This window comes from Pseudomonas sp. GL-R-19, from assembly GCF_019956375.1.
Classification (GTDB): domain Bacteria; phylum Pseudomonadota; class Gammaproteobacteria; order Pseudomonadales; family Pseudomonadaceae; genus Aquipseudomonas.
The window spans coordinates 1-57,671 of sequence record NZ_JAHBDJ010000029.1 but is presented as its reverse complement, the minus strand read 5'-3'; the positions used below and the strand labels follow the sequence as shown (position 1 = coordinate 57,671).

The 57,671-nt window shown below is 62.5% G+C and carries 33 protein-coding genes and 1 pseudogene (1 of these 34 running past the window's edge); 22 read left to right on the top strand and 12 right to left on the bottom strand.

Annotated features, from left to right (window positions below; genetic code table 11):
• The 3 genes in view from KGA83_RS16240 to KGA83_RS16230 are tightly spaced (each overlapping or abutting the next) and all read left to right on the top strand, a layout consistent with a single transcriptional unit that may run on beyond the window.
• Positions 1-235: the final stretch of a class I SAM-dependent methyltransferase gene (locus tag KGA83_RS16240; RefSeq protein WP_223530188.1), read on the top strand. 650 nt of this gene lie to the left of the window's left edge; only the last 235 of its 885 coding nucleotides appear in the window; its start codon lies off the left edge, out of view; it ends in the stop codon at positions 233-235.
• Positions 232-1,389 carry an acyltransferase family protein gene (locus KGA83_RS16235; RefSeq protein WP_223530187.1) on the top strand — a complete coding sequence of 386 codons (1,158 nt, stop codon included), beginning with the start codon at positions 232-234 and terminating at the stop codon, positions 1,387-1,389. The genes KGA83_RS16240 and KGA83_RS16235 overlap by 4 nt, the downstream gene beginning before the upstream one ends.
• Positions 1,383-2,216 carry a class I SAM-dependent methyltransferase gene (locus tag KGA83_RS16230; protein ID WP_223530186.1) on the top strand — a complete coding sequence of 278 codons (834 nt, stop codon included), beginning with the start codon at positions 1,383-1,385 and terminating at the stop codon, positions 2,214-2,216. Before KGA83_RS16235 ends, KGA83_RS16230 begins: the two co-directional genes overlap by 7 nt.
• A 25-nt stretch (positions 2,217-2,241) precedes the next feature.
• On the opposite strand, the gene KGA83_RS16225 is transcribed toward KGA83_RS16230, so the two are convergent.
• The 4 genes from KGA83_RS16225 to KGA83_RS16210 all read right to left on the bottom strand — a co-directional run bounded on the left by KGA83_RS16225 (position 2,242) and on the right by KGA83_RS16210 (position 6,631).
• Positions 2,242-3,789, bottom strand: coding sequence for an amino acid ABC transporter permease/ATP-binding protein (locus tag KGA83_RS16225; RefSeq protein WP_223530185.1), 1,548 nt, complete (start codon positions 3,787-3,789; stop codon positions 2,242-2,244).
• Between the two features lie 64 nt (positions 3,790-3,853).
• Positions 3,854-4,648 carry an ABC transporter substrate-binding protein gene (locus KGA83_RS16220; protein ID WP_108219473.1) on the bottom strand — a complete coding sequence of 265 codons (795 nt, stop codon included), beginning with the start codon at positions 4,646-4,648 and terminating at the stop codon, positions 3,854-3,856.
• 46 nt (positions 4,649-4,694) lie between these two features.
• Entirely contained in the window at positions 4,695-5,765 is a 1,071-nt protein-coding gene (locus tag KGA83_RS16215) for an isopenicillin N synthase family dioxygenase (protein WP_223530184.1), read from the bottom strand.
• A 14-nt stretch (positions 5,766-5,779) separates the two neighbouring features.
• On the bottom strand, positions 5,780-6,631 hold the full coding sequence (locus tag KGA83_RS16210) for a sugar phosphate isomerase/epimerase family protein (RefSeq protein WP_108219417.1): 852 nt from the start codon (positions 6,629-6,631) through the stop codon (positions 5,780-5,782).
• Positions 6,632-7,210: 579 nt separating this feature from the next.
• Between KGA83_RS16210 and KGA83_RS16205 the strand changes: the two genes are divergently transcribed.
• The 6 genes and pseudogenes from KGA83_RS16205 (at position 7,211) to KGA83_RS16180 (ending at position 15,198) form a co-directional block, all read left to right on the top strand.
• Positions 7,211-9,112, top strand: coding sequence for a potassium transporter Kup (locus KGA83_RS16205; RefSeq protein ID WP_108219418.1), 1,902 nt, complete (start codon positions 7,211-7,213; stop codon positions 9,110-9,112).
• A 99-nt stretch (positions 9,113-9,211) separates the two neighbouring features.
• Positions 9,212-9,403: pseudogene (locus tag KGA83_RS29845) on the top strand (Zn-dependent hydrolase); the annotation flags it as partial.
• A 210-nt stretch (positions 9,404-9,613) separates the two neighbouring features.
• Entirely contained in the window at positions 9,614-11,518 is a 1,905-nt protein-coding gene (locus tag KGA83_RS16195; RefSeq protein WP_223530183.1) for a sigma-54-dependent Fis family transcriptional regulator, read from the top strand.
• On the top strand, positions 11,518-13,236 hold the full coding sequence (locus KGA83_RS16190) for an ABC transporter ATP-binding protein (protein ID WP_108219420.1): 1,719 nt from the start codon (positions 11,518-11,520) through the stop codon (positions 13,234-13,236). The genes KGA83_RS16195 and KGA83_RS16190 overlap by 1 nt, the downstream gene beginning before the upstream one ends.
• A complete protein-coding gene (locus KGA83_RS16185; protein ID WP_223530181.1) occupies positions 13,226-13,903 on the top strand; it encodes a S8 family serine peptidase in 678 nt (225 codons plus the stop codon). Before KGA83_RS16190 ends, KGA83_RS16185 begins: the two co-directional genes overlap by 11 nt.
• Positions 13,900-15,198 (top strand): NAD(P)/FAD-dependent oxidoreductase, encoded by a 1,299-nt coding sequence (locus tag KGA83_RS16180; protein WP_223530179.1) that lies wholly within the window; start codon positions 13,900-13,902, stop codon positions 15,196-15,198. Before KGA83_RS16185 ends, KGA83_RS16180 begins: the two co-directional genes overlap by 4 nt.
• 89 nt (positions 15,199-15,287) lie before the next feature.
• Here KGA83_RS16180 and KGA83_RS16175 read toward each other — a convergent pair whose 3' ends face one another.
• Complete coding sequence (locus KGA83_RS16175; protein WP_223530177.1) at positions 15,288-16,778, bottom strand: aldehyde dehydrogenase family protein; 1,491 nt, start codon at positions 16,776-16,778, stop codon at positions 15,288-15,290.
• 277 nt (positions 16,779-17,055) lie between these two features.
• On the opposite strand from KGA83_RS16175, the gene KGA83_RS16170 reads away from it, so the two are divergent.
• The 5 genes from KGA83_RS16170 to peaD all read left to right on the top strand — a co-directional run bounded on the left by KGA83_RS16170 (position 17,056) and on the right by peaD (position 22,241).
• Positions 17,056-17,310, top strand: a complete 255-nt coding sequence (locus KGA83_RS16170) for a DUF1652 domain-containing protein (RefSeq protein ID WP_108219424.1) — start codon at positions 17,056-17,058, stop codon at positions 17,308-17,310.
• 374 nt (positions 17,311-17,684) lie between these two features.
• Complete coding sequence (gene peaA / locus KGA83_RS16165; RefSeq protein WP_223530176.1) at positions 17,685-19,265, top strand: quinohemoprotein amine dehydrogenase subunit alpha; 1,581 nt, start codon at positions 17,685-17,687, stop codon at positions 19,263-19,265.
• Positions 19,266-19,345: 80 nt separating this feature from the next.
• A complete protein-coding gene (gene peaB / locus KGA83_RS16160) occupies positions 19,346-20,776 on the top strand; it encodes a quinohemoprotein amine dehydrogenase maturation protein (protein WP_223530175.1) in 1,431 nt (476 codons plus the stop codon).
• 1 nt (position 20,777) lies between these two features.
• The gene (gene qhpC, locus KGA83_RS16155) at positions 20,778-21,101 is read left to right on the top strand and encodes a quinohemoprotein amine dehydrogenase subunit gamma (RefSeq protein ID WP_008016081.1); all 324 of its coding nucleotides are present in this window, start codon (positions 20,778-20,780) and stop codon (positions 21,099-21,101) included.
• 21 nt (positions 21,102-21,122) lie between these two features.
• Positions 21,123-22,241: a quinohemoprotein amine dehydrogenase subunit beta gene (peaD, locus tag KGA83_RS16150; RefSeq protein WP_223530174.1), complete on the top strand. Its 1,119-nt coding sequence runs from the start codon at positions 21,123-21,125 to the stop codon at positions 22,239-22,241.
• 153 nt (positions 22,242-22,394) lie between these two features.
• On the opposite strand, the gene KGA83_RS16145 is transcribed toward peaD, so the two are convergent.
• Complete coding sequence (locus tag KGA83_RS16145; RefSeq protein WP_223530173.1) at positions 22,395-22,796, bottom strand: lysozyme inhibitor LprI family protein; 402 nt, start codon at positions 22,794-22,796, stop codon at positions 22,395-22,397.
• 62 nt (positions 22,797-22,858) lie between these two features.
• The gene (locus KGA83_RS16140; RefSeq protein WP_223530172.1) at positions 22,859-23,257 is read right to left on the bottom strand and encodes a GFA family protein; all 399 of its coding nucleotides are present in this window, start codon (positions 23,255-23,257) and stop codon (positions 22,859-22,861) included.
• Between the two features lie 197 nt (positions 23,258-23,454).
• Here KGA83_RS16140 and KGA83_RS16135 point away from each other — a divergent pair, with 197 nt between their 5' ends.
• Entirely contained in the window at positions 23,455-23,934 is a 480-nt protein-coding gene (locus KGA83_RS16135) for an SRPBCC family protein (protein WP_115947516.1), read from the top strand.
• Positions 23,935-24,230: 296 nt separating this feature from the next.
• Here KGA83_RS16135 and inhA read toward each other — a convergent pair whose 3' ends face one another.
• Positions 24,231-24,917, bottom strand: a complete 687-nt coding sequence (gene inhA, locus KGA83_RS16130) for an isonitrile hydratase (protein ID WP_108219431.1) — start codon at positions 24,915-24,917, stop codon at positions 24,231-24,233.
• Positions 24,918-25,005: 88 nt separating this feature from the next.
• Between inhA and KGA83_RS16125 the strand changes: the two genes are divergently transcribed.
• Positions 25,006-25,989, top strand: a complete 984-nt coding sequence (locus KGA83_RS16125) for a GlxA family transcriptional regulator (RefSeq protein ID WP_223530171.1) — start codon at positions 25,006-25,008, stop codon at positions 25,987-25,989.
• Here KGA83_RS16125 and KGA83_RS16120 read toward each other — a convergent pair.
• The 4 genes from KGA83_RS16120 to KGA83_RS16105 all read right to left on the bottom strand — a co-directional run bounded on the left by KGA83_RS16120 (position 25,958) and on the right by KGA83_RS16105 (position 30,045).
• Entirely contained in the window at positions 25,958-26,860 is a 903-nt protein-coding gene (locus KGA83_RS16120; protein WP_223530169.1) for an alpha/beta fold hydrolase, read from the bottom strand. The genes KGA83_RS16125 and KGA83_RS16120 overlap by 32 nt on opposite strands.
• Positions 26,861-26,884: 24 nt before the next feature.
• Complete coding sequence (locus tag KGA83_RS16115) at positions 26,885-27,517, bottom strand: BRCT domain-containing protein (protein WP_108219434.1); 633 nt, start codon at positions 27,515-27,517, stop codon at positions 26,885-26,887.
• An 11-nt stretch (positions 27,518-27,528) separates the two neighbouring features.
• Positions 27,529-27,918: a hypothetical protein gene (locus KGA83_RS16110; RefSeq protein WP_108219474.1), complete on the bottom strand. Its 390-nt coding sequence runs from the start codon at positions 27,916-27,918 to the stop codon at positions 27,529-27,531.
• A 303-nt stretch (positions 27,919-28,221) separates the two neighbouring features.
• On the bottom strand, positions 28,222-30,045 hold the full coding sequence (locus KGA83_RS16105; RefSeq protein ID WP_223530168.1) for a glycoside hydrolase family 15 protein: 1,824 nt from the start codon (positions 30,043-30,045) through the stop codon (positions 28,222-28,224).
• Between the two features lie 309 nt (positions 30,046-30,354).
• Between KGA83_RS16105 and KGA83_RS16100 the strand changes: the two genes are divergently transcribed.
• The 6 genes from KGA83_RS16100 to KGA83_RS16075 all read left to right on the top strand — a co-directional run bounded on the left by KGA83_RS16100 (position 30,355) and on the right by KGA83_RS16075 (position 57,585).
• The gene (locus KGA83_RS16100) at positions 30,355-31,089 is read left to right on the top strand and encodes a thioesterase II family protein (RefSeq protein WP_223530167.1); all 735 of its coding nucleotides are present in this window, start codon (positions 30,355-30,357) and stop codon (positions 31,087-31,089) included.
• A gap of 172 nt (positions 31,090-31,261) precedes the next feature.
• Positions 31,262-40,498, top strand: coding sequence for a non-ribosomal peptide synthetase (locus KGA83_RS16095; RefSeq protein WP_223530166.1), 9,237 nt, complete (start codon positions 31,262-31,264; stop codon positions 40,496-40,498).
• A gap of 52 nt (positions 40,499-40,550) precedes the next feature.
• Positions 40,551-41,609: a TauD/TfdA family dioxygenase gene (locus KGA83_RS16090; protein ID WP_223530165.1), complete on the top strand. Its 1,059-nt coding sequence runs from the start codon at positions 40,551-40,553 to the stop codon at positions 41,607-41,609.
• An 11-nt stretch (positions 41,610-41,620) separates the two neighbouring features.
• Complete coding sequence (locus tag KGA83_RS16085; protein WP_223530164.1) at positions 41,621-44,719, top strand: non-ribosomal peptide synthetase; 3,099 nt, start codon at positions 41,621-41,623, stop codon at positions 44,717-44,719.
• Complete coding sequence (locus KGA83_RS16080; protein WP_223530163.1) at positions 44,716-56,520, top strand: amino acid adenylation domain-containing protein; 11,805 nt, start codon at positions 44,716-44,718, stop codon at positions 56,518-56,520. Before KGA83_RS16085 ends, KGA83_RS16080 begins: the two co-directional genes overlap by 4 nt.
• 93 nt (positions 56,521-56,613) lie before the next feature.
• Positions 56,614-57,585 carry an alpha/beta hydrolase gene (locus tag KGA83_RS16075; protein WP_223530162.1) on the top strand — a complete coding sequence of 324 codons (972 nt, stop codon included), beginning with the start codon at positions 56,614-56,616 and terminating at the stop codon, positions 57,583-57,585.
• Positions 57,586-57,671 lie beyond the last annotated feature (86 nt).

Below are 57,671 nucleotides of genomic sequence, written 5' to 3'. Positions count from 1 at the left end.
GATGGGCATGATTTTTTTCTGGGCCAGTGAACGGGCCGCCGGGCGGGATCTGGGCGGTGCGGTTCGTGACCGGATTCAGGCGCCGTATCCGCCGCTGATGGAGAGCTGGGCGAAAACCTGGCAGGACTTGCTGGCCCAGCCCGACGGGTTGGCGATCAAGCAGATGCTGGATCGGTTCATGCCCAAGAGCCAGGTGATCATTGCCCGTAAACCTCATGTCCAGGAGGGCGCATGAGCAACGAAAAACGGATCATGGACATCGAGTTGCTGCGCGGCATTGCGGTGCTCGGCGTGCTGTTTCATCACCTGCAGGACAGCCTGTTCGCGGCGGCTGTGCCGTTGCTGCAGAGCATCACGCTGTACAGCCAGCCGTGGTGGGGCGTGGATCTGTTTTTCGCGATCTCGGGTTTCGTCATTGCCCGCAGCCTGATCCCCGCCTTGCGCGGTTGCACAACTCGCCAGGAATACTGGCAACAGACACGCAATTTCTGGTTGCGCCGGGCCTTTCGTTTGCTGCCTTCGGCCTGGTTATGGCTGGCGCTGATGTTGCTGGCGTGCCTTTTTCTCAACCGTTCCGGCGCCTTCGGCACGCTGCACGCGAACCTGCAGGCGACCCTGGCCGGCGTGGCGCAGTACGCCAATTTCCGCTTTGCCGACAGTTTTTATCACTACGAGTACGGCACCAGTTTCGTGTACTGGAGCCTGTCGCTGGAAGAGCAGTTCTACCTGCTGTTTCCGCTGTTGATCGTGCTGTTGCGCAAACACCTGGTGTGGGCCTTGCTGGCGCTGGTGGCGCTGCAATTGTTGACCTTGCGCACGCCGATCCTGATGGTGGTGCGCACCGACGCGCTGGCCCTTGGCGTGCTGTTGGCGATGTGGAGCGTGCAGCCTTCGTACCGACGCTGGGAGCCAAAATTCCTGCGTCGTCCGTGGGCGGGTATTGCCGCACTGATCGCGGTATCGCTGCTGCTCAGCTTCATGGCAACGGATCGTTTCACCTTCACTTCTTACCGGATCGGCGTGATTGCGCTGTTGTGCGCGCTGCTGGTGTGGATCGCTTCTTACAACCGCGATTACCTGTTGCCGCGCGGCGTGTTCAAAAACCTGATGACGTGGGTCGGCAGCCGTTCCTACGGGATTTACCTGATCCATATCCCGGCCTACCTGCTGGTTCGTGAATTCATTTTCCGTTTACAGACTGCCGGGCTGCCCAGTCCCGCTGGCCATCCGATTCTGATGTTGCTGATGGCTGGCGGCCTGATCGTATTGCTGAGCGAACTCAACTATCGCTACATCGAAATGCCCATGCGCAACCGCGGCGCCTCGCTGGTCAAACGCCTGGGCACCTCCCGAACAGCCGTCCCATCCTCTGGAGCTACCTCATGCTGAGCCTTTTGAAGAAACTCACGGCGGGCACGCCCGCGCCTGTGCAGCCAGAGACAGCGCCCGCGGCGCCAGTGGCGGAGAAAGTCGACCCCTACATGCTCGGCCTGCACGACGCGATGCTCAGTGGCTGGTTCAATCAGCAAACCGGCGAACTGTTCATCGGCTTCCCGGTGACCTCCGAGGACACGCTGCTGGATGTGGGCTGCGGCGACGGCGGCAACGTGCATTTCTGCGGGATGCGCGGGGCGAAGATCATCATCGCCGATATCGACGCAGCCAAGGTCGAAGCGACCCGCCAGCGCCTGAGCGATACACCGGCCCGCGACGTCGAATGCCACGTCACCGACTGCAACCCGCTGCCGATTGCCGATGGGACCGCCACGCGGGTGGTGTCGACCGAGGTCATCGAGCACGTGGACGATCCGGCGCAGTTCCTCGCTGAACTGGTGCGCGTCGGCAAACCGGGCGCGCTGTACCTGCTGAGCGTTCCGCATCCCAGCTCCGAAGACCTGCAGAAAGATATCGCCGCGGCCGAGTATTTCCAGAAACCCAACCACATTCGCATCATCAGCGAAGAGCAGTTCAAGGCCATGGTCAGCGATGCCGGCCTGGAAGTGATCAGCCACAGCCAGTACGGATTCTACTGGTCGATGTGGATGCTGTTGTTCTGGGAGGCCAAGGTCGATTTCAGCAACCCGGACCATCCATTGCTCAACCACTGGGCGGATACCTGGCAGGCGATCCTGGCCTCGCCACGGGGTGCACAGATCAAGCAGGCGCTGGATGCCGTGGTGGCAAAAAGTCAGGTGATCATTGCGCGTAAACCCTGATCGACATTAAGGCATGCACCCATGCTCATGCATGATCCAGCGTTGCAGCCAGGCTTGGCGATCGAGCACTGATTCCCATGAAGCGCCGCACTCGTTCTCCTTTGGCATCGCATCGTATGGTTTCAGGGGCGGCATCCAGTTGGATATTACCGTTCTCCATGAACACGACCCGGTCGGATATCGACATGGCAAAGTCCATTTCGTGGGTCACGATCAGCATGGTCATGCCTTCTTTCGCCAGGTCGCGGATCACGCTCAGCACGTCGTTGACCAATTCCGGGTCGAGGGCCGAGGTCGGCTCGTCGAACAGCATGATCTGCGGCTCCATCGCCAGGGCTCGAGCGATCGCCACGCGCTGCTGTTGCCCGCCGGAGAGCTGGTGCGGGTACTTGTGGGCATGGGCCAGCAGGCCGACCTTGTCCAGTAGCGCATAGGCACGATGTTCACTCAGCTCGCCCGGCTGGCCGTGGTAACGCGGCGCCAGTGTGACGTTGTCAAGAATGGTGCGGTGCGGGAACAGGTTGAAGTTCTGGAACACCATGCCGATGTGCCGCACGCCTTTGCGCAGGCGGGAGCCATTGGGTTTGTTCGAAGCCTCGATGAATTTTTCGCCGAACAACAGAATGTCGCCGGTATCGATGGTTTCCAGGCCGTTGACCGTGCGGATCAGCGAAGTCTTGCCGGAACCGGATGGCCCGATGATCGAGACCACCTGGCCGCATTCGACATTAAGGTCGATACCCAGCAGCACCTTGTGCGTGCCATAGCTCTTCTGGATGTTCTTCAGTTGCAGGATGGGCGTCGCGTTAGTGCCTGCTGCCTTGCGCGCAGTGCCGGGCAACGCTTCGGCACTGGCCTTGAACCTGGCGATGGTGGACGCGTCGAGCGTGTGCGGCTTGCGCAGGTTCAGGTCCAGGTAGCGCTCCAGGCGCTGCAGGAAATAACCGAACACGGTGACGATCAACACGTAATAGACGCCTACCGCCGCCAGCGTTTCCATGACCAGGAAGTTGGTGGCATAGAGGCGTTGGCCGACTGTGAGGATTTCGGTCAGGGAAATGACCGAGACCAGCGATGTCAGCTTGACCACCGTGATGTATTCATTGATCAAGGTCGGCAGCGAAATACGGAAAGCCTGGGGGATCACGATCAGCCGTTGCATGCCCAACAGGCCGACACCCAGCGCACGCCCGGCTTCCTTCTGGCCCTTGGCCACGGAGATCAGGCCGCCACGATGGATTTCCGCCATGTACGCCGCTTCAGTGACCACCAGGGCCAGCAGACCTGCGTAGAAGGGGTTGGACAGAATCGATCCGCTACCGGGAAACAATTGCGGCAGGTTGTAGACGAACACCACCAGCACCAGCAACGGGATGCTGCGGAAGAACCAGATGTAGACCGCTGCGGGAATGCGCACCAAGGGCGATTGGGACAGCTTGGCCGTGGCCAGGACAAAACCCAGCAGCATGCCGATGAACCAGGCCAGGGCACTGAGCTGGACCACCGTGACGCAGGCACTCCAGAAGTCCGGCAGGGAGAACAGGGAGAAGAAATACGACCAATCGAATGGCATGGGGCACCTCGATCTGCCGCCCCGGTGCAGGGGAGGCAGATGACCAGACTACAAGGACAGGTTCTTAGTTGGCAGTCGGTTCTTCCAAACCATATTTCTTGAGGACTGCGGCGTATTCACCGCTCTTTTTGCTCTCCTCGAAGGCCTTCTGCACGGCCTGGAAGGTTTCGTCGTTACCTTTCTTGACGAAGATGCCCAGGGTTTGCTGATAGATCGGATGCTCGGTGGTGATCACGACCCGGCCGTTGGTCTTTTCCGCGATCATTTTTGCCGCGCCGGCGATTTCGACCTGGGCCTGGATGTTCCTGGACAGCAGGGCCTGGGTCACTTCGGGGGCTGAGGGGTATTCGCTGACGGTGATCGCCCCTTTGTTGTTCGGCACGCAGTATTCATCGGACAGCTTCCTGAATTCCTTGACCCAGGTCGTGCCCTGTTCCAGGCCCAGTTTCAAACCGCACAGGTCCTCAGGTTTTTTCGCATTGATCTCGCTGCCCTTGGGCACCATGACCGCGGCCCCGGTGTTGGCATAGGCGATGGTCTGGGCCTGGGTCTGGCGCTCCGGCGTGATGTACATGCCGGAAATGATCGCGTCGTACTTGCCGGAGTTCAGGCCCAGGATCAGGCTCGGGAACTTGGTGTCGACGAACTCCACCTTGGCGTTCATCTGCTTGGCCAGAGCCGTTGCCAGCTCGGGGTCCGAACCCACCACATTCTTGTCCTTGTCGTAGGACTCGAAAGGAGGGTAGGTGATTTCCATGCCGACCTTGAACGTTTCTGCCGCGGCCATGCTCACCGTGGCACCGAACATGCCGGCTGCCAATACAGCCAGGCTCAAAAGGTTTTTCTTGTTGTTTTTCATCATGTACTGACTCCGGCGTAGGTAGGGGGGTAGCTGAAAATTTCAATCAGGACGGTTGCGCCTGATTTTTCAAATGTCCGAAACTGGCGGGCTTGCGTGCCTTGCCTGGCAGCTGAACTTCCCCGTTGGCCACCCTCTGGCGCAGATACCGATAGGTCTGCAGCGCCTGGCCATACATGTGTTCGCCGATGGTGATTTCTTCGTAGTCGTTGCCTGCCTGGGCGAACCCGGGCAGCGGCTTGATCTGGGTGTGATAGTCGCAGGCATAAAACAGCGGAAAGGAATAGCGCTCCTCCTTCACGCTGCGCACCCGATGCGCAGTGGCAACGAAAGCGCCTGCCGTCATCACTTCCAGCATGTCGCCGATGTTGACGACAAAGGCATCGGCCATCGGTGGTGCATCGATCCACTGGCCAAGATCGTTCATCACCTCAAGGCCCGGTTTGTCGGCCAAAAGGATGGTGAAGCACTCGTAGTCAGTATGGGCGCCAAGACCCGGTGCATCATGGGCGGCACCGTCGAAGGGGTAGTGGATCAGGCGCAGCTTGGACGGCGGACGGGTGACCAGGCTGTCGAAATAGTTTTCTTCCAGGCCCAGGGTCAGGGCGAAGCCGCCGAACAGGCGCCGGCCCAAGGCGAAGATGGCTGCATAGTAGGCCTGTACCGACGCCTTGAAGCCTGACAGCTGCGGCCAGTCGTTGGGCCCCAGCAACGGAGTGTTGGCCAGCACCAGCGGGTCATCGGCCGGGACTTCGAAGCCGACGTCGAAGGCTTCCTTGTGGTCCGGCTTGCCCTTGGAGTAGACCTCTTCGCCTTCGGGCACAAAACCCTTGTGGGTTTGTGAGGTGCCGATGTAGTAGCGCATCTTGGTGTCGAAGGGCTGGTCGAAAAAGTCCTTGGCAGCCTGGCGCAGGTTGGCGATCAGTTGCGGGTCGATGCCGTGATCGGTGATATAGAGGAACCCGACCTCGCTGGCGGCGCGCCCCAATTGCTCGGCCACGGCCAGGCGGTGTTCCAGTTCAACGCTGAACAGACCGGCGATGTTGACCACCGGAATGCTGTTGAAGTTGGCTTTGTGTGTGTCAGTGCTGGCGCTGTTGTGTTTATTGTCAGGCATGACGCATCGGCTCCCTAAGGATGGCTTGAGTGGCTGAAACGCTCGAAGTGTTCGCGCTCGGTCTGGCCCATCCACACGTTCAATGACCACAGGTCGGCGACCGGGACATTGGTGAAGGGCAAATGATGCAGGTAGCCGTCGGCGCCGAATTCCGGGGTCAGGGTGCTGACTTGGTAATCGCGGGCTTGCTGCGAGCGCCAGATGCTTTCCCAGTGCTGCTGATGGAACGCCAGTTCTTTGGCATATTCGGGCGCCGCCGGGTGCGGAACCTGCGGGCCCTGGTCGTAACCGACCCGGGCCTGGATATGGTGAACCCGCTCGATGAAAGCGCTCAGGTCATCGGCCGGGTCATTCAACAGACGCTCGCAAGTCACGACCCAGTGGCTGATGTCACTGGTGAACAACAAGTCGGGCAGTTGGCGGATCAACTCCAGGGTCACCCAGGGGTTGAACAGCGAACGCGAGCGGTGAGTCTCGAAACTGCAGACCTGGCCGTGCTTGCGCGCCAGATCCAGCGCCTGGCCAAAAAATTCAACTTGTTGTGGCAAGGACCAGCGATCGTTGCCCGCCAGCACGTTGACGAAGCGTGGGCCGAGTTCGGCAGCCCAGGCGAGTTTCTGGTCGAGGTCATCGAGGTGAACGGCGGGCGTTGCCGACTGGTCAGGCAGCACGTCGTACGCGGTGAAGACGGTGCTGATATAGCCCAGGCGATTGGCCTGGAGAAAAGCGCCGAACTCGGCCCGTTCACGGGCGTCCAGCGGCAGGCGTGCTTCCATGCCGTCAAAGCCCGCGTGCAGCAACTCCTCGAGCGCCTGAGCCTTGCTGGCGGTATAGCCCCACAGCGTGCGGAAAATTTCCAGCTTCATCGGTGATCCTCAAAAATCCCAGGGTCTGCTGCAAAAGCACTTCGACGGCGCCCGGCTGCGAAGAGGCTGGTTCGCTGTGGAGTCGATGTTAGGCACAGGCCGCGCGGTGAAAGAATCTGAAAGTTCAAATGAATACTTCAGACTTTCACTAACAAATAGCTAGCTATTTATCTCGTTTGCCAGGAGGGGTTTTATGGGCGAGAACGTGTCTACGTTGGCTATTAGCGAGAGATGCCATTGTTACGGCATCATTTTGAAGAGTTCCAAGCGACACCGGGCTGCTGAGGGTTCGCTTTTGACTGTGCTGCCTGTCGTGCAGGGCTGCAAGTGACTCAATATGTCAGTCCGGCAATATCGAGCACACCCGGCACCGCCAGATCCAATCTGATGATTTGAATGGATAGAGTTCGTATCGCCGTAAATTTTTACGCATTCTTTACGACTGCCGTTTCAGCCCTCAAAGATACTGGCCGCGACTTTTCAGATCGTCCATGCGCCTCGAGGCTTCAGTGGCCTGGGCATATTGTTTTGCCCAAGGATGGCATGCACTTCCTCCCCGCAATTCGAGAGAAGCGACCCTTGAGTGAAACAGCAATCGGAGCACATGAAAACCCGCAATCCAAAACGTCAGGACTGGGCCTGCTCGTTGCCGCGGTCGGAGTGGTTTACGGGGACATTGGCACCAGCCCTCTGTACACGTTGAAAGAAGTATTTTCTGGTCACTATGGCGTTCAGGCCAACCACGACGGCGTGTTGGGTATTCTGTCGTTGGTCTTCTGGTCACTGATTTGGGTCGTCTCGATCAAATACGTGCTGTTCATCCTGCGTGCCGACAACCAGGGCGAAGGCGGCATCATGGCCTTGACGGCTTTAGCCCGCCGCGCGGCCGCCCCTTATCCGCGCATGAGTAAAATACTCGTTCTGCTTGGCCTGTTCGGTGCGGCGCTTTTTTACGGGGACAGCATGATCACCCCGGCCATTTCGGTGCTCTCTGCGGTTGAAGGTCTACAACTGGCGTTTGACGGAATCGAACACTGGGTCGTGCCCTTGTCAGTGATCGTGCTGGTGGCGCTGTTCTTGATACAGAAACACGGCACCGCTCGCATCGGTATCCTGTTCGGCCCAGTGATGGTGCTGTGGTTTGTCGTGCTGGGTGCGCTGGGGATCTATGGCATTTTCCAGCGACCGGAAGTATTGCAAGCGCTCAATCCGTACTGGGGAGCGCATTTTTTTATCGCTCATCCGGGAATCGGTGTGGCCATCCTTGGGGCAGTGGTACTCGCGCTGACGGGCGCCGAAGCACTGTATGCAGACATGGGACACTTCGGTCGCAAACCCATTGCCCGCGCGTGGTTCATTTTGGTACTGCCAGGACTTGTACTCAACTATTTTGGTCAAGGTGCCTTGATCCTGGAAAACCCTGAGGCGGTGCGCAATCCATTTTATTTGCTCGCGCCGGGCTGGGCACTGCTGCCGATGGTCGCACTCTCCACACTGGCTACCATCATCGCCTCTCAAGCCGTGATCTCAGGCGCATTTTCCCTGACCCACCAGGCCATCCAGCTTGGGTATGTTCCTCGCATGTTTATCCAGCACACCTCCAGCCTGGAGCAGGGACAGATCTACATCGGCACGGTCAACTGGGCATTGATGGTCGGTGTTGTGCTGCTGGTGCTTGGTTTCGAGTCGTCCAGTGCATTGGCCGCCGCTTATGGGGTCGCTGTGACGGGCACCATGTTGATCACCACCATCCTGTCCTCGGCTGTCGTCCTGTTGCTATGGAAAACCCCGCGCTGGCTGGCCATTCCGATGCTGCTCGGTTTTCTGCTGGTAGACAGCCTGTACTTCGCGGCCAATGCTCCGAAGATCTTCCAGGGCGGTGCGTTCCCGGTGATTGCCGGTATTGGCCTGTTCATTTTGATGACCACCTGGAAACGGGGCCGCAAGATCATTGTTGAACGGCTGGACGAAACCGCGCTGCCTCTACCAGTATTCATCGGTAGCATCCGCACGCAGCCTCCTCATCGTGTACAAGGTACGGCGGTATTTCTGACAGCCAGGTCCGATGCCGTTCCGCATGCGCTGCTGCACAACCTTTTGCATAACCAGGTTTTGCATGAGCAAGTGGTGTTGCTCACCGTGGTGTCTGAAGACAGCCCTCGTGTGAGTGCTGATCGACGGTTTGAGGTTCAAGCATATGGCGAAGGGTTCTTCCGGGTCAGCCTGCACTTCGGCTTTATCGAGGAGCCCGATGTCCCTTTGGCGTTGAGTCTCTGTCACTTGGCTGAGCTGGACTTCAGTCCGATGCGCACCACCTATTTCCTGAGCCGGGAAACGGTGATCCCGACCAAGCGCATCGGCATGGCCCGTTGGCGAGAAGGCCTGTTCGCCTTTTTACTCAAGAACGCCAACAGCAACCTCAAGTACTTCAAGTTGCCGTTGAATCGGGTGATAGAGCTGGGCACACAGGTTGAGATGTAAGGAATTCTGCTAGCTTGTACTTCCCCGACTTTCCCCACGGGATGTGGAAAAAAAGATGAAAAATCGACGGGCGCTCACCAACGGTTCCCGGACTCCACCGAGGGGACCGTCAGTGGCGCCGGACATTACGCGATCCACCTGGCGCGGTACTGCCCGACGGCCATGGTGTTCATCCCGTGCGTGGGCGGCCTGAGTCACAACGAAGCCGAAGACGTACTGCCCGAAGACGTGCGCCAGGGCACGGATGTTTTGCTCAACGCTGTGTTGGCCCGCGCCGGGAAAATCGACTGAACGCAGGCCCACATTGTCCGATGTTGACCACACATTTTTGGTTCAACACAGTCAAGTGTGGGAGCGGGCTTGCTCGCGAAGAACGATAACTCGGTCTATCTGGTGAATTACAAGCGCCCTACGGCACTTGCCATAGCCCTTACGTTAACGTAAAGATTGCGCCAGGGCGCCAACGTATGAAGGCGCAGGGCGGATGACCCGGAGCGCTTGATGACGCTAATAAAAACAAACTCCCCCAAACAGCATCGCGAAGCCCGGCTGGCCCGGGAAAAGTTGCACCTGGAAGGCGAAGTGCCGGATGGCGTCCTGCGTGCGGAAATCGATGCTTCGTGGCGACGCAGCCTGAGCCATGGCGTGCATTTCAATGCCAAGCACGAGCTGGCGCTGGAATCGAGTGCCAGCCTTGACGTATTGCTGGCCAACAATCGCTTGCTGATCGACGCCGCGCTGCCGGCGATCGATTACCTGGCCGAGCGTCAGGGCAAGGAAGGGCTGATCATCCTGGCCAACTCCGACGCCACCATCCTCGCCGTCGAAGGCCGCGCCGACCGTCTCAAGGGCAGCGGCTTGCAGGACATCACCCTGGGCGCCTGCTGGAGCGAAGCGGTCCGCGGCACCAACGCCCTCGGCACGGCACTGGTGGAAGCCCGGCCGACCCTGATCGATTGCGGCGAACATTATCTGGATCGCCTCAGTGATTTTTCCTGCACTTCGGTGCCGATCCATTGCCCCCAGGGCGACATTCTTGGCGTCCTCGACCTGACCCGCGAAGGCCCCCTTGGCCGCGCCCACGACAGCACTGCGCTGCTGGCCATGGCGGTCAGCCAGATCGAAAGCCGGGTGTTCAACGCCAGCTATCCGGACGAAATCGTGCTGGCCTTCCACAGCCGCAGGCAGTATCTGGAATCCCCGTGGCAAGGCCTGCTGGCGGTGAGTCTCGGCGGGCAGATCCTCGCGGTCAGCGCCCAGGCTTGCCAGTTGCTCCACGCCGAGCGCTCGGCCCTGGTCGGTCGGCGCTGCGAGGAGTTTCTCGGCGTCGACGGCTTGCAGTTGTTGGCGCGCCTGCATCAGGGCGGGGCCGGCAGCCTGCAAACCGCCAAGGGCGAGTTCTTCTACAAAACCCTGCGCGCGCCGCAACGCTCGATCAACGTCAGCAGCCCACCGCGCACTGCGGCGAAAACTGCCAAGGCACAACCGGATCTGGAAGCGCTGGCCGGCAGCAATACACGCTACGCCCGCGCCTTGCGCATGGCCCGTCAAGGCTTGGCCAATGAGTTACCCGTCTTGTTGCTGGGCGAAACCGGCACCGGTAAAGAGGTCATCGCCCGCGCCCTGCACATGGCCGGAGCGCGCTGCGACAAACCCTTCGTGGCAGTGAACTGCGCGGCCATTCCTGAAGGCCTGATCGAGTCCGAACTGTTCGGCTATCGCGAAGGCGCGTTCACCGGTTCACGCCGGGGCGGCATGGTCGGGCGCCTGCAGCAGGCCCATGGCGGCACTTTGTTCCTCGATGAAATCGGCGACATGCCCCTGGCCTTGCAGGCCCGACTGTTGCGGGTGTTGCAGGATCGCAAGGTCGCGCCCCTGGGCGCAGGCGAAGAGCAGGACATCGACATCGCGCTGATCTGCGCCACCCACCGCGACCTCAAGCGTCTGGTGGAAGAAAAGCACTTTCGCGAGGACTTGTTCTACCGGGTCAACGGCATCAGCGTGATGCTTCCGGCCCTGCGCGAACGCGAAGATTTCGCCGCGCTGGTCAGTCGCATGCTGACGACACTGGGCGCCCCCAACGCGGTCCTGCACGATGATCTCGATCGCTTGCTCGGCGGTTATCACTGGCCCGGCAACATCCGCCAACTGGAGATGGTCCTGCGCACCGCGCTGGCCATGCGCGAACCGGGTGAAACCGTGCTGACCCTCGACCACTTGCCCGACAGCATGCTCGACGAGTTGACCGCCAGCGAACGGCCCCAGGCCGGCAGCATCCGGGAAAACGAACTGGAGCTGATCCGGCAGTCCCTGGACACGCACCAAGGCAACGTCTCGGCCGCCGCCGACGCACTGGGCATCAGCCGCGCGACCCTGTATCGCAAGCTCAAACAGTTGCGTTCGTAATGCAGCGCTTGATCGTTCGGCTGATCGACAGCCAGAACCCCGAGGCGCTGCAAGCGTCACTGCGCTGGTTGTACAGCTTCGTGCGCCCCCATCGCCTGGCGATTGCCGGGTTGCTGGGTTTGTCGGTCTGCGCCTCGGCGCTGGTGCTGGTGCAGCCGTGGCTGACCAAACTGCTGATCGACGACGGCCTGCTGGCGCGCAACTTCCCGATGCTGGTATTGATCGCCGGGTTGATGATCGTCGCCGGGTTGCTGGGCACGGCGCTCTCGGGCATCAACCGCTACCTGCACACGCGACTGTCCGGGCGCATGCTGTTTGCCTTGCGCGACGACCTGTACCGGCATTTGCAAACCCTGTCGCCGAGCTTCTACGGCCAGCGGCGCATCGGCGACCTGATGTCGCGCCTCGATGGCGACGTCGCGGAAATCCAGCGGTTCGCCGTGGACTCGCTGTTCTCGGCGGTGTCGAGTGTGATCGGTCTGGTGGTTGCCATCGCGATGCTGTTGACGTTGTCGTGGAAACTCTCGCTGCTGGCGGTGGTGCTGATTCCCCTCGATGTCCTCTGGCTGCGCTGGATGCGGCGCAAGGTCGAGCGCGATGTGCGGCAGTTGCGCGAGCGTTCGGCGGACATGTCGTCGTTCATGGTCGAGACGCTGCCGGTGATGAAGTTCATCCAGTCCGCCGGCCAGCAACAGCGCGAAGCGCGGCGCCTCGAGACGCTGGGGCAGGGCTACATGAGCCAGTTGCTGCGCCTGCAAGTCACCGAGTTTTTCACCCAGGCCGTGCCCGGTACGCTGACCTCGCTGTCCCGGGCCTGCGCATTTCTGATCGGCGGTTACTGGGTGGTGCAGGGCACCTGGCAGCTCGGTGCCCTGATTGCCTTTTCCACCTACCTGGGCATGGCCGTGGGGCCGGTGCAAAGCCTGCTCGGGCTGTACGTTGCCATTCAGCGGATGACCGTCAGCCTCGGCCGGGTCATGGAGTTGCGCGGCGAACAACCGACCGTGTCGACGCCTGTCACGCCACGCCCGATGCCGAGTTCCGGTGACCTCTGGTTCGACAACGTGCACTTTGCCCATCCCGGTCGCCAGTCGACCCTGCGCGGCATCGAAGCACGGATCCCCTACGGCTTGAAAGTGGCCCTCAGCGGCGGCTCCGGCGTGGGTAAATCCACCCTGATCGACCTGCTGCAACGTCATCACGATCCACAATCGGGCCGGGTCCTGCTGGGTGATGTCGATCTGCGCGAACTGGATCTGTTCCAGTTGCGTCGGCGCATTGCCATCGTCAGCCAGGACATCGTGCTGTTTCGCGGCAGCCTCGCCGACAACCTGGCCTACGCGGTGCCGGACGCCAGCCGCGAGGCGATTGCCGACGTGGCGCGGCTGGCGCAACTCGACAGCCTGATCGAGTCCTTGCCCGAAGGCCTCGACAGTCCGTTGGGCGAGCGCGGTCAGCAGTTGTCCGGTGGGCAGAAGCAACGCATCGCGATTGCCCGTGCGCTGTTGCAGGACCCTTTGATTCTGGTGCTCGATGAAGCCACGTCCGCGGTGGATGAAGCCACCGAGCGCGAAGTCATCGACGCCATCGACCGCTTGTTTGCCGGGCGCACGCGCATCCTGATCAGCCATCGCCCATCAACCCTGGCCGATGCCGATCTGCGTTTCGAATTGCTCGACGGCGTGCTGACCTCGAAAACGGTGCTGCATGAAACCTGAGTTGCGCGTGGGTGTGGTGGACAGCGGCCACTCGGCGGCACAGCGGATGCGAGTGATCGCCGGTCGGCGCTTTGCATTGCTCGAAGACGGCCTGGCCGAGGGCGATTTGCGCGACGATCCGCTGGGGCATGGCAGTGCGGTGATCGAGGCGATCGGCCGGCGTGCACCCTCGGCGCTGTTTTGCGTGGCGCAGGTGTTCGACCAGCGCGGTGTCACCAGCGCCTTGCAGATCGCCACGGCGATTGACTGGCTGCTGGCGCAGGACGTGCGACTGATCAATCTGAGCCTTGGCCTGCGTCAGGATCGCAGCTTGTTGCGCGCAGCCTGCGCGGCAGCGGTGGCACGGGGCGTGCTGCTGTGTGCGTCGAGTCCAGCCCAGGGGGAAGGGGTGTTTCCGGCCAACTATCCGCAGGTGTTGCGAGTGACCGGCGATGCGCGCTGCGCCGAGCAGGAATGGTCGTGGCTCAACAGTGCCCAGGCGGATTTCGCTGCGTGTGTGCAGGGCACCTATCCGGGGCAATCCGGAGCGAGCCTCGGTTGTGCCGCCTTGAGCGGGCACATCGCCGGGTTCCTCGCCGAACAGCCTGGCGCCAGCAATCAGCAAGTCGTCGAGTGGTTGCGCGAGCATGCCCGTTACCGTGGCCCTGAACGGCGCTTCGAGCCATGACCGACATCGTCATTCTTGGCGCCGGACCGGCCGGCGCCGCGGTCGCACTGGGGCTGCGGCGGCTGGGCCATGGCGTCACGCTGATCAGCGAATGGCGCCGGTTTGCGGCGCTCGAAGGTGTATCCGCACGGGTTCTTGAGGCATTGCGCAGCGCCGGCCTGCAGCATGCACTGGCGGATGCGGCGTTACCGTCCCAGCGCCAGGTCTCGTGGAATGGCCGGCAGCATGCGCAGAACGTCGAGTATCTGCTCGACCGCCCGGCTTTTGACCGAGGCCTGCGCGAGGATTTGCGCCTGGCGGGGGTTGAGCTGATCGAAGGCCGGGTGTTGACGGTTCAGTCATCGACCAATGGCCATCGAGTCGAAATCGACGGCCGCGAACCGCTGCTCGCAGCGTTTCTCGTCGAGGCCCGCGGACGTCAGGCTCCCGCTATCGGCAAAGGCTTGCGCGGCCCCGAGACGGTCAGCTTGCTCAATCGCTGGCAGGGTTCGCCGGGCAGCACCGCCAGCGCCGTGGAAAGCCTCGAGGATGGCTGGGCGTGGATGGCGCGGCGCGCCGATGGTCAGTGCTACTGGCAATGGACAGTGGACGTGGCCAGCGCCGGGTTGCCGGGCAAGGCCATGTTGCTCGATTACTGCCGGCAGCGGCGCCAGGGTTCGCGGCTGGCCACGGCATTTTTTGCAGGCGAAGCGGAAAGTGATCTGCAGCTGCACGCCCGCAGCAGCACGGCGATTCTGAGCCCGCAGGTGTGTGGCGAAAACTGGATTCGGGTCGGCGATGCGGCTATGGCGGTGGACCCGTTGTCGGGCAACGGGATCTTTCAGTCGTTGTCCTCGGCGTTGCAGGCTCCGGCAGTGATCAACACGCTGCTGTGCAAACCCGAACGAGCGGCTCTGGCCCAGCGTTTCCACCAGCAGCGGGTGGAGCAGTTGTTTTTGCGTTTTGCACGGACCGGCCGGGATTTTTATGCCGATGAGCAACGCTGGCTGGACCAGCCGTTCTGGCAGGCACGACGGAACTGGCCGGATGCCGAGGTGGCCCATGCAGGGGGTAATTTCAATGCGCTGAGGGTTGAGCGGGCGCCGGTGTTGCGTGATGGGTGGGTCGATGAGGCCGAGGTGGTGATCACGGTCGATCAGCCGTTGGGGATCTGGCATGTGCAAGGGGTTGAGGTGGCGGCGTTGGTGCAGAGGTTAAAGCAGGGCGAGCCGGCGGATCAGGTGTTGGCCGGTTTGACGGTGGAGCAGGGAAGGATGGTCAGGAGTTGGTTGATGGGGCAGGGATTCAAACCGTAGGAGCTGCCAAAGGCTGCGATCTTTTGGTTGCCTCAAACGTACCGAGGATCAAAAGATCGCAGGCTTCGCCAGCTCCTACAAAAACTGTTTCACAGTTTGATCAACACCGACTTCAGCTCGGTGTAATGCTCGATCGCCGCATACCCCATCTCACGCCCGACCCCGGACATCTTGTAGCCGCCGAACGGCAGCGCCGGGTCCAGGGCGCTGTGGCAGTTGACCCACACCGAGCCTGACTTGATGCGTGGAATCATCCGGTGCACCGCCGCCAGGTCATTGGACCAGATACTCGCTCCCAACCCGTAAGGGCTGTCATTGGCCATGCGCAGAGCATCGGCTTCGTCATCGAACGGGATGGCCACCAGCACCGGGCCGAAGATTTCTTCCTGCACCAGTGAGTGCTTCTGATCGACGTCGACGATCACCGTCGGCTTGACGAAGAACCCCGGCCCGAACTGCTCACCACCGCAGGCAATGGTCGCACCGCTTTCCCGGCCCTTTTCGATGTAGCCGTAGACGCGCTCCTGCTGGCGCGCCGAGATCAACGGGCCCATTTCGACGCTCGGGTCCAGGCCGTTGCCCAGTTTCATGGCGTTGGCGATGTCGCTGATGTCCGCCACCACATTGTCGAAATGCTTGCGCTGTACATACAGCCTGGAACCTGCGCAGCAGACCTGGCCCTGATTGAAGAAAATCGCGCTGGCCGCCCCGGCCGCAGCGGTTTTCAGGTCGGCGTCGGCCATGACGATGGTCGGCGATTTACCGCCCAGCTCCAGGGTGACCCGGGTCATGGAGTCCATGGCGATCTTGCCGATCTGCTTGCCCACGGCGGTGGAGCCGGTGAAGGTCAGCTTGTCCACCAGCGGGTTGTGAGTCAGGGCCGAACCGGCAGTGATGCCGGTGCCGGTGACCACGTTGAACACGCCTTCGGGATACCCGGCTTCCAGCACCAGCTCGGCGAGTTTCAATGCGGTCAGCGGGGTTTCGTCGGCGGGTTTGAGCACCACGGTACAACCGGTGGCCAGGGCCGGACCGAGTTTCCAGCAGGCCAGCAACAGCGGGAAGTTCCAGGCAACGATGGCGCCGACCACGCCCACCGCTTCGCGACGGATGAAGCTGTGGAACTGGTCGTTGGGCATCAGCGGTGCCGACACGTCAACCGTAGAACCTTCGATCTTGGTCGCCCAACCGGCCATATAGCGCAGGAAGTCGATGGCCAGTTGCACGTCCATCACCTGGGCCACCGCCGCACTTTTACCGTTGTTCAGGCATTCCAGTTGCGCCAGCAGCTCGGCGTCGCGCTGCATCAGGTCGGCGAGTTTCCATAACAGATTCTGCCGCTCCCGGGGGCGGGTGCGGGTCCAGGTTGAATCGTCGAACGCCTGGCGGGCGGCAAGCACCGCGCGATCGACATCCGCAGGCGTTGCCCGTGGCACCACGCACAGCACTTCGCCGGTGGCCGGGTTGTGCAGGGGCATGGTCTGGCCGTCGGCGGCCTCGACCCAGCCACTGCCGATCAGCATGCGCGGGGCGCGTTGGATGAACGCCGAAGTGGCGGGAAGCACGTTTGGGAGCGACATTGGCGAGGCCTCTTGTTGTTCGTGAGAACCGGGCTTTCGCAATGGCTGTGCCAAGTCCCCCAAAGCGCCGGTCGGCCGTGGTCGGGCGGGGTTTTTGCGCAGCAGATCAAGGGGGCCGGGCAGGGGTGTTTGTCGCATTTCGCGACAGCCGGTGAGACGACGGGCAACCTGTTCGCGATCTTGAGAGCACCTGTGGCGAGGGCTAGAATTTTCTCGCCTGGCGGGCGAAATGACGGAGCATTGTCCCGGCAATACATCTGGCGTGAGGGAGGCAGCGATGAACCTTTCAACACTGGAAATCCAAAACATCATTGAACACAGTTTTCTGCCGTCGGTATGCACGTGCAGCGTGGCGCCGGATCAGTCCCTGACCATTCGCGTGTGTGATTGCGTGACCGGCAAAGTCGACCTGGTGGCGACCCACGTTCCGCTTTGGGAGCTGAATTCACCCCACGCGATTGCGACGCTGGTGGTGCAGATGCAACAGGAAATCAACGCGCACAAAGGTGTGCACCCGACGTTTAACAGTTGAACCGAGGCCTGCCGCACTACACGCGTGGTGCGGCGCAGGCCTTTGGGCAATCCTCCCCGATCCCCTTTTCTTACCGGCTGGGCAGGCCCCGTCAATCGGCGGGCGATGAGCTGTTCAGGCCGGGCAACTACGCTGTCTCAGACTGCAACAACTGTCGCGAAACTAGACGCGGCAGATCGCGTCCGGGCATGGCCCAATGAGGTCAAATCAGCGTAAGTGATTGATAAAAAAGCTTATCGGCAAGCTGGCACGCTCTGTGTATTGCACATCTCAGACGTTTCTCTTGCCTCCGTCAGCGGATCAAAGCCGACGGCAGAAACCATAAAAACGATAAGCCACAACAATAAGAACGCACCGTGCGAGGTTCGACGTTGATGAAGAGAAAACTCCGATCAGGCATGAGCGCCAGCCTGCTGGCCGTAGCCGCTTGTGTAGCGCTGCATTCGCCTCATAGCCTGGCAGCCCGCGACGCCCAGACCATCCTCAAGGAAACCTGTCAGGGCTGTCACACCCCCGAAGCCGATAACAGCCTCAGCCGTATCAGCCATCAGCGCAAAACGCCGGAAGGCTGGCTGATGAGCATCGCCCGCATGCAGACCATGCACGGCTTGCAGATCAGCGATGACGACCGCCGGACGCTGGTCAAGTACCTGGCCGACACCCAGGGCCTGGCGCCGAGCGAAACCGACGGCGTGCGTTATGCGCTGGAGCGTCGACTCAATACCGTCGAGCAGTTCGACGACCCAACCAGCCAGATGTGCGGGCGCTGCCACTCCGGTGCGCGGGTGGCCCTGCAACGGCGTCCGGCGCAGGAGTGGGAACGCCTGGTGAACTTCCACCTCGGCCAGTGGCCGTCCCTGGAGTACCAGGCGCTGTCCCGGGACCGCGACTGGTTCGATATGGCCCGCAAAGACATGGTGCCGCTGCTGGCCAAGCGTTATCCGCTGGACAACCCGGCCTGGAAAAAATGGCAGAGCGCGCCACCAAAGGCCGAGGCCCTGGTGGGCGACTGGAGCTTCAGCGGCCACTTGCCGGGCAAGGGTGAACTGGCCGGTGTCATGAGCGTAACCGCCGATGGCAGCGACACCTTCAAGGTCAGCGTCAAAGGCCAATACGCCGACGGCAGCCCGTTCAATGGCGACGGCAGTGCGATTCTCTACACCGGCTACGAATGGCGCGGCAACGTGACCATCGATGGCGTGACCATGCGCCAGGTGTTCGCCGCCCAGGGCAATGCAATGCAGGGCCGGATGTTCGAGGCCGAGCACGACGAGCGCGGCCTGGACTTCGTTGCCGCCAGACAAGGTTCCAGTCGTTTGCTGGCGGTTCAGCCGGGCTATCTGAAAGCCGGCAGCGAAACCGAAGTGACCCTGATCGGCAGTGGCCTGACCGGCAAGCCGGACTTCGGCAAAGGGGTGCAAGTGCTCGAAGTCGTCTCGCAGAGCCCGCAGCAGATCAAGGTCAGGCTCAAGGCCGCCGCCAATGCCCAACCGGGTGCGCGCGCGGTCAGCGTCGGCACGCTGAAAGGCCCGAGCCTGTCGGTGTACAGCAAGATCGCTTCGGTCAAAGTGGTGCCGGAGTTCTCGGTAGCGCGGATCGGCGAGGGCGGCGGTTCGACGCCGAAAGTCCAGGGCCGTTTCGACGCGGAAGCCTGGGGCAAGGGCGCCGACGGCAAGCCGTATCGCATCGGTGTGTTCCCGGCGCAGTGGAAAGTAGAGGCCTTCGACGACCGCGCCAGGGAAGACGAAGACGTCAAGTTCGCCGGCACCATGCAGGCCGACGCCGGCGTGTTCACCCCGGGCGATGCCGGGCCGAACCCGGCACGCAAGATGTCCACCAACAATGCCGGCAACCTCAAGGTGATCGCCGCCGTCGACGACGCAGGGAAATCCCTGACCGGCGAAGGCCACATGATCGTGACCGTGCAACGCTGGAACAATCCACCCATTCCCTGATGTGCCTGGCATTCAACGATTCAGACACTTTTCGGAATGATCGCAGGCCCCGCATCCGGGGCTTGCACAGGAGGTTGGTTATGGGCGCTATCTTGAATCTGGTCGAACGCAATCTGCACGAAGTGCAGGTCGATGCCGACCGCATGCTATTTCACATCCCCAGCAGTTCGCTGTTCGCCAGCGATGAGTTGACGGGCACCATCATCGATACCCTGCGCGGCCCTGGCTGCTCCTCGGACGACCTGATCCAGCGCCTGGCCGCGCGTTTCAACGGCGAGGAAATCACCGAGACCCTGCGTGAATTGATGGCCCTGGAACTGGTCAGCGACGGCTCGCCGCTGACCCCGGACATAGCCACCAAGCGGGTCGAGCGCACGGCCATCAACACCGTGGTGCTCAACGTCAACACCGGCTGCAACCTGAGCTGCACCTATTGCTACAAGGAAGACCTCGACAAGCCGTCGGCGGGCAAGAAGATGGACGTCGAAACGGCGATTGCCTCGGTGGAAATGCTGCTGCGCGAATCCCCGGACGAAGAGCGTTTCACCGTGGTGTTCTTCGGCGGCGAACCACTGAGCAACCGCAAACTGATCGAGTACATGGTCGATTACTGTGAGAAGCGTTTTCGCGAGGCCGGCAAGTTCGTCGAGTTCGTGATGACCACTAACGCCACGCTGCTCACCGAAGAAACCGTGGACTACCTCAACGCCCACCGCTTTGGTTTGTCGGTGAGCATCGACGGGCCGAAGACCGTGCACGACCGCAACCGCATCACCGTGGGCGGGCAGGGCACCTATGACGTGGTGCGGCGCAAGGCCGAGATGTTGCTGTCGCGCTACAACAGTCGTCCGGTGGGCGCGCGGGTGACCCTGACCACCGGCGTGACCGACGTCGAAACCATCTGGGATCACCTGTTCAACGAACTGGGTTTTGCCGAAGTCGGTTTCGCCCCGGTGACCTCCGGCGATATCAGCACGTTCAACCTGACCAGTGACGAGCTGATCGAAGTCTTCGCCAACATGAAGAAGCTCGGTCGTCGTTACCTGGAAGCAGCGCTGGAGCACCGCAACATCGGCTTCTCCAACCTGCACCAGCTCATCACCGACATCCACGAAGGCCACAAAAAGGCCCTGCCGTGCGGCGCGGGCCTGAAGATGCTGGCGGTGGATCACAAGGGCGAGCTGAACCTGTGCCACCGCTTTACCGGTTCGAGTCTGCCGACCTTCGGCAACGTCCACAGTGGCGTGAAACAGGTGGAGTTGAACGACTTCCTGTCCCAGCGCCTGGACCGCAGCAACACCGGCTGCGAAGACTGCCAGATCCGCAACCTGTGTTCCGGCGGCTGCTACCACGAGAGCTACGCCCGCTACGGCGACCCGACGCACCCGACCTATCACTACTGCGAACTGATGCGTGACTGGGTCGACTTCGGCATCGAGGTCTACACCCGGATCATGGCCAATAACCCTGCGTTCATCAGCAGCTACATCACTCCGCGCAAGGCTCACTGATATGAAACATCTCAAGGCAATCAATAACAAAGCGTTGAAGCTGGATCAGGCCGCGGATGAAAACCGCATTGAAGAAGTGGTGGCCATGAGTTCCGTGGCGGGCTGTGCCTCGACCACCGACCCTGGCTGGGAAATCGACGCGTTTGGCGGAGTGTCGTCGCTGTGCCAGCCGATGGAGGCCGACCTCTACGGTTGCTCCGACCCTTGCTGGTGGCCGGCCCAGGTGCCCGACATGATGAGCACCTACCCGGACTGGAACAAGGATGCCCAGGCGTCCAACGACAACTGGCGCAACCTCGGCACTGTCTTCCCCAAAGACAAGTGATCACAGAAGAAGGATTCCAGCATGCACAACATCAAAGCCTGCGGCCTGGCCGCGTTCGCCGTCCTGAGCAGCTGTTCTGTCAGTGTTCTGGCCGATGAAAACACCGCGCTGCAAGTCGGTCACGAATACATGGTGACCACCAACTACCCGAACAACCTGCACGTGATCGACCTGGCCACCGACACCCTGTTCAAGACCTGCAAGATGCCCGACGCCTTCGGCCCCGGCACCGTGCAGCTGTCGCCAGACCGCAAGACCGCCTACGTGCTGAACAATCACTATGCCGATGTCTACGGCGTCGAACTGGACAACTGCAAACAGGTGTTCCATGCCAGCATCACCCAGAAGCCGGGGGAGAAAGCGCGCTCGATGTTCGCCTTTACCCTCAGTCACGATGGCAAGGAACTGTTCACCATCGCTAACCCGACGCTGATGATGAACGACCGCTACGAAGTGCAGCAGCCACGGCTCGACGTGTACAAGACCGATGCCGGCATGGATGCCAAGCCGGTGCGCAGTTTCCCGGCGCCGCGCCAGTTGACCATCATGCAGAGCGGTGACGACGGCACGCTGTACGTGGCCGGGGCGGACGTCTACAAGGTCAATGTGCAAACCGGCAAGTTCGATGTGCTGATCCCCAGCCGCCACTGGAAACGCCCGAACTACAGCGCGCCGGACGTGCTCTACGTGTGGAACCAGCAGACGTATCGGCATGACTTCTCGCTGCTGTACACTGCGGCGAAGTTCAAGGACAAGAAACAGGACCCTGCCACCGCCGAATACCTGTATGGCCTGTTCAGTGTCGACCTGAAGACCGGCAAGACCGAAACCACCGATTTCGGCCCTTTGACGGAGATCTACTTCAGCGGCATGCGCTCGCCCAAGGATCCGAACCTGATGTTCGGCGTGCTCAACCGCCTGGCCAAGTACGACATCAAGCAGAAGAAAATGCTGCAGTCCGCCACGCTCGATCATTCCTACTACTGCATTTCCTTTAACAAGGATGGCAGCAAGATCTACCTGGCGGGAACCTTCAATGACGTGGCGATCTTCGATGCCGACAGCCTGAAACAGACGGGTAGCATCAAGTTGCCGGGCGGGGACATGGCGATTACCACGGCGCAGATTTTTGTGCGGTAGTGTGCGGCGCCTGGACTGACGCCATCGCGAGCAGGCTCGCTCCTACAGGGTTCCCGGTCAGGCACAAAACTTGTGTTCACCGAAAATCCACTGTAGGAGCAAGCCTGCTCCGGGCGGCGTTCCGACGAAGAGGCCCTGACAGGCGCTAAAGAATCAAACCCCAGGCACCGGACACCCCAAATCCCCCTCCTGGCACTTCAGGTAAGTCTTGAACGTCATCACCCGCGCCTTGGTCAATTCCGTCACGCAATTGCTATAGATCAGCGGATACACACTCCCGCCTTCCACTCCGGACGCCGAGAACTTGCACTCGGCATCGCGGAACGCAACCCACGCCCGCTGCGCACCCACCCACTGCTTCTTGCTGTCCGGGTTACTCTTGAGTCGCGAAGTGATCTGCTGGTACAGCGCATTCAATTCCTTGTCGGCGGCCGCATTCTGCTGCGCCGCGCACAGGTTCATCGCCGCCTGGTCGCTGGCATTGTCGCAGTCCACGGCGAACGCCATGGAGGTGAACAACAGGGGCGTCAGCGCCAATAACAAGCGTGGGTTCATGCTGGAGTGCTCGTTGTGACCGAAAGAGAGGTGCAATGTAGCGCCGAGGGGCATTCAGCCCGCTACGCTTGCCATTGCGCGTGTTTTTCCACCGAATCGTATTCCAGCCATGGCACGTCATGGGCCGTCCAGATATGCGCCTGGGGCGTCATCTGCGGATCGGTATCCAGTGTCGCCACCCGAACGATCACGTGCGACTGGGCCGGCCGTTCGGCTATCAGGTGTGAACCGCAGGCCGAACAGAAATACCGAAACTTGCCCGGCGACGATTCGTAGCTCGTCAGCCGATCTTGCCCCTTGATCCAGTGAAAGTGCTCGCGCATGACCCCGGCGGTCGATGCAAAAGCCGCTGCGTGTGCCTTGCGGCAGGTTTGGCAATGGCAGTGGCTGATGGGCATGTCCAGGCTATCGAGCTCGTATTCGATGGCTTTGCACAGGCAACTGCCGCGCAATTTTTTCATGGCGCTATCCTTTTCTATGCTGTTTCGAGGGTGAACGTTAGCAGTTTCGACCCTCTGACTTTTGTGATTGCGCCAGAACTATCCGCGTAAATGCAATCGAATGTCTCGGGCATGGTTGATTGCACATCCCGATTGGTACAACTTTAGGGTTGATCGTGTGGTCTTACTGACTACTGTTCAAGTACAGGAGGTGACTTATGAACCCAGCATCTGATCGCATCGAAAGGAAAGTCCTGCTCAAGGCCAAGCGTTCACAAGTCTGGCGCGTGCTGGCCAATGCCGAAATGTTCGGACGGTGGTTTGGTGTGGCACTGGAGGGCAAGCGTTTTGTGGCAGGCGAGTGGACTCAGGGGCAGGTTACCTACCCCGGTTATGAGCATTTGCGCTGGAACGTACTGGTAGAGCGGGTCGAGCCGGAACGGCTGTTTTCGTTTCGCTGGCACCCCTATGCCGTGAAACCGGAAGTCGATTACTCCCAGGAGCCCACCACACTGGTGAAATTCGAGCTCGAAGACATGGACAACGGCACGTTGCTCAAGGTTTCCGAGTCCGGTTTCGATCACATTCCCCAGGCCCGTCGCGAAAAGGCCTTCCGCATGGACAGTCGTGGCTGGGAAGAGCAAATGAACAATATCGAGCAGTTTTTGACCGAAAATGCCAAAGCCCACGAGCAGTAGGGTGGCTGAAGTCGGCTCGGAGCCTGTGGCGTCCAAGGGTTTTCGGAAGGGGGTCTATAGCGAATGTCTTACACGCGATGGTAGCAATGTCGCCTGTTACAAATTGGATCCGATGCGTAATCTTGCCTCACCCACTGAAGCACAGGATGTGCTCAGGATCATGGATGATCGACCATCTGCAAGGAACGCTACGACAAGGAGTCGTCATGGTCTTGGAAAAACCCGCTTCGGCGGGTTTTTTTTTGCGTGCATGAAAAGTCGTGGTGGCAGGAACCGGGGTTCCCGCCACCATCTTTTCACTGTCGGTCGAGTTTCGCCGCCGCACGCTCGGTGATCTGCGCCCGCAGCTTCAATGAGCCGGCAGCCCGCTGGCGAGCCTCCTCCAGCACACTGGCCGGGGCCGTCTCCGGGCTGCCCGCGCTAAACGGTGGGGCCGGGGCGTATTCCAGTTGCAGCTGCACCAGCTCGGCGGTGGCCTGGTCGAACAGCTCGGCGGCCAGGGTCAGGGCGAAGTCGATACCGGCGGTGATGCCGCCACCGGTCAACAGGTTGCCGTCGCGAACCACCCGGTCTTTCACCGCGATTGCGCCCAGCGGCTCGAGCAGTTCGTGATACGCCCAGTGAGTGGTGGCGCGTTTGCCTTTGAGCAATCCCGCCGCGCCCAGCACCAGCGCGCCGGTGCACACCGACGTGATGTAGCGGGCGTTGGCGGCCTGAGCCCTGAGAAAGTCCAGGGGCTGGTCATCTTCCATCAACGGCCCGACGCCACTGCCACCGGGCACGCAGATCACGTCCAGTGCCGGGCAATCATCGAAGGTGGTGGTCGGTTTCAACAGCAGGCCGGTGCTGGCGGTGACCGGCATCAGGTCTTTCCAGATCAGATGCACTTTCACATCCGGCAGCGAGGCCAGCACGTCATAAGGGCCGGTCAGATCCAGCTGCTGAACCTGTGGAAACAACAGAAAACCGATCTGCAACGTCATGGTGTTTTTCTCGTGAAGTGGGTGGACGGTTTGACTGTAGGCTCGTAGGCTTTGGCGCATACGCCAATATCCCCACGAATTACGCCAAATGTCGAAAACCATCCATGTACTCGCTTTCGCCAATGTGCAATTGCTCGACGTCACCGGGCCGCTGCAGGTATTCGCTTCGGCCAACGACATTGCCCGACAGCAAGGCCTGCCGCGACCCTACGCGCCGACGGTGATTGCCAGCGGCGGCGGGGCGGTGATGTCGTCGGCGGGGTTGGCGCTGTTGGCCGAGCCATTGCCGGATGGGGGCAGCGATACCCTGATCATCGCCGGTGGCTGGGGTGTTTACGCAGCGGCGCAAGATGCGCCGTTGGTCGCCTGGGTGCGCGAACATGCCCATGGCTGCCGGCGGGTTTCTTCGGTGTGTACCGGTGCGTTTCTGCTGGCGGCCAGCGGCTGGCTCGATGGCCGGCGCGTGGTCACCCACTGGACCCGTTGCGAGCAACTGGCGCAACAGCACCCGCGCTTGCAGGTCGAGCCCAATCCGATCTTCATCAACGACGGTCCGGTCTGGACCTCGGCCGGAGTGACTGCCGGTATCGACCTGGCATTGGCCATGGTCGAACAGGACCTGGGGCGCAACATGGCCCTGGAGGTCGCCCGGCAACTGGTGGTGTTTCTCAAGCGTCCGGGTGGCCAGTCGCAATTCAGCGTAACCCTGTCCCTGCAACAGGAAGGCAACCGTTTCGACGAACTTCACGCCTGGATCAGCGAAAATCTGACCCAGGACCTGGGTATCCCGACCCTGGCCTTGCAGGCCGGCATGAGCGAACGCAGCTTCGTGCGCCACTACCGCGCCGACACCGGCCAGACCCCGGCCCGGGCCATCGAACTGATCCGCGTCGAAACCGCACGGCGTTTGCTCAGCGACACCGGTGTGCCGATCAAACGGCTGGCGGTGCAATGCGGCTTCGGCAGCGAAGAAACCCTGCGCCGCAGTTTCCTGCGGGGCATGGGCGTGACGCCGCAGGCTTATCGGGAGCGGTTTTCGGTCAGTGTTGGAGCAGATCCAATAGCGCCTTGAGTGTTGCTTCCGACGCTTCTTCGGGAATGTTGTGGCCAACGCCTGCCAGCACTCGACGCTCATAGGGGCCGGTGAAATGCCTGATATCTTCGTCGAATTCTTCCGCGGGACCGACGCCATCATCGGCACCGCACAAGGAAATCGTCGGTACGCTGATGCTCGGCTGTTTGCTCAGGGCCTGCTCCATCCATTCCAGCGTCGGATCGCCAAGGGCATACATGAAACGGTGGCGGTAGGAGTGAATCACAACGTCGACGAAATCCGGGTTCTCGAAGGCCGGGGCGCTCAACGGATAGCGTGCAGCGTTATCGGCCCAGGTGGGTGACCACAGTTTCCAGAGCAATTCGCAAAAAGCGTGGCGATTTTCGGTCAGGCCCGCGACGCCACGAGGTGTGTGGAAATAGTACTGATACCAATAGCGATGCTCGGCCTCGGGAGCCAGAGGCAGTGTCGAATGGGGGATGTCCTGAAGGTTATAGCCATCGCCCGTAACCAGGCAGCGCACCCGTTCCGGCCACAGTGCCGCCACAATGCACGCCGCCCGACCACCCCAATCGTAGCCACAGAGGGACGCCTGTTTAATGGAAAGGGCATCCATCAGGTCAAGCAAATCCTGGGCAAGGGCGGCTTGCTGGCCAGAGCGCAGCGTATCGGCTCTGATGAAGCGCGTCGGGCCGTATCCCCGCAGATACGGGACGATCACGCGGTAACGGTTAGCGGCGAGAGCGGGGGCGATTTCGTCGTAGGCGCGCGGTGAATAGGGAAAGCCATGAAGCAGGATGACCGTGTCGCCGGTAGCGGGGCCGTGTTCTTCGTAGGCAATGTCGAGTTGGGACGTGCGGACGGTCTTTAGTGGCTGCTCAATCATCATCCCCCCTGGGTGCCGATAGTTGTGTCACCCGAACAGCACCCTTTGCCAGTGTTCTTCACTGATGATCGCGATAGGAACACCGCTCTCTCTCAGTTCAACGGCTTTTTTGATCTTGGTGCCATAAGTGCTATGAAGCCATTGATCGTTTCCGATGCTGCCGACCACCAGATAGTTGATCTTTTTGCTGACCGAGCCACCAATCAGACCGCCGCGTTCGACTATCAGTGACTCGCATTCTTTGCGCGGACCGTAAGCCATAACGCCGGTGAAAAGGAAAACCCGATCAATCCAGTTCAGTGCGGGTGCAGGGTTATCGAGTGGAAGACTGCAAGGCGTTGTGAAGATCTGGTCAGAGCCAATCGGCAGACCTGCAAACTGGTGCAGCATGTCCAGTAGCTCAGCCGATTCTTCGGAGTCCAGCACGCCATCACTCAGCATGTTGGAGAGGCGTTTATAGAGGATGTTCACGACTGGATCACCCAGATGACACAAATGAACTTCGATCCAGCTCTTGAGAAACTCGGCTTCCTGCTGGTTGATCTTGCCATCGGCAGCGAGCCCAGCCGCAATACCTACCAGTGCGTCGGCTGAACGTTTATCAATGCGCGCTTCGTGGAAGAATCCACTGTTTTGAAATTCCTGATGCAAATCGACCATCGTCCATGCTCCTAGGATTCAACTTCCGCTATTTGATTGAAATACTTCGCCCGATCCGGCGTAAACGTCACCACCATGCCGGTCCGAGTACATGTCAGTGCTCGTTCCTGTGCCAGATCCACGTCCAGGTCTTCCCCACGCAACCCTTGCCACTGTGCGAGGTATTTGAGGGAGCCATATTTTTCGAGTTTCTTCAGACTGCGGCTCACGCCACCTTTCCAGCCTAGTACCGGTAACTCGCCGGCGAGGCACTGTCGGGCGAGGTCGGGGAAGCGGGTGGCGCGCTGGCGGCCGACTTCCCAGCATTTGATCAGGCCCTTGTCACCGGCCTCCCAGAGTTCTTCGCGGTTCAAACCGGTTCGGAGCGGGGAATCGATACTGCGCTGGATGCGTTGGGTCATTCTGGTTCCTTGAATTCGGGCTGTTCTGGACAGCTCCGCTGTATCCTTGATGGTCGATGTTAGGTGGGGATTTAACAGCAGGCAACCGGACATTTTCGGGATGTTGGAAGCTGTTTTGTTTAAGAAACGTAAGACTTGGATTGCACAAGACCTGTGGCGAGGGGGCTTGTCGGACCGCCGCACCGCCCCGTTCGGCTGCGTAGCAGTCGTAAAGTCAGGCAACCGAGAGACTTGATCGATAGGTTTGGGGCCGCTGCGCAGCCCAACGGGGGCAAGCCCCCTCGCCACAAGGGAAAAGCGGTGTTAAGGCTGCCAGAAGCTTTTCTCCCCACTCAACCTCCGGTCCAGAAAACACGCCGCACTGATCAACGCCAGGTGCGTCAGCGCTTGCGGTGTATTGCCCATGTGCCGCCCATGGCTGTCGAGCTCTTCGGCATACAACCCCAGCGGGTTGGCGTACCTGAGCAACTGTTCGAACTCCAGATGGGCCTTGTCCAATTGGCCGGCACGGGCCAGGCATTCGACGTACCAGAACGAGCAGGCGGCGAAGGCGCCTTCGCTGCCGGGCAGGCCGTCGATCTGACGGTCGTCGTTGCGGTAGCGGTAGACCATGCCGTCGCGTACCAGGCTCTTTTCGATGGCCTGCAGGGTCGCCAGCCAGCGCGGGTCGCGGGCGCTGACGAAGCGCACCAATGGCATCAGCAGCATCGAGCCATCCAGGCCGGTGCCGCCGATGTGCTGGACGAAATGCCCGCGCTCTTCATTCCAGAAGTTCTCCCAGATGTCGGCGTAGATCGCCTGACGGGTCTGGTCCCAACGCGCGAACGGTGCCGGCAGCGAACGTTTTGAGGCGAGGCGGATGGCGCGGTCCAGGGCGACCCAGCACATCAGCCGTGAATGCAGGAAATGGTATTGCCCGCCGCGCATTTCCCAGATGCCGACATCCTTTTGCGCCCAGGTTTCGCAGACCTGATCCACCACTTCCACCGTGTGTTTCCAGCCTTCATGGGAAATGGCTTCGCCGTATTTGTTGACCAGGTAAATCGCGTCCATCAGCTCGCCAAAGATATCGAGCTGAACCTGTTCGTACGCCTGATTACCGATGCGCACCGGTTGTGCGCCAGCATGGCCGGACAGGTGCGGCAGCTCGACCTCCGGCAACTCCTGACGACCGTCGATGGCGTAGAGAATGTTGAGCTTCATCGGCCTGCCCTGACAGTCGCTGAGCCGCCCGCGCAACCAGCGCATGTAGGCGTTGGCCTCTTCGACGAAGCCCAGGCGCATGAATGCATAGACAGTGAACGAGGCGTCGCGGATCCAGGTGAAACGGTAATCCCAGTTGCGTTTGCCGCCAGGGCTTTCCGGCAGGCCGAACGTCGCGGCGGCGAGAATGGCGCCGTGTTTGCGCGAGGTCAGCAGCTTCATTGCCAGGGCGGAGCGGTTGACCATCTCGCGCCAGCGGCCGCGGTAGTTGGACTGGCCGACCCAGTCGCGCCAGAACTTGAGGGTGCGTTGCAGGCACAGTTCGCCAGCGCCTTCCTTGAAGCGAGCATCGTTGACGGCGCCGAGCAGGAACTGGCCGGTCTGGTCTTGTTCGAGGGTGAATTGGGCGAGCGCCACATTGGCGTCGATGCGTAAGGCCTGATCCGAAGATAGCCGCAGCGAAGGTTGACTGGCGGCCTCGAAGATCACGTCCCGCTTGTCCACGCGTGCGTGGGTCGTGGCACGGGCGTAGTCATGGCGCACAGCGCAACGCATGTGGAAAGTGGCGCTGCCGCTGACCACGCGGATCCGCCGCATCAGCAGCGGCAGGTCATCTTCGGTGTCGCCGACCGGCAGCAGATCGGTGACTTCGACCACGGCGCGATCACTGAGCCAGCGGCTCAGCAGCACATTGGTGTCGGGCAGGTAAATCTGTTCGCGGCGGGCATCGGGCAAGTCCGGCGACAACTGGAAAATCCCCGCCTCGGGGGTGTCCAGCAGCGAGCAGAAGATCGACGGACTGTCGAATTCCGGCCAGCAGAAAAAATCCACACTGCCTTTGTCGTTGACCAGTGCCGCACTGCGCATGTCGCCGATGATGCCGTGGGCGTCGATGGAGCTTTGGCGTTCGGGGTGATCAGCCATTGTCGCGAAACTCCGGGAACCAGGAGGCCTAAGTAGCTGACTGGTTTGGGCGGCCGAGAGTTCATTTGGCGAGGTGGTTGTGGTGGTTTTGCTGGCCCCATCGCGAGCAGGCTCGCTCCCACATGGGACGGTGTACACAAATCAACTGTGGGAGCGAGCCTGCTCGCGATAGCGGACTATCAGTTGACATCATCAGTGCCTGACACACTGCTATCGCGAGCAGGCTCGCTCCTACAGGGGATCACTGTATGGCTAATTCCGGCTACACCTCATCCGTTCTCCAAACAGACAACTTTCGAGGAAATCCCGGTGACCCCGCTGACATTGCTGTGCCTGCCCTATTCGGGCGCGAGTGCCATGGTCTATAGCCGCTGGCGACGCAAACTGCCGCAGTGGCTCACGTTGCAACCGGTGGAACTGCCGGGGCGGGGCGCACGGTACGGCGAGCCCTTGCACACCGACATGCGCCGCCTGGCGTTGCAACTGGCCCTCGAACAGAAAGCCATGCTCAAGGCGCCGTACGCGCTGTTCGGGCACAGCATGGGGGCGCTGCTGGCTTGTGAGATGGCCCACGCGTTTCGCGCGCTGGGTTGCCCGGAACCGGTGGCACTGTTCGCCTCGGGCACCGCCGCACCGACGATGCGCGCCGACTACGACCGGGGCTTTGCCCAGCCGAAAACCGACGCCGAACTGATCGAGCAACTGCGTACCCTCAACGGCACCAGCGAAGAGATCCTGGCCAATGAAGAGTTGATGAGCCTGACCCTGCCGGTGCTGCGCGCGGACTTCCTGCTGTGCGGACGTTTCGAACCGGTGCAGCGCCCGTTGCTCAAGTGCCCGGTGCACGTGCTCGGCGGCAAGACCGACCGCGCCACCGCCGAACAGTTGATCGGCTGGAGCCAGGAAACCCGTGGCAGTTTTTCAGTGGACATGCTGGCCGGCGGGCACTTCTTCATCCATGAGCAAGAGGCCAAGGTGCTTCGGGTGATCAAGGATCAGCTTGAGGTGCATCATCGACGGCATTCCATGGCTGCCGTGGGTTAACACCACTCCCAAATTTCACCCGCTCCCACATTTTTGATTTTCAGCAGCCCTGAATTTCGCGGTTTACTCCCTCCTGATACTTGTCCCCATCCGCTAATTTTTCCCGCCTGCATTCGTTTTATAGGCACGACGCGCCTTTGCGCCTGCTGCCTACTGATGCGGATGCCGATAGATGAATGCTGAAGACTCCTTGAAACTCGCTCGCCGGTTTATCGGGTTGCCCCTGGAAAAGCGCCAGATGTTCCTTGCGGCCTTGCACCAGGAGGGCGTGGATTTCGCCCGTTTTCCGATTCCCGCCGGCATCGAGGCCGAGGATCGCCAGGCGCTGTCGTACGCCCAGCAACGCATGTGGTTTATCTGGCAACTGGATCCCCTCAGCGGCGCGTACAACCTGCCGGGCGCGGTGCGGCTGACCGGGTGCTTGAACCTGCCGGCGCTGGAGCAGGCGTTCGCCAGCCTGGTGGCACGGCATGAAACCCTGCGTACGGTGTTCCAGCGTCAGTCCGACGACAGCTTGCAGCAAGTTCCTGCCACGGCGCCGCTGCGGATCGAGCAGGTGGATCTCAGCGCATTGCCTGCCAATGAACGCGAACGTGCCGTGGCTGAAACCGCCGAGCAGCAATCGGCGCTGCCGTTCGATCTGTCGACCGGTCCGCTGCTGCGGGTCACCTTGCTCAAGCTCGCCGACCAAGAACACGTGCTGTTGCTGACCCTGCACCACATCGTCTCCGACGGCTGGTCGATGAACGTGCTGATCGACGAATTCATCCGCTGCTACGACGCTTTCGATGCGGGTGCACAACCGCAGCTGACAGCATTGCCGATCCAGTACAGCGACTACGCCCTGTGGCAGCGCCGCTGGCTGGAGGCGGGCGAGCAGGCGCGGCAACTGGCGTATTGGCAGGCGCAATTGGGTGATGAACATCCGGTGCTGGAATTGCCCCTGGACCATCCGCGCCCGGCGATGCCGAGCTATCGCGGCACCCGTTACGAATTCGCGGTCGAGGCGCAACTGGCCGAGCGACTGCGCAGCACCGCGCAGAAGCACAACATCACCCTGTTCATGCTGCTGCTCGGCGCCTTCAACGCGCTGCTGCATCGCTACACCGGGCAAACCGACATCCGCGTCGGCGTGCCCATCGCCAACCGCAATCGCGCAGAAATCGAAGGCCTGATCGGCTTCTTCGTCAACACCCAGGTGCTGCGCACGCAACTGGACGGCCAGACCCGGGTCGATGACCTGCTGCGCGCCATCAAGGAAACCGCCCTCGGCGCCCAGGCCCATCAGGACCTGCCGTTCGAGCGCCTGGTCGAAGCGCTGAAACTGGAGCGCAGCCTCAGCCACACGCCGTTGTTCCAGGTGATGTACAACCATCAGCCGCAGGTGGCCGACATGGCCTCGGTCAGCACCGCGTCCGGTCTGGAGCTGGGCAGCATCGACTGGCAAAGCCGCACCACCCAGTTCGACCTGACCCTCGACACCTGGGAGAAGGGCGGCAAGCTGCACGCCGCGCTGACCTACGCCAGCGACCTGTTCGAGGCCGATACCATTGCACGCATGGCCGGGCACTGGACGCGCCTGTTGCAGGCGATAGTCGATGACTCGAGGCAAAAAATCGGCGAGTTGCCGATGCTGACGGCGGATGAGCAGCAAGTGCTGGTGCAGGACTGGAACCGCACCGCCGAGACCTATCCCGTCGAGCAATGCCTGCACGAGTTGATTCAGGCCCAGGCCCGACGCACTCCCGACGCGCCGGCGCTGGTGTTTGGTGAACGCCAGCTCAGCTATGCGCAACTCGATGCCCGTAGCAATCAACTGGCTCACTGCTTGCGCGAGCAGGGTGTCGGGCCGGATGTGCTGGTGGGCATCTGCCTTGAGCGCTCGCTGGAGATGGTCATCGGCCTGCTGGCGATTCACAAGGCCGGTGGTGCCTACGTACCGCTGGACCCGGAGTACCCGGCCGAACGCCTGGCCTACATGATCGACGACAGCGCGATTGGCTTGCTGCTCAGCCAAAGCACCTTGATCGGCGCACTGCCTACCGATGGCGTCACGGTCATCGCCCTGGATCAGGTGCAAGACTGGCTCGACGGCTACAGCGACATCTGCCCGCGGGTCGACGTGCATCCGTTGAACCTGGCCTATGTGATCTACACCTCCGGCTCCACCGGCAAGCCCAAAGGCGCCGGCAACAGTCACGGGGCGCTGGTCAACCGCTTGTGCTGGATGCAGCAGGCTTACGGGCTCGATGGCCGCGACTCGGTGTTGCAGAAAACCCCGTTCAGTTTCGATGTCTCGGTGTGGGAGTTCTTCTGGCCGCTGATGACCGGCGCGCGCCTGGTGGTAGCGCCGCCGGGAGCGCATCGCGAACCGGCGCAGTTGATCCGCCTGATCGATGACTACGGCATCAGTACGCTGCACTTTGTGCCGTCGATGCTCCAGGCGTTCATCCACGAGCCGGGTGTCGAGGCTTGCACCGGCCTCAAGCGCATCGTCTGCAGCGGTGAAGCCTTGCCGCTGGACGCGCAATTGCAGGTGTTCAAAAAGCTGCCGGGCGCCGGGTTGTACAACCTGTACGGCCCGACCGAGGCGGCCATCGACGTCACCCACTGGACCTGCATCGACGAAGGCGCCGACAGCGTGCCCATCGGCCGACCCATCGCCAACCTGCGCACCCATGTGCTGGATGCGCAATTGCTGCCGGTTCCGGCCGGCGTGGCGGGGGAGTTGTACCTCGGCGGCGCCGGGCTGGCGCGCAGTTATCACCGGCGTCCGGCGCTCAGCGCCGAGCGTTTCGTGCCGTGCCCCTTCCATGACGGCGCGCGCTTGTACCGTACCGGCGACCGCGTGCGCCAGCGTGCCGATGGGGTGATCGAATACCTGGGGCGCCTCGACCATCAAGTCAAATTGCGTGGCCTGCGCATCGAACTGGGAGAAATCGAAACCCGCCTGATGCAGCATGTCCTGGTGCGCGAAGCCGTGGTGCTGGTGCAGGGCGGCAAGCATCTGGTGGCGTATCTGGTGCTGGAAAATCCCGATGCCGACTCGCAGTGGCCGCAATCCCTCAAGGCCTGGCTGCTCGGCAGCCTGCCGGAATACATGGTGCCCACTTACCTGATGCCGCTGGACGCCTTGCCGGTGACCGCCAATGGCAAGCTCGACCGCAAGGCCCTGCCGCCACCCGACGCGGCGCCGCGACAGGCATTCGTCGCGCCGCAAGATGCGATGCAGACCACGCTGGCGCAGATCTGGCAAGACGTACTGTGCCTGGAGCGAGTGGGCCTCGAAGACAATTTCTTCGAACTCGGCGGCGACTCGATCATTTCCATTCAAGTGGTCAGTCGCGCCCGCCAGGCGGGCATTCGCCTCAGCTCGCGGGACCTGTTCCAGTACCAGACCGTGCGCAGCCTGGCATTGGTCGCGGCATTCGACAGCCGCAGCACCATCGATCAAGGCCCGGTCAGTGGCGAGGTGATCCTGACCCCAGCGCAGCATTACTTCTTCGAACAGGCCATCGCCCAGCGTCAACACTGGAATCAGTCGCTGCTGCTGACGCCCCGGGAAGCGCTGAATCCTGAGGCGTTGGAGCGGGCGTTGGTTACCGTCATCAACCACCACGACGCCTTGCGCCTGCGTTTCATCGACGGTGCCGAAGGCTGGCAGCAACGCCATGCGCCGCAAGTCGAGTCCGCTGGATTGTGGCAGCGTCGGGCGTCTTCGTCCGAAGCCTTGACTGCCCTCTGCGGTGAGGCGCAACGCAGTCTCGATCTGGCAAACGGGCTGTTGCTGCGCGCCTTGCTGGTTTGCCTCGACGATGGCAGCCAGCGCCTGCTGCTGGTGGTTCATCACCTGGCGGTGGACGGGGTGTCGTGGCGGGTGTTGCTTGAAGACTTGCAACAGGCCTACCGGCAAGTGGCGTTGCCCGCGAAAACCAGCGCCTTTCAAACCTGGGCCATGCATCTGCAACAGCACGCCCGCACACTCGATCAGCAAATGCCGTACTGGCAGGCGCAACTGGCGGATGCCCAGAACCTGCCATGCGACAACCCGCAGGGCAGCTTGCAGCAGCGCCACGGGCACAAGATCGAATCGAAACTGGACGCCGAACTGACCCGACTGCTGCTGCAACAGGCCCCGGCGGCCTATCGCACCCAGGTCAATGATCTGTTGCTCACGGCGCTGGCGCGGGTCATCTGCCGCTGGAGCGGGCAGGGCTCGACGCTGATCCAGCTTGAGGGCCACGGCCGCGAAGACCTGTCGGACGACATCGACCTGAGCCGCACGGTCGGCTGGTTCACCAGCCTGTTTCCGCTGCGCCTGCAACCCGAGGCCGGGGCGGCGAACTCAATCAAGTCGATCAAGGAACAACTGCGCGCCATTCCCGGCAAAGGCCTGGGTTATGGACTGCTGCGCTACCTCGGTGAACCGGCGCAGCGCCAGGCCCTGCAAGACCTGCCGGCGCCAAGGATCACTTTCAACTACCTGGGGCAGTTCGACCGTCAGTTCGACGACGCTGCGCTGTTCGTCCCGGCCCCGGAAAGCGGTGGCCAGGCCCAAGGCGACGATGCGCCGCTGGCCAACTGGCTGACCGTGGAGGGCCAGGTCTATGGCGGCCAGCTCTCGCTGCAATGGGGCTTCAGCCGTGACATGTTTGCCGAGTCCACAGTGCAACGACTGGCCGATGCCTACACCGAAGAACTCAAGACACTGATCGAGCATTGCTGCACGACAGCGGCAGGCCAGGTCACGCCATCGGACTTCCCGCTGGCGCGCATCACCCAGGCACAACTCGATGCCTTGCCTGTCCCTGCGCCGGCCATCGAGGACGTTTACCCGCTGACGCCGATGCAGCAGGGCATGCTGTTCCACACCCTGTACGAACCCCAGGCCGAGGCCTACATCAATCAATTGCGCCTGGAGATCCTGGGCCTGGACCTGGCGGCATTCGGCCGAGCCTGGCAAGCGGCGATCAACCGGCATGACATCCTGCGCAGCAGTTTCCACTGGCTGGGACTGGAATCCGCGCATCAGGTGATTCATCGCCAGATCGACCTACAACTGCAAGTGATCGAAGCGACCGACATCGACCTCGATGCACTGGCCGCCGAAGAGCGCAGCCGCGGCTTCGAACTCAGCGCCGCGCCGCTGTTCCGCCTGCTGCTGGTGCGTCGGGGCAGTGAAGACTGGCACCTGATCCATACCAGCCATCACATCCTCATGGACGGCTGGAGCAACGCCCAGTTGCTCGGCGAAGTGATCCAGCATTATGCCGGACAGACGCTGACCAAACCGTTGGGACAGTACCGCGACTACCTGGGCTGGATTCAACAGCAGCCGCTGCTGGCCGGCGAGCAGTTCTGGAAACAGGCGCTGGCGCCGCTGGAAACCCCGACGCTGCTGGCGCAAGCCTTGCCGACGCCCGCAGAAGGGCACGGCATGGGCGAGCATCAATTGACCCTTGAAAGCGCCGCGCTACAGCGCCTGAGCGATTTTGCCCGCCAGCAGAAAATCACCCTCAATACACTGCTGCAAGGCGCCTGGGGCCTGCTGTTGCAGCGCTACACCGGCCAGCCCTGTGTGGCGTTCGGCGCAACCGTTGCCGGACGCTCCGCGCCGTTGCCGGGCATCGAGCAGCAGTTGGGGCTGTTCATCAACACCTTGCCGATCATTGCCAGTCCGCCAGCGAGCCAGTCCGTGGCCCGGTGGCTCAACGACCTGCAAGCCCTGAACCTGAGCCTGCGCGAGTTCGAACACGTGCCGCTGTACGACATTCAGGGCTGGGCCGGGCAGCAGGGGGCGCTGTTCGACAGCCTGCTGGTGTTCGAGAACTTCCCGGTGGCCGAAGCCCTCAAGCAAGGGGCACCGGCGGGCCTGACCTTCGGCGCGCTGCACAATCACGAAATCACCAGTTACCCGCTGACCCTGGGTATCGAAGTCGGCGCCAGCCTGCGTCTGGATTTCAGTTTCGACCGTTCCCGGTTCAGCGCCGCGCAGATCAGCCAGTTGGGCGCCAGCCTGTTGCAGGTGCTGGAGCAGTTCGTCGCACGGCCCCAACAGGCATTGGGCGCGGTCAGCTTGCTGGATGCACAGGCCCGAGCAAAGGTGTTGGCGTGTTCCCGTCCGCCTGCACCGCCAATCGCTAGCTCGTTGCTGGCCCATCAGCGTTTCGAGCAGCAAGCGGCACGCACCCCCGATGCACTGGCGGTGATGGTCGGTGACGAGCGCCTGACCTACGCCCAGTTGAATGCACAAGCCAACCAGCTCGCCCATCGCCTGCGCGCCCAGGGTGTGGCGCCGGGGCAGCGGGTGGGCCTGTCGGTGCGACGCAATGCGCAGATGATTGTCAGCCTGATGGCGATCCTCAAGTCCGGCGCCGGTTATGTGCCGCTGGACCCGGACTACCCGGCCGAGCGTCTGGCCTACATGATCGAAGACAGCGGCGTGGACCTGCTGCTGGCGCAACCTGGCCTGCTGGCCGATGTAGCGCTGCCGCAAGGTTTGCCGTGCCTGACGCTGGAGCCGGGCGCAGACGCCGGGTATTGCACCGACAACCTGGTCAACCTCGCCAGCGCCGAAGACCTCGCCTACCTGATCTACACCTCCGGCTCCACCGGACGGCCGAAAGGCGTGTGCCTGGCCCATGCCGCACTGCGCGAGTTTTGCGTGATCGCGGCGGACTATTCACAACTCACCCCGCAAGACCGCGTGCTGCAATTCGCCACGTTCAGCTTCGACGGCTTTGTCGAGCAGTGCTACCCGCCCTTGTGCGTGGGCGCGGCGCTGGTGATGCGCGGCGATGAGCTGTGGGACACCGACACCCTCTATCGCCAAATCATCGAACAGGGCGTGACCCTGGCGGATTTACCGGCGGCCTACTGGTTCCTGCTGGCTCAGGAGTGGGCCGCGCAACCGCAGCGGGACAAGGGGCGCTTGCGTCAGGTCCATGTCGGCGGTGAAGCCATGTCCCTCGAAGGCCTGAAGCTGTGGCACGCCGCCGGTTTGGGTGATGTGCGCCTGCTCAACACTTACGGGCCGACCGAAGCCACGGTGGTGTCCAGCACCCACGAATGCACGCTGGCCGATACCCGCAATCACCTTGGCGTACCCATCGGCAAAGCGCTGCCGAGGCGTGCGCTGTATGTGCTGGACAGCGAAGGGCACCTGCTGCCCACCGGTTGCGTCGGTGAATTGTGCATCGGCGGCGACGCCGGCCTTGCCCAGCGCTATCACCAGCGTCCGGGCCTGAGCGCCGAGCGCTTCATCGCCGATCCGTTTTCCAGCACCCAGGGGGCGCGGCTGTACCGCAGCGGCGACCTGGCGCGCTATCGCGAGGACGGTGCCCTGGAGTACCTGGGGCGTATCGATCATCAGGTGAAGATTCGCGGTTTCCGGGTCGAGCTGGGTGAGCTGGAAGCGCACCTGCAAGGCCTGCCGATGATCAGCGAAGCCGCGGTGCTGGTGCACGAAGGCGTCGGCGGCAAGCAATTGATCGGCTATGTGGTGCCGGCCTCGGATGAACTGCTGGACGCTGATGCGCGTCAACTCACCGACACCGTGCGCCGCGCCTTGGGCGAGCGCCTGCCGGACTACATGCTGCCGGCGCAACTGGTGTTGCTGGCCGCATTGCCGCTTAACCGCAATGGCAAACTCGACCGCGCAGCGCTGCCGGCCCCGCAGGTCTGGGAGGCCGAAGTCGGCAGCGCCCCGCAAGGTGCGTTGGAAATCGGATTGGCGCAGATCTGGCGGCAGGTGTTGCAGGTCAATCGCGTCGACCGGGAAAACAGCTTCTTCGAATTGGGCGGGCATTCGTTGCTGGCGACGCAAATCGTCTCGCAGATCCGCCAGCGACTGGGTCTTTCGGTGAGTTTGCGCAGCCTGTTCGAACATCCGCGCCTCGAGGATTTCGCCGCTCAGGTGCAGATGCTGCAACGCACCTGTGAACGCCCGGCGCTGGTGGCCGATACCTCTGGCGAACGCCAGCCGTTGTCCTTTGCCCAGCAGCGCCTGTGGTTCCTGTGGAACCTGGAGCCGGACAGTTCGATGTACAACATGCCGGGTGCCTTGCGCCTGCGGGGCGAGTTGAATCTGGCGGCCTTGCGCCAGACCTTCGAAACCCTGATGCAGCGCCACGCCGTGTTGCGCACCACCTTTTACGAAGAAGACGGCCAGGCCTGGCAGCGGGTCCACGGGCAATTGCCGTTGAGCTTCGAGGCCGGCGACCTGCGGCATCGGCCGGTGCCGGACGTCGAAGCGCAGCAACTGGCCCGCGAGGAAGTCGCCCGGCCATTCGACCTGCGCCACGGTCCGTTGCTGCGGGTGCGGGTGCTGCGGGTCGCGGATGACGAGCATGTGCTGTTGCTGACGGTGCATCACATCGTCGCCGATGACGGGTCGTTCCGCGTGCTGATCAATGAATTCGTCACGCTCTATCCAACCCTCAACCGTGGTCAGACCCCGCAATTGTCGGCGCACAGCGTGCAGTACGCCGACTTCGCCAAATGGCAGCGCCAGTGGCTGGAGCAAGGCGGTGAGCTGCAGCGCCAGCTCGATTACTGGCAGCAGCGCCTTGCCGAGCCACAAGCGGTGCTCGAGTTGCCCGCCGATGGCGACCGGCGCACGGCGCAAGAGGGGGCCAGTGCCCATTTCACCTTCAGCGGCGAACTCAGCCAGCAGTTGCGCGACTTTGCCCGGCAGCGCGATCTGTCGCTGTTCATGCTGCTGCTGGCCGGTTTCACCCTGGTCCTGCGCCAGCGTACCGAGGTCAGTCGGGTGCGCATCGGCACCGATATCGCCAACCGAAATCAAGCCGGACTTGAAGAAATGGTCGGCTTCTTCGTTAACCAATTAGTACTGCAAGTGGAGATCGATGCCGAGCAGTCGGCGGCGCAGTTGTTGGACGCTTGTCGCCTTGCGGTACTGGAGGCTTCGGACCATCAGGACCTGCCGTTCGAGCGCCTGGTGGAGGCCTTGCGCCTGCCGCGCCGGGCCGGCCGTTCGCCGCTGTTCGACATCAAGCTGATTTACCAGGAAGGCGTCGGTCGCCTGCCGTCGATGGAGGGGCTGCAGGTCGAGGACTTCCCGTCCGGGCGTCAGGCCGCCGAGATCGGCATGGTTGCCGCGTTCTACAACGACGCCGAGCACATTCACTTGAGTTTCGAAACGCCGGTGGGCCAGTACCAGCCGAGCACGCTGGAGTGTTTGTTCGAACAGATCCGGGCGGTGCTCCAGGCGCTGATACGCGCTGACGGGGTGCACGTTGGCGAGTTGCTGGAGCTGGCGGCCGATGTGCAACGCCGTGCCGATGCGCGTTTGAACGAGCAACGCAAGGCCTTGCTCGGCGGCGCCAAGGCGATCAAGCGTCGCTCGGCGAACCGTGGCGCGCCGGCACCACAGATCGCAGCGGACTGATTCAGTCGGAGGCGCCATCGAGCGTCGCCGTCATCATTTTCTGGAGGGGTTTATGACCGTTTCAACGACCAGGTCCATGCCCAAGATGGGTCGTGGTGCCCGCAAAAGCCTGTCCACCGATCCGACGCGGCTGGTGAGTTTCGCACCGATGTTCGAAGGCCTCAGCATGCCGCTGGTGTGCCGTCCGGTTGTGTCCGGCGTAAGCCTGGTGGAATGGGCGAGCCAGAATCGCGCGCTGATCGACAGCAAGCTGCTGGAACACGCGGTGATCCTGTTCCGTGGCTTCCAGGTGGCCGATATCGGCGAGTTCAATCGCTGCGTCGATGCAATTTCCGGCGGTGCCCTGGAGTACCTGTTCCGCGCCTCGCCACGGACCCAGATCAGCGGCCAGTTCAAGATCTACAGCTCCACCGATTACCCGGCGGCGGAGAAAATCTTCCCGCACAACGAACACTCCTATTCGCCGGTGTTCCCGCGTCACCTGTATTTCTACTGCGACACGCCGTCGACTACCGGTGGCGAAACACCCTTTGGCGATACCCGCCGGATCCTCGCGCGGATCGACCCGGCGGTGCGCGAAGAATTTGCCCGCAAACGCATCATGTACGTGCGCAACTACGGCGACGGCATGGGCCTGCCATGGCAGACCGTGTTCCAGAGCGAGGACCGCGCCGAGGTCGAAGCCTACTGCGGCAAAATCGGCATCCAGGCCGAGTGGAAACCGGGCAACCGCCTGCGCACCCGGCAAAACGGCCCGGCCATCGTGCGCCACCCACTGACCGGCGAGCGCATCTGGTTCAACCACGGCACCTTCTTCAACGCACTGACCCTGCCGGACAGCATCCGCGACAACCTGCTGCGTGAATTCGGCCCGCAAGACTTGCCGCAGAACACCTTCTTCGGCGACGGCTCGCCGATTCCCGACGAGGTGATTCGCCACCTGCAAGGCATCTACCGCGAGGTGATGGTCGAGTTCGCCTGGGAGAAGGGCGACGTGGTGCTGCTCGACAACATCCTCAGCGTGCATGCGCGCAACGAATTCACCGGCTACAGAAAAATCCTCACGGCCATGGCCATCGCGCAGAAAAGCGCCGACCTGGATCAGGAATAAGGACACCCGACATGAACACCACCGCCCTCGAACCTTCGGTAGACGTATTCCAGACTTCGACCCAGCAGGCCTTTTATTTGCGTGCCCAGGAGCTGGGCGCACGGCCGCTGTTCGCCGCGCTGACGTTGCCCGTCGCCAGGCCAGCGGATACTCAGGCGTTGCGCACGGCACTGGAAACACTGGGCCGGCGCCATGAAATCCTGCGCACGCTGTACCGCCGCCTGCGGGGCATGAAGTGGCCGGTGCAAAGCCTGTGCGATGCGCTGCCGCTCACACTGCTGGGCAGCCAGCCTTCGGTGGCCGAGGCCTTGAGCCGCAGCCGTGAAGTCATGGTTGAAGATTCGAATCAGGCGCTGGTGGTGGCGCAGGTTGAAGACGGAGCAGGGCAGCCGCTCATCACCTTGCTGGCCCCGGCAAGCAGCTTCGACGAGGCCTCGCTGCGGGTGTTGGCGAGTGAACTGGGCAGCCTGCTGCGCGGTGAAACCCTGGGCGGCGACGAGGAGGTGCTGCAATACCTGGACTACAGCGCATGGCAGGAAGAACTGCGCGAAGAGGATATCGGCCACCAGGGCGCGGCGTTCTGGCGCAATCTGCAACAGCAGTTCGCCGTGGCCCATCGCTTGCCGTTCGAAAAAACCGTCGCTGTCACGCTGCTTCGTCATCAGGCAACGTTGATCGACGCCCCGTGGTTGGCTGGCGTGCAACGGGTCGCTGGCGAAACGGGCGTAGAAGCAGAGCAATTGGCGCTATTGCTGTGGACCGCATTCGTTGCGCGCATCGGCCATCAGGAAAAGCTGCTGATGGGCTGGCAGGTAGACGGGCGTAACGAGCAAACCAGCGCCACCCTCGGACGCTTCGCCCGGCGTTTGCCGGTGGCTTTCGAGCACCGCAGCCAGCAAACCCTGGCGCAAGCGTTGGTGGCGTTTGCCGCCAGCGTCGAACAGTCGCTGTCGTGGCTCGATTGCCTCAACGAATTCGAACTGAGCGCCGAAGGCACCGCGCCGCTGCGTTACGGCTTTGTCTATCAGGCCGCCATTGAAAGCGCTATCGAAGTGGACGACGGCAACCCCGAAGTCCTGCGCCTGCGTGTTCAGGGGAAACAGTTGCAGTTGTCGTGTCTTGACGGGGCGCTGCCCGAATCGATGCTGGTCGAATGGCTGGAGCAGTTTGTCGAGTTCAGTCGTCAATTGTTGGCATCGCCCGAGCTGACCCTGGCTCAGGCAAGTCTGGTCAACGACGCACAACTGAGCCGCCTGATCGAAGGCTTCAACCCGAACGCCACCGAGCAGACATTGCCGTGCCGCTTCCTGCAAGAACTGTTCAGCGAACAGGCGCGCCTGCATCCGCAACGCATCGCCCTGAGCGTCAACGGCCAGCGTCTGACCTATGCCGAAGTGGATGCGCGTTCCAATCAGGTGGCCAATACCCTGCGCACCCAAGGCGTGGCGCCGGACCAGATCGTGGCGGTCTACGGCCAACGTTCGCAGGAAATGGTCATCGCGTTGTTGGGCACGCTCAAGGCCGGCGCTGCGTATTTGCCGCTGGACCCGAACTACCCGATCGAACGTCTGGCGTTCATGCTCGCCGATACCGGCGCGCGCCAGGTGCTGGCCTGCCAGGCGCTGCCGGATGCATTACACAGTGAACGGACCATTTCCCTGATACCGGGGGCCGAAGTCTGGTCCGCCGCGCCAACCCGGCCTGAGCCTCAGGGCGACAGCGCCAACCTGGCCTACGTCATCTACACCTCCGGCTCCACCGGCAAACCCAAGGGCGTGATGATCAGCCATGCCAACGCCCTGGCCTCGACCCTGGCGCGCAATGGCTTTTATCGTCAGCCGCTGCGCGGGTTCCTGATGCTCTCATCGTTCTCCTTCGACAGCTCGGTAGCCGGGGTTTTCTGGGCGCTGGGGCAGGGCGCGACCCTGTGCCTGCCGGACGAAGACAGCTACAAGGACCCGGCCCGATTGGCCGAGCTGATCCAGCGCGAAAAGGTTTCCCACTACCTGACCTTGCCGTCCTACCACGCACAGATTCTCGAACACCTCGACCGCCAGGTGCTGGCCTGTGTGATCGTCGCCGGCGAAGCCTGCGGCAATGCACTGGTGCAGCGACATCGCGAGGCATTGCCGGGGGTAGCGCTGGTCAACGAATACGGCCCGACCGAAGGCACCGTGTGGTGTTCGGCCTGGGAGCTGCCGCTCGGTCAAGCGGATGACAGCGTGCCGATCGGCCAGCCGATTGCCGGCATGCGCATCCACGTGCTCGGTCCGGACCTGCAACCGGTGGCCGTGGGCGTCGAAGGCGAGTTGTATGTCGGCGGTGCCGGCATTGCCCGGGGTTATCTGCAACGGGCCACGCTGACGGCCGAGCGTTTTGTCCCCGACCTGTTCGCGAAGGCGGCGGGCCAGCGCCTGTACCGCACCGGCGACCTGGCGCGCTATCGCGCCGAGGGCGTGCTGGAGTATCTGGGCCGGGTCGATCACCAGGTGAAAATCCGCGGCTTCCGCATTGAACTGGGCGAAATCGAGTCGGCCATGCGCAGCGCTCCCGGCATCGAAGACGCCGCCGTGATTGCCCGGGAAACCCCGACCGGCCCGCAACTGCTGGGCTTCGTCGTGTCCCCGGCCGACACCGCCGACATCCGCCTCAACGAGTTGCGCAGCCATCTGGCCGAAACGCTGCCCGAGCACCTGCAACCGGCGCGCTTGCAGGTGCTGGAGCGTTTCCCGCTGATGCCCAACGGCAAACTCAATCGCCAGGCCTTGCTCGATCTCGATGTGCGCCGCAGCGTCTTCGTCGCGCCGCGCAACGACCTGGAAAAAAACCTGGCGGCGATCTGGGCCGAAGCGCTGCACGTCGAGCGTGTCGGCGTGCACGACAACTTCTTCGAACTCGGCGGGCACTCGTTGCTGGCCACGCGCATTCGTGCGCGGATACAGGAAGAACTGAACCTGGCGATCCCGCTCAAGCTGTTTTTCGACGGTGACACCCTGGAACGCCTGGCGGCGCAGATCGAGCAGTTCCGCCACCACAGTGAGCATAAAGAAAACGATGTAGACGCCCTTGAAGCGTTGTTCGACGAAGTGGATGAGGAACACGCGCGATGAGTGCTGCACCGGACAGAATGATGACCCTGGCCCAGCGTTTCTGCGGCTTGAGCGCGGACGCCCGGCGTGCGTTGCAACAGAAGATGCACGCCCAGGGGCTGACCCTGGAACTGCTGCCGATTCCGCCACGGGACCGCAGCGTAGACACGCTGCCGGCGTCCTACGCGCAGCAGCGCTTGTGGCTCCTCTGGCAGATGCAGCCCCAGGCCACCGCCTACAACCTGACCGGTGCCTTCCGCCTGAATGGCGAGCTGAACAGCGACGCACTGGCGCAAACCCTGAGCGCGCTGGTGCAGCGTCATGAAGTGCTACGCACCACCTTCGTCTTCGATGATCAGCAAGTACTGCAAAAGATTCACCCACGGATGGATGCGCCGCTGGTCGAAGTCAGCGCTGGCGACGAGGTCGAACTGCAACGGCAGATCGCCCTGAACGCCGAGCAGCCGTTCGACCTGCAGCACGGCCCGTTGATGCGTTGCCGCCTGATCCGCCTCGATGCGCAGCAACATGTACTGGTGCTGACCTTCCACCACATCGTTACCGACGGCGGCTCGTTGCCGATTCTGTTGCAGGAGTTCACTCGGCTCTATGCGCAGTTCAGTGCCGGGCAGGCCGCGAAGCTGCCGGCGCTGGGCATCCAATACGCCGACTTCGCCCGTTGGCAGCGCCTGTGGCTGGAGGCCGGCGAGGCCGAACGTCAACTCGATTACTGGCGCGAGCAGTTGGGCGGTGAACATCCGCCACTGAACCTGCCGACCGACCGTCGTCGCCCGGCGATCCCGAGCCAGCAGGGCGCCAGCGTCGAGCTGGAAATCTCCACTGCGTTGACCGCTCGACTGCGGGATCTTGCCCGCGGCGAAGGCTGCACCTTGTTCATGCTGCTGATGGCGGCGTTGCAGACATTGTTGCATCGCTACAGCGGCGAACAGGACATCCGCGTCGGCGTGCCGATTGCCAACCGTACCCGCCAGGACGTGGAAAACCTGCTGGGTTTTTTCGTCAACACCCAGGTGCTGCGCAGCCAGCCACGGGCCGACCAGCCGTTCGGGCAGTTTCTCGCCGAGATAAAAGCCGCGGCCCTCGGCGCACAGGCCCATCAGGACTTGCCCTTCGAGCAACTGGTCGATGGCCTGGGGGTGGAACGCAGCCTGAGCCACACGCCGCTGTTCCAGGTGATGTTCAACCACCAGCGCGACAGCGGCGGCCCGCAACGCTGGGACCTGCCGGGGCTGAGCGTCGAACCGCTGATCTGGGACGAAAAGACCACCAAGTTCGACCTGATGCTCGACACCGTCGAAAGCGACGAGGGTATCCACGTGTCGTTCGTCTACGCCACCGAACTGTTCGACGCCTCGACCATCGAGCGCCTCGGCCGGCACTGGCTGAACCTGTTGCAGGCGATTTGCACTGACAGCACGGTTGCCCTGGCGGACCTGTGCATGCTCGACGCCGCCGAGCAGCAGGCCACCTTGCTCGACTGGAATCGCACTGCCGGGTTGAACAGCGATCAGCCGAACCTGTTGTGCGCCCATCAACTGATCGAGGCCCAGGCCGCCGCGCACCCGAACAACATCGCCGTGACCTGCGACGGCGTCACCCTCACTTACGCCGAACTGAACAGCCGCGCCAACCGTATCGCCCATCGCCTGCGCGAGCGCGGCGTCGGCCCGGACGTGTTGGTGGGCATCGCCCTGGAGCGTTCGCTGGAGATGATCGTCAGCCTGCTGGCGATCCTCAAGGCCGGTGGCGCCTACGTGCCGCTGGACCCGCAATACCCGCAGGATCGCCTGGCCTACATGCTCGCCGACAGCGGCACGCGCCTGTTGCTGACCGATTCGGCGCTGATGCCGCGCCTGCCGTTGAACGAAGGCATTGAAGTGATCTGCCTCGATCACGCCATCGACTGGCTGCTCGAGGCCAGTGCCGACAATCTGCCGAACCTGACCGCGCCAGCGAACCTGGCCTACGTCATCTATACCTCCGGTTCCACCGGCAAACCCAAAGGCACGCTGCTGCCCCACAGCAACCTGACGCGCCTGTTCAGTGCTACGGAACACTGGTTCGGTTTCAATGGGCAGGATGTGTGGAGCCTGTTCCACTCCTATGCCTTCGACTTTTCCGTGTGGGAAATCTTTGGTGCGCTGTTCTACGGCGGCAAGCTGGTGGTGGTGCCCCACGCGGCCAGCCGCTCCCCGGAAGATTTCGCCCGCTTGCTCAGCGACGAGCGCGTCACCGTACTCAACCAGACGCCCTCGGCCTTTCGCCAGTTGCTGCCGTTCGCCTGCGCCAACGCACAAGACATGGCCCTGCGCTGCGTGGTGTTCGGCGGCGAGGCGCTGGACGTGGCCAGCCTGCGTCCGTGGTACGACGCCTTCGATGACCGGCAACCGTTGCTGATCAACATGTACGGCATCACCGAAACCACGGTGCACGTGAGCTACCGTCCACTGTCCCGCGCCGACCTCGATGGCGCCAACAACTCGCCGCTGGGGGAGCCGATCAGTGATCTGCGCTGGTACGTGCTCGGCCCGAGCCTGAACCCGGTGGCCAAAGGCTGCGTCGGTGAGTTGTATGTCGGCGGTGCCGGCCTGGCCCGTGGTTATCACCGGCGGCCCGATCTGACCGCCATTCGGTTCGTCCCGGACCTGTTTACCAACGAAACCGGGGCACGCCTGTATCGCACCGGCGATCTGGCACGGTACTGCGCCGATGGCAGCATCGAGTACGCCGGACGTATCGACCATCAAGTGAAGATCCGTGGTTTTCGCATCGAACTGGGGGAAATCCAGGATCGCCTGCAAAGCCATCCGGCCATCGAACAAACGCTGGTGCTGGCGCCCGAGGTCAATGGCAGCCCGCAGCTGGTCGCATGGTTTACCGCGAGCGGCGACGCCAGCGATTTGCGCCAGTCCCTGCGCGAACACTTGCAGGCCGGTTTGCCGGACTACATGGTGCCGGCGCATCTGATCAAACTCGAGCAATGGCCGCTGACCAGCAACGGCAAACTTGATCGTGGTGCACTGCCCAAGCCCGACGCAGCATTGGCGCAGCAGGCTTACACGGCGCCGAACGATGAGCTGCAAACCGAATTGGCAGCGATCTGGCAGGACGTGCTCAAGCTTGAGCGCGTGGGCATCGACGACAACTTCTTCGAACTGGGCGGCGACTCGATCATCTCGATCCAGGTGGTCAGCCGCGCGCGTCAGGCCGGGATTCGCATTACCCCCCGGGACCTGTTCCAGCACCAGACCGTGCAGAGCCTGGCGAAGGTCGCTGTACGCAGCGCCGGGCTGGTGATCGATCAGGGACCGGTGCGTGGCGAAGTGTTGCTGACGCCGATCCAGCACTGGTTCTTCGAACACGACATCGAGGCCCTGCATCACTGGAACCAGTCGCTGCTGCTGGACCTGCGCGAGCCGCTGCACAGCGCCAGCCTGCAACAGGCCTTGGTCGCATTGGTTGAGCATCACGATGCATTGCGCCTGCGTTTGCGTAATGTCGATGGCGTCTGGCAACAGGCCCAGGCCGAGCAGTGGAACAGCGTCGAGGTGCTGTGGCGGCGCCAGGCTGCCAATGCCGATGAGTTGCTGGAGCTGTGCAACGCCGCGCAAGCCAGCCTGAATCTGCAGGATGGCCCGCTGTTGCGCGCCTTGTTGGTGGACATGGGCGCGGCGGGTCAGCGCCTGTTGCTGGTGGTGCATCACCTGGCGGTGGACGGCGTGTCCTGGCGATTGCTGCTGGAAGATTTGCAAACCGCGTATCAACAAGCGCAGCAGGCTCAACCTCTGCGTCTGCCATTGAAAACCAGCGCCTATCAGGCCTGGGCCGCTCGCCTGCAATCCCATGCGCAAAGTGCTGAACTGGCCAGCCAGGTCAGTTACTGGCAAGACCAGTACCGCGACGTGCAGGTGGAACTGCCCGCCGACAATCCCCAGGGCAGTCTGGCCCGTCAGCATGCCGTGAGCGTGGAAACCGTGCTCGACAGCACCTTGACCCGCCAACTGCTGCAGGATGCCCCGGCGGCGTACCGCACCCAGGTCAACGACCTGTTGCTGACCGCATTGGCACGGGTGCTGGGCAACTGGACCGGTCAATCATCGACGCTGGTCAAACTGGAAGGCCACGGCCGCGAAGACCTGTTCGACGACATCGACCTGACCCGCACCCTGGGCTGGTTCACCTCGATCTTCCCGGTGAAACTCACCCCGGCGGGTGATCTGGCCGCGAGCATCAAAGCGGTCAAGGAACAGCTGCGCGCCGTGCCCGACAAAGGCATCGGCTTCGGCATCCTGCGCTATCTGGCCGACGCCGGCCTTGAGGATCTGCCGTCGCCGCAGGTCACCTTCAACTACATGGGCCAGTTCGACGCCAGCTTCGACGAACAGGCGCCGTGGCGTCCGGCCCGGGAAAGCAGTGGCGCCGAACAGGGCGCGTCGGCTGGACTGGACCGGGGCCTGAGCATCAACGGCCAGGTCTACGCCGGGCAACTGTGCTTAAGCTGGACCTTCAGTAGCGAAGTGTTCAAACCGCGGACCGTGCAGCGTCTGGCCGATGCCTATGGGTTGGAACTGCAGCAGCTGATCGAACATTGCCTGAGCGGTGCCGGCGGGTTGACCCCGAGCGACGTGCCGCTGGTGCGCGTCGATCAGGCGCAGCTGGATGCCTTGCCGCTGACGGCGGGGCAGATCGAAGACATCCTGCCACTGTCGCCGATGCAGCAAGGCATGTTGTTCCACAGCCTGTTCGCCCCGGATGCCGGGGCCTACGTGCCGCAGATGCGCGTGGATGTGCAGGGGCTCGACGTCGAGGCGTTCCGCGATGCCTGGCAACAGACACTGCAGCGCCATGAGGTGCTGCGCGCGGCGTTCTTCAGCGAAAGCAACGGCTCGCGGCCGCTGCAAGTGATCCTGGCCGACGCGACGTTGCCGCTGACCGTGCTCGACTGGCGCGATCAAACCAAGGTGACCGAAGCGCTGGATCGCCTGGCTGAGGACGACCGTTTGCGCGGTTTCGACCTGACGTTGGCGCCGTTGCTGCGCCTGACGCTGGTGCAGACCGCCGATGACAGCCATCACCTGATCTTCACTAACCACCACATCTTGCTGGACGGCTGGAGCACCTCGCAGTTGTTCGGCGAAGTACTGCAACGCTACTCGGGTGTCATGCCGGCGCCGGGTGTTGGCCGATATCGCGACTACATGAGCTGGCTGGGCACGCGCGACCGTGCCGCCTGCGAAGCGTTCTGGCTGGAGCAATTGCAGTTGTTCACTGAGCCGACCCGTTTGGCCGGCGCCTTGCCGACGCCTGGGGCGGTGCAGGGCGATGCTCATCGCACCTTGCACCTGAGCCTGGGTCGCGCAGCTACCGAACGCCTGAGCAGCTTTGCCCGTCAGGCCCGCGTCACGCCCAACACCGTGCTGCAAGCGGCTTGGCTGTTGCTGTTGCAGCGCTACACCGGGCAGCAGACTGTGGCGTTCGGCGCCACGGTGTCGGGTCGTCCGAGCGAACTGCAAGGCATCGAGCAGCAGATCGGACTGTTCATCAACACCTTGCCGGTGATCGCCACACCGCACCCCGAACGCACGGTCAGCCAATGGGTCGATGAAGTCCAGGCGCTCAACCTCAGGTTGCGCGAAGTCGAATACACGCCGCTGGCGGACGTGCAGCGTTGGGCCGGTCACTCCGGCGAGGCGCTGTTCGACACCCTGCTGGTGTTCGAAAACTACCCGGTGGCGCAAGCGCTGGAGCAGGGTAACGCCAGCGCGTTGAAGTTTTCCGGTATCAGCAACCACGACCAGACCAGCTTCCCCCTGGCCATTGCCGCCGAACTGGGCGAATGCCTGGATTTGCGTTTCAACTACGACACGGCGCTGTTCAGCGCCGAAGCCATCGAAGGCTTGAGCGCACGTCTGTTGGCGTTGCTCGATGCCATGGTCAGTGCGCCGCAACAGCCCTTGGGGCGCTTGAGCCTGCTCAATGCCGCGCAAACGACGCAGCAGGTCGAAGGCTTCAACCGCACCGCGCAGGCCTGGCCGGATGTGCACCCGGTCTACCAGTGCTTCGAAGCCCAGGCACTGAAGACACCGGACGCACCGGCCCTGGTGTTTACCGGCCAGACCCTCAGCTATCGCGAGCTCAACCAACAGGCCAACCGGCTGGCGCACTACCTGCGCAGCCAGGGCGTCGGTGCCGAAGTGTTGGTGGGCATCGCCGCCGAGCGCTCGCTGGAACTGGTGATCGGCTTGCTGGCGATCATGAAAGCCGGTGGCGCCTACGTGCCGCTGGACCCGGACTACCCGCGCGAACGCCTGGACCACATGTTCGAAGATAGCGGCGTACACCTGCTGCTGACCCAGCGGCATCTGCTGCAACAGTTGCCGATTCCAGCCGCCACCACGGCGATCTGCCTGGACGACATGGCGCCGTTGCTCGAAGGTCTGAGCGAAGAAAACCTGCCCTGCGTGGTCGAGCTGCAATCGCTGGCCTACATGATCTACACCTCCGGCTCCACGGGTAAACCCAAGGGCGCGGCCAACCGTCACGATGCCTTGTACAACCGCCTGGCGTGGATGCAGGGCGCGTACCCACTGGACGGGCGCGACACCGTGTTGCAGAAAACCCCGTTCAGTTTCGACGTGTCGGTCTGGGAGTTCTTCTGGCCGCTGATGGTGGGTGCACGCCTGGCCGTGGCCGAACCGGGTGCCCATCGCGATCCGGCGCGACTGGTCAGCCTGATCGAGCAGTACCAGGTCAGCACCCTGCATTTCGTGCCGTCGATGTTGCAGGCGTTTGTCCAGGGCGAAGGCTTCGAACGTTGCGCCAGCCTGCGGCAGATCCTGTGCAGCGGTGAAGCCTTGTCGGCGGACTTGCAGCACAGCCTGTTCCGCGTGCTGCCCAATGTCGGCCTGTACAACCTGTACGGCCCGACCGAAGCGGCCATCGACGTGACCCACTGGACCTGTGTCGACGACGGCGGCATCAGCGTGCCGATCGGATATCCGATTGCCAATCTGGTGACCTACATCCTCGACGACAGTCTGCAACCGCAAGTCCAGGGTTGCGTCGGTGAGCTGTACCTGGGTGGCATCGGCCTGGCCCGTGGTTATCACAACCGCCCGGACCTGACCGCCGAGCGCTTTGTCGCCAGCCCGTTCGGTGAGCAGGGCGAGCGTCTGTACCGTACCGGCGACCTGGCGCGCTACCGCGAAGACGGCGTGATCGAATACGTCGGGCGCATCGACCATCAAGTGAAGATCCGTGGCTTGCGCATCGAGCTGGGGGAAATCGAGGCCTGTCTGCTGGAGCATCCACAGGTGCGCGAAGCGGTGGTGATCGCCCTCGATGTCGGCAAATCCAAACAACTGGTGGCTTACGTCGTAGGTCCTGCCGCCCTTGATCCACTCAAGCAACACCTGCGCAACGCGCTGCCCGAGCACATGCAGCCGAGCCACGTGCTGCTGCTCGATCAGTTGCCGGTGACACCCAACGGCAAACTCGACCGCCGCGCATTGCCACAGCCGGACCCGCAAGTGCGCGAATACGTTGCTCCGCGCAATGCCGTGGAAGCGACGTTGCAAGCGGTGTGGCAAGCATTGTTCGAAGTGCCGCAGATTGGCATGCAGGACAACTTCTTCGAGCTGGGCGGCGACTCCATCGTCTCGATCCAGGCCGTCAGCCGCGCACGCAAGGCTGGGTTGAGCATTTCCCCCAAGGATGTGTTCAGCCATCCGACCCTTGCCGAACTGGCGACGGTGGCCCAGCCGGTCGGTGCGGATCAAGCCGTGCCGACGCTGGTTGTACCGGTAGCAAAAATCGAACTGAGTGAAGCGCAGTGTCAGGCGCTGGAATTGACGGCGGACGAAATCGAAGACGTCTATCCGCTGTCGCCGATGCAGCAGGGCATGCTGTTCCACTCGGTGCAGGACGGCGACTCGGGGCTGTACGTCAACCAGATCGAAGTGGGCGTGCGCGGCGTTGACGGGGCGCGTTTTCGCGAGGCTTGGGCCGATGCTGCCCAACGTCACGGGATTCTGCGCACCGCATTCCTCTGGGAAGGCGACAAGGAACCGCTGCAAGTGGTGCTGCGTGACGCGCCGTCCCTGCTCACCGAACTGGACTGGCGCGGGCTGGAAAATCAGCCTGAGCGCGTCCAGCAACTGGCCCTCGAGGAGCGCGAACGCGGCTTCTCGTTGAACCGTGCGCCGCTGTTGCGCCTGTTGCTGGTGCGTCTGGAGGACGACCGTTATCGCCTGATCTGGACCTACCACCACATCCTCATGGACGGCTGGAGCGTGTCGCGCCTGATCGGTGAAGTGCTGCGTCATTACAGCGGTGAGGAGCACGAGCCGGTGGCTACCTATCGCGACTACATCCACTGGCTTGGCCAGCAAGCCGCCGAAGCCAGCGAGGCCTTCTGGAAAGGCAAACTGAGCAATCTGGAAGGCGCCACGCACTTGGCCCGCGCCTTGCCGGTCAAGGCGCCGCAAGCGGGTTATCACGCGATCTACACGCACCTGAGCGCACAGCAGACCGCGGGTTTGCAGGCGTTTGCCCAGCAACAGCAAGTGACCCTCAACACCCTGGTGCAAGCCGCGTGGCTGCTGTTGTTGCAGCGCTACACCGGCCAGCGCACCGTAACCTTCGGCGCCACGGTGTCCGGCCGCCCGGAAACCCTCAACGGCTCGGAGAACATGCTCGGGCTGTTCATCAACACCTTGCCGGTGGTCAGTAGCGTGCCGACCGAAACCAGCGTCGGCGACTGGCTGCGGGAGATCCAGGCCTACAACCTCGACATCCGCGACTTTCAGCAGACCCCGCTCAGCGATATCCAGCGCTGGGCCGGGCAGGGCGGGCAGGCGTTGTTCGACAGTATCATCGTGTTCGAAAACCAGCCGGTGGACCGCACCCTGCGCGAGTGGAACGGCGACTCCCTGCGCTTCGAGGACGTGTCCGATTTCGGCCTGACCAGCTTCGCCATGGACCTGATGGTCAGCCTCGACGAAGGGCTGCGCATCGAGTACATGCACCAGCGCGATCAGTTCGATCTGGCCACCGTCGAAACCCTGCGCAGCCACATGGAAAGCCTGATGCAGCGCCTGTGCGACGACGCCGGGCGCGCCGTCGGTGAGCTGGGCCTGCTGACCCTGGACGAAGGCCGGGCGCTGGACGGCGAGCTGCCAGTGATGGCCGGGGGTGACGAGACGCCGGTGCACGAACTGATCCGTCAGCGTGCGCGACTGCAACCGGATCACACGGCGCTGGTGCTCAGTTATGCCGACCGCGACGCCGAGCACTTGAGCTACGCCGAACTGGACCGGCGCTCCGATGCCCTGGCGGTGCATCTGCTGCAACAAGGCGTGCAGGCCGAAGACGTGATCGGCGTGTTCATGGAGCGCTCGCTGGAACTGCTGGTGTCGCTGCTGGCGGTGATGAAATGCGGCGCCGCCTACGTGCCGCTGGACCCGCAATACCCGCAGGAACGACTGCGCTACATGATGGCCGACAGCGACATGCGCCTGTTGCTGACCCAGGAGCGTCTGCGTGATTCAGCGCAACTCAACCCAGGCACGGCGATGGTCGCGGTGGATCGCTTGAACCTCGACGTCGAGGTGCCTGCACCGCAATGCGCGGTGCATGCCGAGCAACTGGCCTACCTGATCTATACCTCGGGCTCCACCGGCAAGCCGAAAAGCGTCGCCGTGGCCCACGGGCCGCTGAGCATGCACGTGCAGGCCATCGCCAAGCTGTACGAGATGGACCCGGACAATCGCGAACTGCATTTCATGTCGTTCGCCTTCGATGGCGCCCATGAGCGCTGGATCACCGCGCTGATCAGCGGCTCGACCCTGGTGATCCGCGACAACACCTTGTGGACCGCCGAACAGACCCTGGCCGTGCTGCACCGCCAGCGCATCAGCGTCGCCTGCTTCCCGCCGGCGTACCTGCTGCAACTGGCCGAACACGCCGAACTGCAGGGTGGCGATCCGCCGCCGGTGCGCATCTATTGCTTCGGTGGCGATGCGGTGCCGGACGCCACCTTCGAACGGGTCAAGCACACACTCAAACCGCAATTCCTGGTCAATGGCTACGGCCCGACGGAAACCGTGGTCACGCCGCTGCTGTGGAAAATCGCCGCCGACGGCCAGTGCCAGGCGATGTACGCGCCGATTGGCCAACGCGTCGGCAGCCGCAGCCTGCACGTGCTGGACATGGACCTCAACCCGCTGCCGGTGGGCATGGTCGGCGAGTTGTACATCGGCGGGCGCGGTGTCGCGCGCGGCTACCATCGCCACCCGTGGCAGTCTGCCGAGCGCTTCGTCGCCGACCTGTTCAGCACCGAGGGTGGGCGCCTGTACCGCACCGGTGACCTGGTGCGCCGTCGAGAGGATGGCGTGTTCGACTACGTCGGGCGCATCGACCATCAGGTCAAGGTGCGGGGCTTCCGCATCGAACTGGGCGAAATTGAAGCCCGCTTGCGCGAGCAGGCCGGGATCAACGATGCGCTGGTGGTGGTGCGTGACAACGGGCAGGGGCCGCAACTGGTGGGCTATGTGGTCGCGGCGCAAGACGACGGCCTCGGCCCGCGTTGTCAGGCGGCATTGCGCGAAAGCCTGCCCGACTACATGGTGCCGACGCAGGTCGTGGTGCTGCCGCGCTTCCCGCTGACCCCCAACGGCAAGCTCGACCGCAAGGCCCTGCCGACCCCGGCCTTCACCGGTCGCGACTACGTGGCACCGCGCACGCCGCTGGAATGGGCGCTGGCAGACATCTGGCAGCAGGTGCTGGGCATCGAAAAGATTGGCATTACCGACAACTTCTTCGAGTTGGGCGGTGACTCGCTGCGCACCCTCAAGGTGATCTCGAAAGTGCGTGCCCTGAATGAGCCGAACTTCCAGCTCAAGCTGCGGGACATGATGGCCAGGCCGACGATTGCCGGGTTGTCCGGTGTCGATGAACAGCCGCTGCGACAGAGTCCGCAACCGCTGTTGCTGCTTAATCAGGTGGTGAGTGATCAGCCGCCGCTGTTCTGCCTGCATGCCGGTTTCGGCACAGTGTTCGATTACGAGCCGTTGGCGCGGCGCCTGGAGGGTGAGCGCACGGTGTACGGCGTGCAATGCCGGATGCTGCTCGACCGGCAGTGGCACGACACCTCGCTGGCGCAGATGGCCGCCGACTACGTCGAGGCGATCCGCGCCCGGCAACCCCAAGGGCCGTATCACGTGCTGGGCTGGTCGCTGGGCGGGGCGTTGGCGTTGCTGGTGAGTGACCAGTTCGAACGGCAGGGCCAGCGTGTGGCGTTCCTCGGTCTGGTGGACAGCTTTGTGCCGACCCAGGCCAATGCCGTCGCCAGCCCGGAGGAGTGGTGCGCGGATTTGTCCGAATTCCTTGGTGTCACCCTGGGCATGGACGATGCGGTGATCGCCCGGGTGTTGAGTAGCGAGTCGACAGGGGACCACGACGCCGTGGCGCGGATCATACGCGCGGTGATCGAAAGCCAAAGCGATCAGGCCAGCGGTTACGCGCTGCTCGGCGCCGACGAGTTGGCCCAGACATTCATGGTCAGCACGCGCTTGAAGGCGCTGTCACGGCAGGTCGAAACCTTGCCGATTGCGCAAGCCGAGCTGCATTGCTGGTGGGCCGATGGCAACCCGACAGCCGAACGCGCGACCCTGGAGCGTCAGCAACCACGGCTGCGCAAGGTGCAAACGGTGACGGCCGGCCACTTCGATATCCTGCAGCAGGATGAGTGCCTGGATGCCGTGCTGGCGGCGCTTGGACGGGAGGTGGTGCCGCAGCTCTAGGGCTTGCCCGCGACAAAAACAGGCTCGCCCTAATGAACGGTCCTCACGGTTCGTTTATTGGGCGAGCCTGTTTATTTTTGGAGACTACCGCCCATGGCACTCCACCCGGACATCGAAGGATTTCTAGAGCTGGCCGAGTTCGGCCGTCTCAGTGGCAAAAGCCAGCCCATGCATGAGCTGAGCCCTGGCGAAGCGCGGCAGCAATTCGAACAGACCTCACAGTTACTCGATGCGGCCCCGACGGACACGTTGACAGTGACAGCGGTCAGCGTAGCGGCGCGGGACGGGCATTTACTCAATGCGCGGCTGTACGCCAAACCGCAACCGCAACCGGACGAGGCACCGCTCCCGGTATTGTTGTACTTCCATGGCGGCGGCTACGTGGTGGGCAGCCTCGATTCCCACGACACCCTGTGCCGACGCCTGGCGCTGGCCGGGGAGTTTGCCGTGTTGTCGGCGGATTATCGCCTGGCACCGGAACACCGTTTTCCCACCGCTTACAACGATGCCGAAGACATCACTCGTTGGCTCGCCATCACCGGTGCCAAAGGGCTGGGGCTGGATGCGAGACGGATCGCACTGGCCGGGGACAGCGTCGGCGGCAGCCTGGTGGCATCGCTGTGCATCGCCATTGCCCAGGACCCATTGGGTTGGCCGCTTGTACCGCGCCTGCAAGTGTTGCTGTACCCGGTGATCGATGCGGTAAAAAAGCGCCCGTCTCTTACGCGGTTCGCCGAAGGCTATCTGCTGGAAGCCACCACGCTGGAGTGGTTCTACCAGCAGTATCAACGCAGCGAAGCCGACCGCAACGACTGGCGATTTTCGCCGCTGTACGCCGAGCGCCTGCAACGGCTGACGCCCACCATCCTGTGGCTGGCCGAGTACGATCCATTGCTCGATGAAGGCCTTGCCTGGGCCGAGCAACTGCGGACCGGGGGGCAAGCCGTGGTGCTGGAGGTGAAGGCCGGCATGACCCACGACTTTGCGCGCATGGGCGAAATGGTCCAGGAAGTGCCGGGGATGCTGGCGCAACTGGCGGCGCAGATCAGCGAGAGTTTGGCCTGACGTATGGCGTAGTGATCAGCGACGCGGTCCCCCTGTGGGAGCGAGCCTGCTCGCGATGGCGGTGTGTCAGTCACATTGATTTTGAA

Excerpts from the sequence above, each read along its gene's own strand:
- KGA83_RS16235 (WP_223530187.1), top strand. The coding sequence starts at position 232 with ATGAGCAACGAAAAACGGATCATGGACATCGAGTTGCTGCGCGGCATT.
- KGA83_RS16230 (WP_223530186.1), top strand. The coding sequence starts at position 1,383 with ATGCTGAGCCTTTTGAAGAAACTCACGGCGGGCACGCCCGCGCCTGTG.
- KGA83_RS16225 (WP_223530185.1), bottom strand. The coding sequence starts at position 3,789 with ATGCCATTCGATTGGTCGTATTTCTTCTCCCTGTTCTCCCTGCCGGAC.
- KGA83_RS16220 (WP_108219473.1), bottom strand. The coding sequence starts at position 4,648 with ATGAAAAACAACAAGAAAAACCTTTTGAGCCTGGCTGTATTGGCAGCC.
- KGA83_RS16215 (WP_223530184.1), bottom strand. The coding sequence starts at position 5,765 with ATGCCTGACAATAAACACAACAGCGCCAGCACTGACACACACAAAGCC.
- KGA83_RS16210 (WP_108219417.1), bottom strand. The coding sequence starts at position 6,631 with ATGAAGCTGGAAATTTTCCGCACGCTGTGGGGCTATACCGCCAGCAAG.
- KGA83_RS16195 (WP_223530183.1), top strand. The coding sequence starts at position 9,614 with ATGACGCTAATAAAAACAAACTCCCCCAAACAGCATCGCGAAGCCCGG.
- KGA83_RS16190 (WP_108219420.1), top strand. The coding sequence starts at position 11,518 with ATGCAGCGCTTGATCGTTCGGCTGATCGACAGCCAGAACCCCGAGGCG.
- KGA83_RS16185 (WP_223530181.1), top strand. The coding sequence starts at position 13,226 with ATGAAACCTGAGTTGCGCGTGGGTGTGGTGGACAGCGGCCACTCGGCG.
- KGA83_RS16180 (WP_223530179.1), top strand. The coding sequence starts at position 13,900 with ATGACCGACATCGTCATTCTTGGCGCCGGACCGGCCGGCGCCGCGGTC.
- KGA83_RS16175 (WP_223530177.1), bottom strand. The coding sequence starts at position 16,778 with ATGTCGCTCCCAAACGTGCTTCCCGCCACTTCGGCGTTCATCCAACGC.
- KGA83_RS16170 (WP_108219424.1), top strand. The coding sequence starts at position 17,056 with ATGAACCTTTCAACACTGGAAATCCAAAACATCATTGAACACAGTTTT.
- peaA (WP_223530176.1), top strand. The coding sequence starts at position 17,685 with ATGAAGAGAAAACTCCGATCAGGCATGAGCGCCAGCCTGCTGGCCGTA.
- peaB (WP_223530175.1), top strand. The coding sequence starts at position 19,346 with ATGGGCGCTATCTTGAATCTGGTCGAACGCAATCTGCACGAAGTGCAG.
- qhpC (WP_008016081.1), top strand. The coding sequence starts at position 20,778 with ATGAAACATCTCAAGGCAATCAATAACAAAGCGTTGAAGCTGGATCAG.
- peaD (WP_223530174.1), top strand. The coding sequence starts at position 21,123 with ATGCACAACATCAAAGCCTGCGGCCTGGCCGCGTTCGCCGTCCTGAGC.
- KGA83_RS16145 (WP_223530173.1), bottom strand. The coding sequence starts at position 22,796 with ATGAACCCACGCTTGTTATTGGCGCTGACGCCCCTGTTGTTCACCTCC.
- KGA83_RS16140 (WP_223530172.1), bottom strand. The coding sequence starts at position 23,257 with ATGAAAAAATTGCGCGGCAGTTGCCTGTGCAAAGCCATCGAATACGAG.
- KGA83_RS16135 (WP_115947516.1), top strand. The coding sequence starts at position 23,455 with ATGAACCCAGCATCTGATCGCATCGAAAGGAAAGTCCTGCTCAAGGCC.
- inhA (WP_108219431.1), bottom strand. The coding sequence starts at position 24,917 with ATGACGTTGCAGATCGGTTTTCTGTTGTTTCCACAGGTTCAGCAGCTG.
- KGA83_RS16125 (WP_223530171.1), top strand. The coding sequence starts at position 25,006 with ATGTCGAAAACCATCCATGTACTCGCTTTCGCCAATGTGCAATTGCTC.
- KGA83_RS16120 (WP_223530169.1), bottom strand. The coding sequence starts at position 26,860 with ATGATGATTGAGCAGCCACTAAAGACCGTCCGCACGTCCCAACTCGAC.
- KGA83_RS16115 (WP_108219434.1), bottom strand. The coding sequence starts at position 27,517 with ATGGTCGATTTGCATCAGGAATTTCAAAACAGTGGATTCTTCCACGAA.
- KGA83_RS16110 (WP_108219474.1), bottom strand. The coding sequence starts at position 27,918 with ATGACCCAACGCATCCAGCGCAGTATCGATTCCCCGCTCCGAACCGGT.
- KGA83_RS16105 (WP_223530168.1), bottom strand. The coding sequence starts at position 30,045 with ATGGCTGATCACCCCGAACGCCAAAGCTCCATCGACGCCCACGGCATC.
- KGA83_RS16095 (WP_223530166.1), top strand. The coding sequence starts at position 31,262 with ATGAATGCTGAAGACTCCTTGAAACTCGCTCGCCGGTTTATCGGGTTG.
- KGA83_RS16090 (WP_223530165.1), top strand. The coding sequence starts at position 40,551 with ATGACCGTTTCAACGACCAGGTCCATGCCCAAGATGGGTCGTGGTGCC.
- KGA83_RS16085 (WP_223530164.1), top strand. The coding sequence starts at position 41,621 with ATGAACACCACCGCCCTCGAACCTTCGGTAGACGTATTCCAGACTTCG.
- KGA83_RS16080 (WP_223530163.1), top strand. The coding sequence starts at position 44,716 with ATGAGTGCTGCACCGGACAGAATGATGACCCTGGCCCAGCGTTTCTGC.
- KGA83_RS16075 (WP_223530162.1), top strand. The coding sequence starts at position 56,614 with ATGGCACTCCACCCGGACATCGAAGGATTTCTAGAGCTGGCCGAGTTC.